Source organism: Methylobacterium sp. Leaf125, from assembly GCF_001423085.1.
In the GTDB taxonomy this organism is placed as follows: Bacteria; Pseudomonadota; Alphaproteobacteria; order Rhizobiales; family Beijerinckiaceae; genus Methylobacterium.
Window position 1 is genome coordinate 1 of sequence record NZ_LMNU01000001.1, and the last position, 56,713, is coordinate 56,713.

The 56,713-nt window shown below is 69.8% G+C and carries 47 protein-coding genes and 2 pseudogenes (1 of these 49 cut by a window edge); 20 read left to right on the forward strand and 29 right to left on the reverse strand.

Annotated features, from left to right (window positions below; all coding sequences use genetic code 11):
- Positions 1–38 precede the first annotated feature (38 nt).
- A protein-coding gene (locus ASF58_RS00005) for an IS3 family transposase (RefSeq protein ID WP_156375492.1) occupies positions 39–1,141 on the reverse strand; the annotation gives its coding sequence in 2 pieces (ribosomal slippage) (positions 39–880 and positions 880–1,141; 1,104 coding nt in all).
- 194 nt (positions 1,142–1,335) lie between these two features.
- Here ASF58_RS00005 and ASF58_RS00020 point away from each other — a divergent pair.
- The 3 genes and pseudogenes from ASF58_RS00020 to ASF58_RS00030 form a co-directional block, all read left to right on the forward strand.
- A pseudogene (locus ASF58_RS00020) lies at positions 1,336–2,454 on the forward strand (IS3 family transposase); the annotation flags it as partial.
- 391 nt (positions 2,455–2,845) lie between these two features.
- Positions 2,846–3,298 (forward strand): lipocalin-like domain-containing protein, encoded by a 453-nt coding sequence (locus tag ASF58_RS00025; RefSeq protein WP_200930151.1) that lies wholly within the window; start codon positions 2,846–2,848, stop codon positions 3,296–3,298.
- Positions 3,299–3,395: 97 nt separating this feature from the next.
- A complete protein-coding gene (locus ASF58_RS00030) occupies positions 3,396–5,051 on the forward strand; it encodes an acyl-CoA synthetase (protein ID WP_055945788.1) in 1,656 nt (551 codons plus the stop codon).
- A 27-nt stretch (positions 5,052–5,078) separates the two neighbouring features.
- Here the strand turns inward: ASF58_RS00030 and ASF58_RS00035 are convergent, their stop codons facing one another.
- From ASF58_RS00035 to ASF58_RS00045, 3 genes are all read right to left on the reverse strand, one after another.
- On the reverse strand, positions 5,079–8,054 hold the full coding sequence (locus tag ASF58_RS00035) for a DNA methyltransferase (RefSeq protein ID WP_055945791.1): 2,976 nt from the start codon (positions 8,052–8,054) through the stop codon (positions 5,079–5,081).
- A gap of 437 nt (positions 8,055–8,491) precedes the next feature.
- Entirely contained in the window at positions 8,492–10,312 is a 1,821-nt protein-coding gene (gene typA / locus ASF58_RS00040) for a translational GTPase TypA (protein WP_055945793.1), read from the reverse strand.
- Positions 10,313–10,469: 157 nt separating this feature from the next.
- Positions 10,470–11,798, reverse strand: coding sequence for an MFS transporter (locus tag ASF58_RS00045; RefSeq protein WP_055945796.1), 1,329 nt, complete (start codon positions 11,796–11,798; stop codon positions 10,470–10,472).
- A 161-nt stretch (positions 11,799–11,959) separates the two neighbouring features.
- Between ASF58_RS00045 and ASF58_RS00050 the strand changes: the two genes are divergently transcribed.
- From ASF58_RS00050 to ASF58_RS00060, 3 genes are all read left to right on the forward strand, one after another.
- A complete protein-coding gene (locus ASF58_RS00050; RefSeq protein ID WP_055945797.1) occupies positions 11,960–12,859 on the forward strand; it encodes a LysR family transcriptional regulator in 900 nt (299 codons plus the stop codon).
- 256 nt (positions 12,860–13,115) lie between these two features.
- A complete protein-coding gene (gene aspA / locus ASF58_RS00055) occupies positions 13,116–14,546 on the forward strand; it encodes an aspartate ammonia-lyase (RefSeq protein WP_244477139.1) in 1,431 nt (476 codons plus the stop codon).
- Positions 14,547–14,691: 145 nt separating this feature from the next.
- Positions 14,692–16,026 carry a dicarboxylate/amino acid:cation symporter gene (locus ASF58_RS00060; protein ID WP_055945800.1) on the forward strand — a complete coding sequence of 445 codons (1,335 nt, stop codon included), beginning with the start codon at positions 14,692–14,694 and terminating at the stop codon, positions 16,024–16,026.
- A 4-nt stretch (positions 16,027–16,030) separates the two neighbouring features.
- Here ASF58_RS00060 and ASF58_RS00065 read toward each other — a convergent pair whose 3' ends face one another.
- The 5 genes from ASF58_RS00065 to ASF58_RS00085 all read right to left on the reverse strand — a co-directional run bounded on the left by ASF58_RS00065 (position 16,031) and on the right by ASF58_RS00085 (position 21,233).
- Positions 16,031–17,530, reverse strand: coding sequence for a hypothetical protein (locus ASF58_RS00065; RefSeq protein ID WP_156375493.1), 1,500 nt, complete (start codon positions 17,528–17,530; stop codon positions 16,031–16,033).
- Positions 17,531–17,688: 158 nt separating this feature from the next.
- Complete coding sequence (locus tag ASF58_RS00070) at positions 17,689–18,981, reverse strand: ArgE/DapE family deacylase (RefSeq protein WP_055945803.1); 1,293 nt, start codon at positions 18,979–18,981, stop codon at positions 17,689–17,691.
- A gap of 52 nt (positions 18,982–19,033) precedes the next feature.
- Positions 19,034–19,372 (reverse strand): DUF3325 domain-containing protein, encoded by a 339-nt coding sequence (locus ASF58_RS00075; RefSeq protein ID WP_055945805.1) that lies wholly within the window; start codon positions 19,370–19,372, stop codon positions 19,034–19,036.
- Positions 19,369–20,907 (reverse strand): PepSY-associated TM helix domain-containing protein, encoded by a 1,539-nt coding sequence (locus tag ASF58_RS00080; protein WP_055945808.1) that lies wholly within the window; start codon positions 20,905–20,907, stop codon positions 19,369–19,371. The genes ASF58_RS00075 and ASF58_RS00080 overlap by 4 nt, the downstream gene beginning before the upstream one ends.
- On the reverse strand, positions 20,904–21,233 hold the full coding sequence (locus ASF58_RS00085; RefSeq protein ID WP_156375531.1) for an iron transporter: 330 nt from the start codon (positions 21,231–21,233) through the stop codon (positions 20,904–20,906). Before ASF58_RS00085 ends, ASF58_RS00080 begins: the two co-directional genes overlap by 4 nt.
- Positions 21,234–21,678: 445 nt before the next feature.
- On the opposite strand from ASF58_RS00085, the gene minC (ASF58_RS00090) reads away from it, so the two are divergent.
- On the forward strand, positions 21,679–22,344 hold the full coding sequence (minC, locus tag ASF58_RS00090) for a septum site-determining protein MinC (protein WP_055945814.1): 666 nt from the start codon (positions 21,679–21,681) through the stop codon (positions 22,342–22,344).
- 3 nt (positions 22,345–22,347) lie between these two features.
- Here minC (ASF58_RS00090) and ASF58_RS00095 read toward each other — a convergent pair whose 3' ends face one another.
- Entirely contained in the window at positions 22,348–23,217 is an 870-nt protein-coding gene (locus ASF58_RS00095; RefSeq protein ID WP_055945818.1) for an enoyl-CoA hydratase/isomerase family protein, read from the reverse strand.
- A 96-nt stretch (positions 23,218–23,313) separates the two neighbouring features.
- Complete coding sequence (ppk2, locus tag ASF58_RS00100; protein ID WP_055945821.1) at positions 23,314–24,231, reverse strand: polyphosphate kinase 2; 918 nt, start codon at positions 24,229–24,231, stop codon at positions 23,314–23,316.
- Positions 24,232–24,419: 188 nt separating this feature from the next.
- Between ppk2 and ASF58_RS00105 the strand changes: the two genes are divergently transcribed.
- Entirely contained in the window at positions 24,420–24,548 is a 129-nt protein-coding gene (locus ASF58_RS00105; protein ID WP_055945825.1) for a hypothetical protein, read from the forward strand.
- Positions 24,549–24,599: 51 nt separating this feature from the next.
- Here ASF58_RS00105 and ASF58_RS00110 read toward each other — a convergent pair whose 3' ends face one another.
- Positions 24,600–26,225, reverse strand: a complete 1,626-nt coding sequence (locus ASF58_RS00110) for an ABC-F family ATP-binding cassette domain-containing protein (RefSeq protein ID WP_055945827.1) — start codon at positions 26,223–26,225, stop codon at positions 24,600–24,602.
- Between the two features lie 184 nt (positions 26,226–26,409).
- Positions 26,410–27,603, reverse strand: coding sequence for a patatin-like phospholipase family protein (locus ASF58_RS00115; RefSeq protein ID WP_055945831.1), 1,194 nt, complete (start codon positions 27,601–27,603; stop codon positions 26,410–26,412).
- A gap of 429 nt (positions 27,604–28,032) precedes the next feature.
- On the opposite strand from ASF58_RS00115, the gene ASF58_RS27405 reads away from it, so the two are divergent.
- Both ASF58_RS27405 and ASF58_RS00125 read left to right on the forward strand, forming a co-directional pair.
- Complete coding sequence (locus ASF58_RS27405) at positions 28,033–29,154, forward strand: histidine kinase dimerization/phosphoacceptor domain -containing protein (protein WP_055945833.1); 1,122 nt, start codon at positions 28,033–28,035, stop codon at positions 29,152–29,154.
- Positions 29,151–29,591 carry a response regulator gene (locus ASF58_RS00125; RefSeq protein WP_055945836.1) on the forward strand — a complete coding sequence of 147 codons (441 nt, stop codon included), beginning with the start codon at positions 29,151–29,153 and terminating at the stop codon, positions 29,589–29,591. Before ASF58_RS27405 ends, ASF58_RS00125 begins: the two co-directional genes overlap by 4 nt.
- 6 nt (positions 29,592–29,597) lie before the next feature.
- On the opposite strand, the gene ASF58_RS00130 is transcribed toward ASF58_RS00125, so the two are convergent.
- Complete coding sequence (locus tag ASF58_RS00130) at positions 29,598–31,454, reverse strand: ABC transporter ATP-binding protein (protein ID WP_055945838.1); 1,857 nt, start codon at positions 31,452–31,454, stop codon at positions 29,598–29,600.
- Positions 31,455–31,643: 189 nt separating this feature from the next.
- Between ASF58_RS00130 and ASF58_RS24640 the strand changes: the two genes are divergently transcribed.
- Together ASF58_RS24640 and ASF58_RS00140 are read left to right on the forward strand one after the other, a co-directional pair.
- The gene (locus ASF58_RS24640) at positions 31,644–32,273 is read left to right on the forward strand and encodes a helix-hairpin-helix domain-containing protein (RefSeq protein WP_082512737.1); all 630 of its coding nucleotides are present in this window, start codon (positions 31,644–31,646) and stop codon (positions 32,271–32,273) included.
- A gap of 89 nt (positions 32,274–32,362) precedes the next feature.
- Complete coding sequence (locus ASF58_RS00140; RefSeq protein WP_055945841.1) at positions 32,363–32,578, forward strand: hypothetical protein; 216 nt, start codon at positions 32,363–32,365, stop codon at positions 32,576–32,578.
- Between the two features lie 40 nt (positions 32,579–32,618).
- Here ASF58_RS00140 and ASF58_RS00145 read toward each other — a convergent pair whose 3' ends face one another.
- From ASF58_RS00145 to ASF58_RS00155, 3 genes are all read right to left on the reverse strand, one after another.
- A complete protein-coding gene (locus ASF58_RS00145; RefSeq protein WP_055945844.1) occupies positions 32,619–33,227 on the reverse strand; it encodes a GNAT family N-acetyltransferase in 609 nt (202 codons plus the stop codon).
- Complete coding sequence (locus ASF58_RS00150; RefSeq protein WP_055945847.1) at positions 33,227–35,587, reverse strand: Orn/Lys/Arg decarboxylase N-terminal domain-containing protein; 2,361 nt, start codon at positions 35,585–35,587, stop codon at positions 33,227–33,229. The genes ASF58_RS00145 and ASF58_RS00150 overlap by 1 nt, the downstream gene beginning before the upstream one ends.
- A gap of 125 nt (positions 35,588–35,712) precedes the next feature.
- Positions 35,713–36,846 (reverse strand): CorA family divalent cation transporter, encoded by a 1,134-nt coding sequence (locus ASF58_RS00155; protein ID WP_244477140.1) that lies wholly within the window; start codon positions 36,844–36,846, stop codon positions 35,713–35,715.
- Positions 36,847–37,000: 154 nt separating this feature from the next.
- On the opposite strand from ASF58_RS00155, the gene ASF58_RS00160 reads away from it, so the two are divergent.
- Positions 37,001–38,251 (forward strand): nucleoside transporter C-terminal domain-containing protein, encoded by a 1,251-nt coding sequence (locus ASF58_RS00160; protein ID WP_055945850.1) that lies wholly within the window; start codon positions 37,001–37,003, stop codon positions 38,249–38,251.
- A 33-nt stretch (positions 38,252–38,284) separates the two neighbouring features.
- Here ASF58_RS00160 and minE read toward each other — a convergent pair whose 3' ends face one another.
- From minE to dctP, 6 genes are all read right to left on the reverse strand, one after another.
- A complete protein-coding gene (gene minE, locus ASF58_RS00165) occupies positions 38,285–38,584 on the reverse strand; it encodes a cell division topological specificity factor MinE (RefSeq protein ID WP_055945853.1) in 300 nt (99 codons plus the stop codon).
- Positions 38,581–39,396 (reverse strand): septum site-determining protein MinD, encoded by an 816-nt coding sequence (gene minD / locus ASF58_RS00170; RefSeq protein WP_055945856.1) that lies wholly within the window; start codon positions 39,394–39,396, stop codon positions 38,581–38,583. The genes minE and minD overlap by 4 nt, the downstream gene beginning before the upstream one ends.
- Positions 39,397–39,409: 13 nt before the next feature.
- On the reverse strand, positions 39,410–40,123 hold the full coding sequence (minC, locus tag ASF58_RS00175; protein WP_055945859.1) for a septum site-determining protein MinC: 714 nt from the start codon (positions 40,121–40,123) through the stop codon (positions 39,410–39,412).
- A gap of 188 nt (positions 40,124–40,311) precedes the next feature.
- Positions 40,312–41,664 (reverse strand): TRAP transporter large permease, encoded by a 1,353-nt coding sequence (locus tag ASF58_RS00180; protein WP_055945862.1) that lies wholly within the window; start codon positions 41,662–41,664, stop codon positions 40,312–40,314.
- Complete coding sequence (locus ASF58_RS00185; RefSeq protein WP_055945865.1) at positions 41,661–42,377, reverse strand: TRAP transporter small permease; 717 nt, start codon at positions 42,375–42,377, stop codon at positions 41,661–41,663. Before ASF58_RS00185 ends, ASF58_RS00180 begins: the two co-directional genes overlap by 4 nt.
- Positions 42,374–43,393 carry a TRAP transporter substrate-binding protein DctP gene (dctP, locus tag ASF58_RS00190; RefSeq protein ID WP_055945867.1) on the reverse strand — a complete coding sequence of 340 codons (1,020 nt, stop codon included), beginning with the start codon at positions 43,391–43,393 and terminating at the stop codon, positions 42,374–42,376. Before dctP ends, ASF58_RS00185 begins: the two co-directional genes overlap by 4 nt.
- Positions 43,394–43,573: 180 nt before the next feature.
- Here dctP and ASF58_RS00195 point away from each other — a divergent pair, with 180 nt between their 5' ends.
- Positions 43,574–44,230: a GntR family transcriptional regulator gene (locus ASF58_RS00195; RefSeq protein WP_055945870.1), complete on the forward strand. Its 657-nt coding sequence runs from the start codon at positions 43,574–43,576 to the stop codon at positions 44,228–44,230.
- Between the two features lie 144 nt (positions 44,231–44,374).
- The gene (locus ASF58_RS00200; protein WP_055945873.1) at positions 44,375–46,051 is read left to right on the forward strand and encodes a methyl-accepting chemotaxis protein; all 1,677 of its coding nucleotides are present in this window, start codon (positions 44,375–44,377) and stop codon (positions 46,049–46,051) included.
- A gap of 155 nt (positions 46,052–46,206) precedes the next feature.
- On the opposite strand, the gene ASF58_RS00205 is transcribed toward ASF58_RS00200, so the two are convergent.
- The 4 genes from ASF58_RS00205 to ASF58_RS00225 all read right to left on the reverse strand — a co-directional run bounded on the left by ASF58_RS00205 (position 46,207) and on the right by ASF58_RS00225 (position 50,512).
- Positions 46,207–46,905: a GntR family transcriptional regulator gene (locus ASF58_RS00205; protein WP_055945875.1), complete on the reverse strand. Its 699-nt coding sequence runs from the start codon at positions 46,903–46,905 to the stop codon at positions 46,207–46,209.
- 211 nt (positions 46,906–47,116) lie between these two features.
- Complete coding sequence (zwf, locus tag ASF58_RS00210; protein WP_055945878.1) at positions 47,117–48,595, reverse strand: glucose-6-phosphate dehydrogenase; 1,479 nt, start codon at positions 48,593–48,595, stop codon at positions 47,117–47,119.
- 443 nt (positions 48,596–49,038) lie between these two features.
- On the reverse strand, positions 49,039–49,416 hold the full coding sequence (locus ASF58_RS00220; protein WP_156375494.1) for a hypothetical protein: 378 nt from the start codon (positions 49,414–49,416) through the stop codon (positions 49,039–49,041).
- A gap of 247 nt (positions 49,417–49,663) precedes the next feature.
- Positions 49,664–50,512: an SDR family NAD(P)-dependent oxidoreductase gene (locus tag ASF58_RS00225; protein ID WP_055945886.1), complete on the reverse strand. Its 849-nt coding sequence runs from the start codon at positions 50,510–50,512 to the stop codon at positions 49,664–49,666.
- Between the two features lie 142 nt (positions 50,513–50,654).
- Here ASF58_RS00225 and ASF58_RS00230 point away from each other — a divergent pair, with 142 nt between their 5' ends.
- Complete coding sequence (locus ASF58_RS00230) at positions 50,655–52,406, forward strand: L,D-transpeptidase family protein (protein WP_082512738.1); 1,752 nt, start codon at positions 50,655–50,657, stop codon at positions 52,404–52,406.
- Positions 52,407–52,845: 439 nt separating this feature from the next.
- Positions 52,846–52,998: pseudogene (locus ASF58_RS27590) on the forward strand (cobalamin biosynthesis protein); the annotation flags it as partial.
- A 51-nt stretch (positions 52,999–53,049) separates the two neighbouring features.
- Here ASF58_RS27590 and ASF58_RS00235 read toward each other — a convergent pair.
- Together ASF58_RS00235 and ASF58_RS00240 are read right to left on the reverse strand one after the other, a co-directional pair.
- The gene (locus ASF58_RS00235) at positions 53,050–53,406 is read right to left on the reverse strand and encodes a hypothetical protein (protein ID WP_055945889.1); all 357 of its coding nucleotides are present in this window, start codon (positions 53,404–53,406) and stop codon (positions 53,050–53,052) included.
- A 110-nt stretch (positions 53,407–53,516) separates the two neighbouring features.
- Positions 53,517–54,563, reverse strand: a complete 1,047-nt coding sequence (locus ASF58_RS00240; RefSeq protein ID WP_181017371.1) for an alpha/beta hydrolase — start codon at positions 54,561–54,563, stop codon at positions 53,517–53,519.
- Positions 54,564–54,827: 264 nt separating this feature from the next.
- On the opposite strand from ASF58_RS00240, the gene meaB reads away from it, so the two are divergent.
- The 3 genes from meaB to ASF58_RS00255 all read left to right on the forward strand — a co-directional run.
- Positions 54,828–55,826 carry a methylmalonyl Co-A mutase-associated GTPase MeaB gene (meaB, locus tag ASF58_RS00245; RefSeq protein ID WP_055945892.1) on the forward strand — a complete coding sequence of 333 codons (999 nt, stop codon included), beginning with the start codon at positions 54,828–54,830 and terminating at the stop codon, positions 55,824–55,826.
- A 5-nt stretch (positions 55,827–55,831) separates the two neighbouring features.
- Positions 55,832–56,458, forward strand: coding sequence for a peptidase C15 (locus tag ASF58_RS00250; RefSeq protein WP_055945895.1), 627 nt, complete (start codon positions 55,832–55,834; stop codon positions 56,456–56,458).
- A gap of 153 nt (positions 56,459–56,611) precedes the next feature.
- Positions 56,612–56,713, forward strand: partial view of a CsbD family protein gene (locus ASF58_RS00255; protein WP_055945897.1) — the 5' end (the start) only. Its footprint extends 243 nt past the window's final position; 102 of the gene's 345 nt are visible here — the first part of the coding sequence; it begins with the start codon at positions 56,612–56,614; its stop codon lies off the right edge, out of view.

Here is a 56,713-nt window from a genome sequence, read left to right on the forward strand (position 1 = left end):
GAGCCATGTTGGAGTTGACCCCGTTTGTGGTCCACGGCCTATGCAAGTTCTCGGGCTGTGACAGCTTGGTTGGCGAAGGCTCGGGGCGTCAAGCCGCCCAGGGCCGTGTGGGGTCGATCTTCGTTGTAGTGGCATCTCCATTCCTCGATGCGCTCACGGGCATCGGCCAGAGACAGGAACCAAGAGGCGTTCAGGCATTCCGCTCGTAGGCGGCCGTTGAACGACTCGACGTAGGCGTTGTCGGTGGGCTTGCCCGGTCGGGAGAAGTCGATCTCGACCCCGTTCAGGTAGGCCCACTGGTCAAGCATGCGCCCGGCGAACTCCGGTCCATTATCCACCCGCAGGCTCTTGGGCCGTCCCCTCAGCTTGACCAAGGCGTCGAGCGCCTCGGTCACTTGGTAGGCGCGGAAGTTGGCTCTCGGTGTGAGTGAGAGCGCCTCTCGCGTGTGGCAATCGACAACGGTCAAGATCCGGAACGGACGTCCGTCGAAGATGCGGTCGGACATGAAGTCCATAGCCCAGACCTCGTTGGGCCCACCGATCGCCGGTCGCCCCTGACGGTAGCGCCAGGCTCGCTTGCGCTTGGGCAGCTTGGGCCGGATCGATAGCCCCTCGTCTCGGTAGATCCGGTAGGTGCGCTTGTGGTTCACCTCCCAGCCCTCCCGTCGCAGCAAGATGTGCAGCCGCCGGTAGCCGTAGCGGACCCGTGCGGCGGCCAGCTCCTTCAACCGCATCCGCAGAGCGACCTGCGGGTCGGCTCGCTTCCTGTAACGCTGGGACGAACGGCCGAAGCCGGTGGCCTGGCAGGCCCGACGCTCACTGATGTCGTAGGCCACCTGCAAGTGACCGGCGACTTCACGGCGAACGGCGGGCCTCACCACTTTCGTTTGAGGACGTCCTGCAGCATGGAGCGGTCCAGCGTCAGGTCGGCGACCAGCCGCTTGAGCTTACCATTCTCGTCCTCCAGCTGCTTGAGCCGTCGGATCTCCGGCACGCCCATGCCGACGAACTGCTTCTTCCAGCGATAAAAGGTCGGCTCAGATACGCCCATCTTCCGGCAAACTTCGTCCACCGTCGCGCCGTTCTCCGCCTGCCGCAGGGCGAAGGCGATCTGTTCATTCGTGAAGCGTTTGCGAGGCATGGCATCCACCCTCCTTCAGGGTTCAGGATGCCCGAAAAACTTGCGCTCAGCGCGGACCAGTTTGCTGGGTCAGGGTCANGTGAAGCGTTTGCGAGGCATGGCATCCACCCTCCTTCAGGGTTCAGGATGCCCGAAAAACTTGCGCTCAGCGCGGACCAGTTTGCTGGGTCAGGGTCAATGTGGAGGATGTCATCATGGGGCGGAAGAAGCACACGGCCGAAGAGATTGTCGCCAAGCTTCGTCAGGTGGATGTTCTGGTCTCGCAAGGTCGCAAGGTTGCCGAAGCAATCCGCTCCATCGAGGTGACTGAGGTCACGTATGACCGCTGGCGCTCCGAATATGGCGGCCTGACGGGTGACCAGGTCAAGCGGCTGAAGTCTCTGGAGACCGAGAACCAGCGGCTTCGTCGGGCGATCTCCAATCTGACCTTGGAGAAGCTCATCTTGAAGGAGGCAGCTTCGGGACCCGAAGGGCAGCGCCAGCAAAACTTCTGAACCCGGCTCGCCGCCGGGCTTGTGTCGCTTACGTCGTGGCCGAGCATGGCGTGTCGGAACGCTTCGCCTGCCGCGTCCTGGGGCAGCATCGTTCGACGCAACGCAAGACCGCCGTCCTGGTCGAAGACGAGGCCGCTCTGACGGCCGCGATCATCGCATTCGCCGTCCAGTACGGGCGCGACAGTTGCCGTCGGATTGCGGCCTTGCTCCGGCGTGACGGCTGGACGGTGAACGTGAAGCTGGTCGAGCGCATCTGGTGCCGTGAAGGGCTCAAGGTTCCGGCTCGGCAGTCGAAGCGGTCGCGCCTCTGACTCGACGACGGCTCCTGCCTGCGACTGCGGCCCGAGCGGCCTGACCACGTCTGGTCCTACGACGTCGTCGAGCACCGGACGCACAACGGACGCAAGGACCGGATGCTGAACGTCATCGATGCGTTCACCCGCGAGTGCCTGGCGATCCGGGTCGCCCGTAAGCTGAAGGCCCTCAATGGGATCGACGTGCTCTCGGACATGTTCAGCCTGCGCGGGGTGCCAGGCCCTATCCGTTCGGACAGCGGACCTGAGTTCATCGCTCGATCTGTCCGAGATTGGATCGCAGCGGTCGGCTCGGAGGTCGCCTACATCGAATCGGGCAGTCCGTGGGAGAACGGTGACTTACGAGAGCTTCGACGCGAAGCTGCGCGATGAACTCCTCGACGGCGAGGTGTTCTTCGCCCTCAAGGAGGCCAGCGACGTGATCGAGCCATGGCGGAAGCACGACAACAGCATCCGACCGCACTCGTTGCTCGGCGACCAGCCGCCTGCGCCCGAAGTCATCCTCTGGCCAACGGAACCGAACGGCTCAGTGCCGACCGCGCGCCCTGCCATCGTCACGCGACCGACGATGCACGAACTTCGAACCTGGACCACCAGATCGGGGCAGGCCAGGTCGCCCCGATCCCCAAAAGGTAGTGGCCTATCAATTAGCCTGCAATGGGACAGGCCCGGACCGAGGATCGGGACGGCGCCCCGCCATGGGACGAGGACCGCTGGGGACGTTCGATCGACCCTCCTCCCGCTCCGCCCGACGGCTCCCCGCGCCCGCTGCCTGGACAGACCTTTACACCGACAGACCCCCGCCCCGCCCGGAGCGGATGCGTCGACAACGCGTTCCGCTCCACACGGGTGAGTCCGCCGCACGGCCGAGGCCGGTCGCCCGGCATGGAGGGATGATGACCGGGACCTTGCACGCGCAGCTGATCGGAACCTGGACGCTGGTATCGTACGTGGAAAGGCCCACCGACGGCTCGGCCCCGTCCTATCCGCTGGGCGAGCGCCCGCGGGGACTGATCCTGTACACGCCGGACGGGTACATGTCGGCGCAGCTCATGCGGCCGGGCCGCCCCGCCTTCGCCTCCGGGGACTGGTTCGTCGCCACACCCGAGGAACTCGCCGCGCAGGCGATGGGCTACATCGCCTATTCCGGCCCGTTCCGGATCGAGGCGGAGGGGCTGCTCTCCCACACGATGGCCGTGTCGCTGTTCCCGAACTGGCTCGGGCAGACCCAGCCGCGCCTCGTCTCCCTCGAGGGGGACACCCTTCGCCTGAGCACCGCGTCGCCGATCCGCTCCGGCGGCCGGGAGGTCACCTACCACCTGACATGGCGCCGCGCCGCCGCCGGTTAGGGCCTGCGTCGCCGCGCAAGGCCCCTTGTGGGCGAGGATTCGGGGCGATTTGTCGGAATGCTGCGACGGGGTACTCTCCCGACAGGGAGATACGCCGATGATGACCTCGACGACGGCCGACAGGGCCGCGCCATCGATCTATGACCGGGACCTCGACCGCAACCCGGCGAATTACCAGCCGCTGACGCCCCTGAGCTACCTCGACCGGTCGGCGCGCGTCTTCCCGGATCACTGCGCGGTGATCCACGGCCCCCTGCGCCGCAGCTATGCCGAGCTCTACGCGCGCTGCCGCCGCCTCGGGGCGGCCCTGGCGGCACGCGGCATCGGGCGCGGCGACACCGTCGCGGTCATCCTCGCCAACACGCCCGAGATGATCGAGGTCCATTACGGGGTGCCGATGACCGGCGCCGTGCTCAACACCCTGAACACCCGCCTGGACGCCGCCGGCCTCGCCTTCTGCCTCGACCACGGCGAGGCCAAGGTGCTGATCACCGACCGGGAATTCTCGAAGGTCGTGGCCCCGGCGCTGGCCCAGGCCCGGGTCAAGCCCCTGGTGATCGATGTCGACGACCCAGACTTCACCGGCCCCGGCACGGCGGTCGGCAGCCTCGGCTACGAGGCGCTCCTGGCGGAGGGCGACCCGGCCTGGGACTGGGCGATGCCCGGCGACGAGTGGGACGCGATCTCCCTGAACTACACCTCGGGCACCACCGGCGACCCGAAGGGCGTGGTCTATCACCATCGCGGCGCCGCCCTGCTCTGCCTCGGCAACGTCATCACGGGCAATCTCGGGCAGCACCCGGTCTATCTCTGGACCCTGCCGATGTTTCACTGCAACGGCTGGTGCTTTCCCTGGACCCTGTCGGTGGTCGCCGGCACCCATGTCTGCCTGCGCCAGGTCCGGGCCGGCGCGCTCTACCAGGCCCTGGCCGAGCACGGCGTCACGCATCTGTGCGGGGCGCCGATCGTGATGCAGCTCCTCCTCAACGCACCCGAGGCGGAGCGCCGCCCCCTGCCCCGGCGGGTCGCCTTCCTGACGGCGGCCGCGCCGCCGCCCCAGGCGGTTCTCGGCGCCATGGGCGCCGCCGGCTTCGACGTCACCCACCTGTACGGTCTCACCGAGACCTACGGCCCGGCCGTGGTGAATGCCTGGCACCGCGACTGGGACGCCCTCGACGACGAGGCCCGTGCCGCCCGGATGGCGCGCCAGGGCGTGCGCTATCCCGTCCTCGAGGGCTTCGACATCCGCGACCCCGAGACCTGCGCGTCCGTGCCGGCGGATGGCGAGACCATGGGCGAGGCGATGTTCCGCGGCAACGTGGTGATGCGCGGCTACCTGAAGAACCCGAAGGCGACGCAGGCGGCCTTCGCGGGCGGCTGGTTCCGCTCCGGCGACCTCGGGGTCAAGCACCCGGACGGCTACATCCAGCTCAAGGACCGCTCGAAGGACATCATCATCTCGGGCGGCGAGAACATCTCCTCCATCGAGGTGGAGGACGCCCTGTTCCGCCACCCCGCCGTCTCCGCCGCCGCGGTCGTGGCCCGCCCCGACGCGAAGTGGGGTGAGACCCCGATGGCGTTCGTCGAGCTGAAGCCCGGCGCCACCGTGGAGGCCGACGCCCTCATCGCCTGGTGCCGCGAGCGGCTGGCCGGCTACAAGCTTCCGCGCCACATCGTGTTCGGAGACCTGCCGAAGACCTCGACCGGCAAGGTGCAGAAGTACCTGCTGCGGGAGCGGGCGAAGGACACGTGAGCGATCGACGGTCCCGCCCGTCGCCGATCACGCCGGGGCCGCGAACCTGCGATGGACCAGGGCGGCCTCGTCGGCCGTCAGGTTGTAGAGGGTCTCGATCGTCCGATCGAGACTGGAACGAACCTCCCGGAAGCGCGGGATCGCCTCCGCCCGGACCTTGAGGCTCGGATGGGCGGTGAGCTGCGCGCCGAGCTGCAGCAGGTGCCCGACCTGCGCGACGATCGCGGCATGGGTCCGCGCCTCGCCGGCATCCCCCAGGTCGAGCAGCCGGATCGGCAGGGCGGCGAGTTCGTTCGTTCCGACATTGTTGTTGGAGCTGGTGAGCTGGAATCGCCATTGCAGCAGCCGACTGTTCAGGCAGGCGAGGATGTATTCCGGGGACAGGCCGCAGGTCGGAGCGACGACGACCGCGTTGGTCGAATCGGCGAAGTACCAGCCCGGCTCCGAGAGGGTCGCGACGATCCGATACCGCTCGTCGACGCCGGTGATCCTCTGGGTCGCGATGCGCCGGACGCCGACGGCATCCGGCGTGACGTGGGTCCGCTCGTATCGCGCACGGTCGAACCATTCGACCCGCCCCTGGCTCAAGGTACGGTGGATCGCGTAAGCCGAGACCTCGACGCCCTTCAGGAGCCGGCTGTGCCGGGGGTCGTCCGTGATGTAGGCGCGGTAGACTGTCTGGTTGATCTCGCCCCGGGCGATCCGAAGGCCCTCGATCCCGTCGAGGCGCGCGACTGAGTTCGATTGATGCAGCTTCTTGGCCAGCTCCCACGAGGCCTGATCGGTGATCGGGATCGGCAGGCCCAGGGGATCGATGGCCGCCAATTCGCTCCGTTGCATCGTCACGTCGCGGGAGGGATCATCGAAGGATGCCCGGGGATAAACCTGCAGGCCGATGCGCGGGTTGTGCTTGCGCCGGGACGGTGCACGCTTGCGGCCTCCCACGACCACCGTCGACAGCTTGGCATCGTAGAAGACGCGATGCTGGCGGATGTCCTTCTGCGGAAAGGCCTGCGCGCGCAGCGCGTCGACCTGATCCAGGAGCGAGAGGCGGGTCCTCTTGCAGCTGAAATCGGCCAGGAGCGCCATGGGTACGATCATGCCCAGGGACCCGTTGTGCCTGACGAGTTGCAGGCTCTGGATCAGGAAGAACCGGAACAGGTTCAGCTTGCCGCCCTTCGCGGCGTCCAGGCGGTCGGTCCGGGCGAGGTAGGCGCGGAAGACATCGTGCGGCCAGGAGGCCGCGCCGCGCGCCTTCTCGATGACGTCGTAGGGCGGATTGCCGATGACCGCATCGAACCAGCCGCGGGCACGGACCTCCGGAAACGACAGCTCCCAGGAGAACGGTTTCGCCTCGGTGATCCGCAGGTCGGCCGGCAGAAGCGCGTAGGCATCCTGTCCGACGAGGCTGTTGCCGACATGGATGTTGCCGGACAGGTCCGGAAGGAACGTCTCGTTCGGGAACAGCACCCTCTGCCGCCCCAGGGTGGATTGGGTCTCGCCCTCGAGGATCTTGAGATAGATCGACATCTCCGAGACTTCGACCGCCTGGCGATCGATATCGACGCCGAAGATGCAATCCTTGGCGATGCGCTTCTTGAGCTCGCTGGTCAGCTTCAGGTCGCCCTGCGCGTCGACATAGACGGATTTCCCGTCCCGCTTGTCGCCGTTGAGATGGTAATAGTGGATATGCGCCTGGAAGAGCTTTTCCAGCGCACGGATCAGGAAGGTTCCAGAGCCGCAGGCCGGATCGAGGATCCGGATCCGGCGCATCTGTTCCGGCGTCTTGCCCTCGAGGAGCGGCGCCAGGGCGCCGTCGACGATCTGCGCGACGATGTGTTCGGGCGTGTAGAAGACGCCGCCCTGCTTCCGGATCTCGGGCTTCGGCGTCACGTTCCCCTGTCCGTCGATGATCGAGCCGAGGAAGCGCTCGTAGACGGAGCCCAGGATCTCGATCGGCAGGGTGCTGAAGAGGTAGGGCGACTCGTCCCCGGCCAGATGATCGATGAAGTCGGCGAGCCACCGGTCATCGACCACGCAGGACTCGACGAAGTGGGACGGCGTTCCGGCCCGTCCGTAGAGCCCGCCGTTGAAGGCCGCCCGCATGTTCGCCTGGTTGCCGACGATCAGGGGCCACAAGTCGCCCTTCCGGCGTCCGTTCCGCTCCCAGAGTGCCAGCGCCTGCCGCAGCGTCTGGAAGGTATCGATGTCGCGATCCTCGCAGACCCTCTGGAAGATCAGGCGATCGAGGATCACCTGGACGGCTTCGTTGATCGCGTCCACGTCCCAGTGCAGGGCGGCATTGTGCCGGATCAGGGACTTGGCCAGCCGGGCGCGCTCGCCTTCGAGATACTGCAGGAAATCGGTATCGACGGCCCGGTTGCGGTCCGGCTTGATCAGCCAGAGTTGCCGGTCGGTCCGGGAGGTGACCTTGGGCAGGTTCTGGATGAAAGCTTCCAGCGATCCGGCCGCGACGGCCTGCCGTGACAGCAGATCCCAGATCTTGGGCGCCGCATCCCGGTAGTCCTGGTAGCAGAGGCGCCAGCCCGGCACGACGCTGAACGGCTTCTCCCGGCTCGGCTTCCCCCCGACCACGAACAGGTTCAGCTCGTCGAAATTCGTCGTCAGGCCGATCCAGAGACGCAGGTTGTAGACGTAGTTCTGCAGCTGGAACCGATGGTTCTCGAGCTTCTCGGGAAACTTCTTCGCTTCGCAGACGAACCGGTCGAAGCCGCCGATCCGAAACACGTAATCGGCCTTGCCGTTGATGATCCCATCATAGGCCCTGTACTCGACCCGTACGTCTCGCATGAAGGGCGGATCGTCCTTGGTGTTCCTGACGTCCCAGCCCAAGGCCTCGAAGAACGGATCCAGGTACTCGTTTCGCAGCGAGTATTCGTCCAGGCCCCTGCGATACTCCGGGCGATATTTCGCGAATCGCTGGCACAACCGGTCCAGGACCTGGAGAAACTGATCGAACTCGCGGCCTCGCTGCAGGTCCATCCGACACACTCCAACGCATCCGCATCCGTCTCGAACGAGCGTTCCGGGGTCAGCCGATCGCCGGACCGGCACCCGGGCGAAGGGGGACGGGCTCGGCCGCCCGGCGGGCTTCGCCACGCGGCGGAGCAGGGCACCGCCGTGCAGGCGGCATCGCCCTGAATCCGAAGGGACCGGACGGATTCGAAGGGGCTGGCACCCCGCGGGGGCGGGATCCGGTCCGATCCATGGGCGAACCGAGGAATCCTGCGAGGCCGGGGGGATCGGTGACGGGAATACGCGACATGATCCAACCTAACGTTGGATCAGTATTTATTCTAGGTGCTATTTTGGATTCTCCCATGCGCTGTCGAAGGCGCCGGTATCGGGGAAGCGGAACGAAAAAAGGCCGGGCTTTCGCCCGGCCTCGTGTCGTCAGTGCGTGGGGTGGCTGGGTGCGCTTAGGCGACGCCGCCCGAGCGCTCGAAGCGCTTGCGCTCATTGGGGTCGAGGTAGGTCTTGCGCAGCCGGATGGATTTCGGCGTGACCTCCATCAGCTCGTCGTCCTGGATCCAGGCGAGCGAGCGCTCCAGGGTCATGCGGATCGGCGGCGTCAGGCGCACCGCCTCATCCTTCGAGGTGGTGCGGATGTTGGTGAGCTTCTTGCCCTTGAGCACGTTCACCTCGAGATCGTTCTCGCGGTTGTGCTCGCCGATGATCATGCCCTGGTACACCTTGGCGCCGGGCTCGATCATCATCGGGCCGCGGTCCTCGAGGTTCCACATGGCGTAGGCCACGGCCTCGCCCTTGTCGTTCGAGATCAGCACGCCGTTGCGGCGGCCGGGCATCTCGCCCTTGTAGGGCTCGTAGGCCTTGAACAGCCGGTTCATGATCGCGGTGCCGCGGGTGTCGGTCATGAGCTCGCCCTGGTAGCCGATCAGGCCGCGGGTGGGCGCATGGAAGACGAGGCGCAGGCGGGACCCGCCCGACGGCTTCATCTCGATCATCTCGGCCTTGCGCTCGGACATCTTCTGCACGACGACGCCGGAATACTCCTCGTCGACGTCGACCACGACCTCCTCGACCGGCTCGAGGACGTTGTCGTTCTCATCCTTCGAGAGCACCACGCGGGGACGCGAGACGGCGATCTCGAAGCCCTCGCGGCGCATGGTCTCGATCAGGATAGCGAGCTGCAACTCGCCGCGGCCCGAGACGAAGAACGAATCCTTGTCGGCGGCCTCCTCGATCTTGAGCGTGACGTTGCCCTCGGCCTCCTTGAACAGGCGGTCGCGGATCATGCGGCTCGTGACCTTGTCGCCCTCGGTGCCGGCGAGCGGCGAATCGTTGACGATGAAGGACATCGTCACGGTGGGCGGATCGATCGGCTGGGCCTGGATCGGGGTCTCGACCTGCGGGTCGCAGAAGGTGTCGGCCACGGTGCCCTTCACGAGGCCCGCGATGGAGACGATGTCGCCGGCCTCACCGACGTCGATGGGCGCGCGCTCCAGGCCGCGGAAGGCCAGGATCTTCGAGACGCGGCCGGTCTCCACGAGCTTGCCCGTGCGGTCCATGACCTTGATGGCCTGGTTCGGCTTCACGGTGCCGGAGGCGATGCGGCCGGTGATGATGCGGCCGAGGAAGGGGTTGGCTTCCAGCAGGGTGCCGAGCATCCGGAACGGGCCGTCCTCGACCTTGGCCTGGGGCACGTGCGCCAGGACGAGGTCGAACAGCGGCGCGAGGCCCTCGCTCTGGTCGCCGTCCGGCGAGGTCGCCATCCAGCCGGCGCGGCCCGAGCCGTAGAGGATCGGGAAGTCGAGCTGCTCGTCGGTGGCGTCGAGGGCCGCGAACAGGTCGAATACCTCGTTCACCACCTCGGTGATGCGGGCATCCGGACGGTCGACCTTGTTGATCGCCACGATCGGCTTGAGGCCGATCTTGAGGGCCTTGCCGACCACGAACTTGGTCTGGGGCATCGGGCCTTCGGCCGCGTCGACCAGCACGATCACGCCATCCACCATCGAGAGGATGCGCTCCACCTCGCCGCCGAAATCGGCGTGGCCGGGGGTGTCGACGACGTTGACGCGGGTGTCCTTCCAGACGACCGAGGTCGCCTTGGCCAGGATGGTGATGCCGCGCTCCTTCTCGAGGTCGTTCGAGTCCATGGCGCGTTCCTCGACGCGCTGGTTCTCGCGGAACGATCCGGACTGCGACAGCAGCTTGTCGACGAGCGTCGTCTTGCCGTGGTCGACGTGGGCGATGATGGCGATGTTGCGAAGCTTCATAGGGTATCCGGAAGCGAGAAGAGCCCGTCACGCGACGGGCCGCAGGAATGCGGCCGGCTGCGCCGGGTCACGGGATCGAGCTATCGCGTCGCAATATAAGGTGTGAGGCTCCGGGGCAAGGGGCGACCGCCGCAGGACCGAGCATGGCCCACCCCCGTCAGGCGCGGGCAGGTTCCGGGGGCCGGGCTCGCGCCCGGTCGCGGCCGAGCGCGGTGACGCAGACGAACGAGATCGCCGCGAGGGTGGTGCCGAAGGCGGCGATGGGCCACCAATGGCCCTGGAAGCGCTCGGCCAGGATGGTGCCGATGATCGGGGTGAGCCCGCCCGCCACCGCGCCGCAGACCTGGTAGGCCACCGAGATGGCGGTGTAGCGCACCCGGGTCGGAAAGGCGCCGGCCACGTAGCCGGCGATGACCGCGTAGAAGGTGGCGCTGCCGACGACGTTGAGGGCCAGCCCGAGCATCAGGGCCGGGACGGAGCCGAGATCGACCAAGAGGAAGAGGGGATAGGGCGCCAGCATCGCCCAGATCAGGGTGCCCTGGAGGAAGAGGCGCTCGTTGCGGATGACCTCGGCGATTCGCGCGCCTACCGGCGTCATCACCAGCTGGACGCAGGCCGCCACCAGCAATGCATCGAGGATCGTCGCCCGGGGCAGGCCGAGATATTGGGTCGTGTAGGTGATCATGAACGTGTTGAAGAGGTAGACCGAGCCGATCGCGAAGGTGTTGGCCCCCGCCGCCAGGGCCAGCGGCCTCAGGCTGGTGGCCAGGACCTCTCGAATCGGGGCCTGGGCAGGGGCCGCCGCCCGGTTCTCCGCGGTTCGAGCATCCTGAAAGTCCGGTGATTCGCCGACGCCGAGGCGGATGAACAGGCCGACGAAGAGCAGGACGATGCTGACCAGGAAGGGCAGGCGCCAGCCCCAGGCGAGGAAGCTGTCCTTGTCCATCAGCCCGGCGAGGCGGAATGCCAGCAGCGACAGGATCTGCCCGGCGGGACTGCCGAGCTGAGCGAAGGAGGCGAAGAAGGTCGCGCGCCCCTTCGGCGCGTGCTCGGCGGCGAGCAGCACCGCCCCGCCCCACTCGCCGCCCACGGCGATGCCCTGGAGAATGCGCAGGCACACCAGCGCCACCGGCGCCCAGATCCCGATGCTGGCATAGGTGGGCAGCAGGCCGATGCCGGTGGTCGCCAGCCCCATCATCACCAGGGTGACGACGAGGGCCCGCTTGCGCCCGAGCCGGTCGCCGACATGGCCGAAAACCACGCCGCCGAGGGGCCGGGCGAGGAAGCCCACCGCGAAGGTGCCGAAGGCCGCCAGGGTCGCGACGAAGGGCGTCGCCTCGGCGAAGAACAGCGGCCCGAACACCAGGGCGGCGGCCGTGCCGTAGATGAAGAAGTCGTACCACTCGATCGTGGTGCCGACGAAGGCGGCGATGGCGGCCCGGGCGGGCTGGCGCGGCGCGGACTCGGGGGATGGGCTCGGGCGCATGCGCGGCTCTCTTTTCTGGGAATCGGGCCCGGACGCCCAGCAAGGGACGGACCGCGCGGCGGAGGCGCGTGGCCGGCCCCACCTTGCCGCGTCGCGCGGGTGGATGCGAGAGTTCGCGACCGGTCCTCGGAGCACGCGGGGCGCGGGGCCGAAGGACGACGATGGAACTCAAGTGGATCGAGGACTTCATCAGCCTCGCCGAGACGCGCAGCTTCTCGCGCTCGGCCGAGGCGCGGTTCGTCACGCAATCGGCCTTCAGCCGGCGCATCCGGTCCCTTGAGGTCTGGCTCGGCACGGTGCTGCTCGATCGCAGCACCTACCCCATCACCCTCACGGCGGACGGACGCCAGTTCCTCGAGACCGCCGAGGAGGTCCTGCGCCTCCTCACCCTCAGCCGCGCCGACTTCCGGACTCGCAGCGAACGCACCAGCCTGCCGGTGGTGACGATCGCCGCGCTCCACTCCCTCTGCCTCTCCGTCCTGCCGCGCTGGCTGAACGGCATCCGCGAGGCGGTCGGGCCGATGGCGAGCCGGGTCCTGCCCGACAACTTCAACATCTGCGTCCAGGCGCTGGTGGAGGGCGGCTACGACCTCCTGCTGACCTATCACCATCCGGGGATTCCGATGCCCCTCGACCCGGAGCGCTATCCGCACCGGGTGATCGGACGCGACAGCCTCGTGGCGGTGGCCGCCCCGAACGGCCTTCCGCCAGACCGCGAGGGACGGCGGCCGCTGCTGCAGTATTCGCGCGGCTCCTTCCTCGGCCTCCTCGCCGCCATCGCCCAATCCGCGGAGGGTGCGCCCGTCACCTACCCGATCCACACCAACGAGAACTCCATGGCCGAGGCCCTGCGCTCCATGGCGCTGGCCGGCCACGGGGTCGCCTGGCTCCCCGTCAGCCTGGTGGCGGGGGAGATCGCCTCCGGCGCCCTGGCGGTCGTCAGCGCCGAGATGCTGATGGAGATCCGGCTCTATCGCAGCGCCGAGCGCGCCCGGCCCTTCCTCGATGCGGTCTGGGCCGCCGCTGCCCTCGACGAACCAAACTATGCGTTACAGGAATAATCTCGGTCGAAACTAGCATTGGCGCCGGGGTCGGAGCGGGATTACTGCCCTCCCCGGCGGCGCACCGAGCCGCACCCGTCCCGCGGCGCGTCGCGGGCGCGCCCCTTCCGACCCTCCACGCAGACTCGAGGCGAGGCCGTCCGCGCGGCTGCGCCGCCGCGCCCGCGTGGCCGATTCCCGACCGGCACACCGTGCCGGACCGCATCCGCACGCCCATCGCTTCGGACCCCGGACGTCCGGACGCCAGGAGAGAGCCGTGACCCGCATTCCCGTTGATGGCCATCCGACCCGCACCGAGCACGACCTCCTGGGCGACCGGGAGGTGCCGCAGGCGGCCTATTACGGCGTCCACTCCCTGCGGGCGGTCGAGAACTTCGCGATCACGGGCCGGACCCTGGCCGACTGCTCGGACCTCATCAATGCGCTCGCGGCGATCAAGCAGGCGGCGGCGCTGGCCAACCGGGAGCTCGGCCTCCTCGATGCGGCCCGCACGGATGCCATCGTGGCAGCCTGCGAGGAGATTCGCGCCGGTGCCCTGCACGACCAGTTCGTGGTCGACCTGATCCAGGGCGGTGCCGGGACCTCCACCAACATGAACGCCAACGAAGTCATCGCCAACCGGGCGCTGGAGATCCTCGGCCACGAGCGCGGCGCCTACGAGCACCTGCACCCGAACGAGCACGTCAACATGGGCCAGAGCACCAACGACGTGTACCCGACGGCCCTGAAGATCGCCGCCACCGGCGCCATCCGACGGCTGATCGACGCGATGGCGGCCTTGCGCGGCAGCTTCGCCGCCAAGGCGACCGAGTTCGCCGACATCCTCAAGATGGGCCGCACCCAGCTGCAGGACGCGGTGCCGATGACGCTGGGCCAGGAATTCGGCACCTACGCGCTGATGCTGCGCGAGGACGAGACCCGGCTCGGGGAAGCCGCCCTGCTGATCCGCGAGATCAACATGGGGGCCACCGCCATCGGCACCGGCATCACCGCGCATCCGCTCTACGCCGCCCGCGTCTGTGCACGGCTCTCCGAGATCACCGGCATCCCCCTGCAGACCGCCGAGGATCTCGTCGAGGCGACGCAGGATTGCGGTGCCTTCGTGCAGCTCTCGGGGGTGCTCAAGCGGGTGGCCGTCAAGCTGTCGAAGACCTGCAACGACCTGCGCCTCCTCTCCAGCGGGCCGCGGGCCGGCTTCAACGAGATCAACCTGCCGGCGCGGCAGGCCGGCTCCTCGATCATGCCCGGCAAGGTGAACCCGGTGATCCCCGAAGTGGTCAACCAGGTCGCCTTCGAGGTCATCGGCAACGACGTGACCATCACCTTCGCGGCGGAGGCCGGTCAGCTCCAGCTCAACGCCTTCGAGCCGATCATCGCCTACAGCCTGTTCAACAGCCTCACCCACCTGCGCGCGGCCTGCATCACCCTCGACCTGCACTGCGTCCGGGGCATCACCGCCAACCGCGAGCGCCTGCGGGCCAGCGTCGAGCAATCGATCGGCATCGTCACCGCCCTCAACCCCTATATCGGCTACCGCAACGCCACCGCCGTGGCCCTGGAGGCCCATGCCACCGGGCGCGGGGTCTACGAACTCGTCCTCGAGCAGGGCCTGATGGCCAAGGCGCAGCTCGACGCCGTGCTGCAGCCGGACCGCCTGACCCGGCCGCAGGCCTTCGCGGCGGCCTGAGGATGGCTCCCCGCCCCTCTGCGGGAGAGGGGGCAAGGGCCAGACGGCGTGGCGCCGCGCCCATCACCGCACCACCGGGTCACGCCATGACCCGCGGGACAGAGCGCCGGCACGGCGCCAACAGCACCACACAGGGAGGAACACCATGACGCACGGCGACGCCAAGGCGGACGGCAGGAAATCCGGCCGGCTCACCCTCTACACCGGCCTCGGGCTCGTCCTCGGCATCCTGGTGGGAGCGGTCCTGCACGGGATGGCGGCGGGGCCGGCGGAGGCCAAGGAGATCGCCGGCTATTTCACCCTCTGCACCGACATCTTCCTGCGCCTGATCAAGATGATCATCGCACCCCTGGTCTTCGCCACCATCGTGTCGGGCATCGCGAGCTTCGGCGACACCCGGGCGGTGGGCCGGGTCGCGGCCCTCGCCATGGGCTGGTTCCTCACCGCCTCCGTGGTCTCGCTGACCCTCGGATTCCTCGTCGCCAACCTGTTCCAGCCGGGGGCCGGCCTCGCCCTGCCCCTGCCGGAGGCCGGGGCCCAGTCCGGGCTCAAGGCCGCCTCCCTCAACCTGCGCGACTTCCTCACCCACGTGTTCCCGACCAGCATCGTCTCGGCCATGGCCACCAACGAGGTGCTGCAGATCCTGGTGTTCTCGATCTTCTTCGGCTCCGGCCTCAGCGTGATCGACCGGCGCTACGCCGACCCGATGGTGCACATGATCGACGGTCTCGCCCGGGTGATGTTCGCCGTCACCGACGCGGTGATGCGCCTGGCGCCCGTCGCGGTCTTCGCCGCCATCGCGGCCGTGATCACCGTGCAGGGCCTCGGCGTCCTCATCGATTACGGCAAGTTCATCGGCGCGTTCTACCTCGGCCTCGCGGTACTCTGGATCCTCCTGATCGGGGCCGGCTGGCTGGCGCTGGGCCACCGGGTGGTGCGCCTGCTGGACCTGCTGCGGGCGCCGATGATCCTCGCCTTCTCCACCGCCAGCAGCGAGGCCGCCTTCCCCCGCACCGTCGAGGTGCTGGAGACGTTCGGCGTCCGCCCCCGGGTCACCGGCTTCGTGCTGCCGCTCGGCTACTCGTTCAACCTCGACGGTTCGATGATGTATCAGGCGATGGCGGCGCTGTTCATCGCTCAGGCCTTCGGCATCCATCTCGGGGTGGCCGAGCAGTTCACCATGCTCCTCGTCATGATGGTGACGAGCAAGGGCATCGCCGGCGTGCCGCGTGCCTCCCTCGTGGTGGTGGCCGCGACCGTGCCGATGTTCGGGCTGCCAGCGGCGGGCATCCTGCTCATCATGGGAGTCGACCAGATCCTCGACATGGGCCGCACCGTGACCAACGTCCTCGGCAACGGCCTCGCCACGGCGGCCGTCGCCCAATGGCAGGGCGAGATGGACGCCGAGCGGGATGCGGAGACGGACGGTTCCGCGGAGGCCTCGGCGGCGACGTCCCCCCTGGCCCCGGCCCGCAGCTGAGGCGCTACTTCGCCGCCACCGGCCGCACGGACCAGGTCGCCCAGTAGACGGGGCGGCCGAACACGCTCGATGCGTTCGCGCCGCCCGCCCCTGGCGCGAGCCGGTCCAGCCAGGTCAGGAAGCCGGCCTTGGCGCGATAGCTCGTCGGGGTCGCGAGGTTGCCGTAGCGGTCCGTCATCCAGAAGTGCTGGCTGCGCCCGAAGCGGCCCGACCCGTCGCCGCCCGAGCGCAGGCCGAGATAGGCGGTCGAGCGCATGATCGCCTGCGGCTCCGAAAACCAGGTGAGGCCCGCAAGGGAGCCCGGCGCGAGGTCGGCGGTGTACTGCACGCAGATGTCGGCGACGGGACCGTCCATGGTGTTGGCGGGGCGGTTGCAGCGATAGGCCGCCACCCAGCGGTCCATGTCCCGGGCCTTGGCCACCCGCACCAGGCTCTGGGCCGGCAGCGGCTCCGCGACGGTCCGGGCCGGCGACCAGACGCGGTCGGCGGTGAGGTCGCGGCTGGTCCGCAGGTAGAGGCCCATCCGCCGGGTCGCCGCCGGCTCGTTGCAGTCCGAGGGCAGCACGTCGGTGTAGTAGTAGTGATAGACCTGATCGACCACGCTGATCGCGCCGACCAGATCGGTGCGGTCGAAGCCCTGCCCGGCGCAGTTGCCGATGATCGCCGCCCCGGTCTCGTCGAGAACGGCGCTGGGGCTCGGCGCCTCCGGCGTCCGCGACCGGCCGCGACGGGAGCGCTCCGCCGGACGGTCCGCGCCGAACGGCGTCCAGACCGTCCCCGCCTCGGTGCGGCCGCGGATGTCGAAGCCCTTGAAGTCCAGCGTGCGGGCCTGGAGCAGCGCGTGCCGGTTGCCGGCCTCGGTGGGCACCGCCGCGAGGAAGAAGACGTAGCTGTAGGCATCCCCGCCCCAGGCGCGCCCCGCCACCGTCATCGGATACCGGGCCGCGATGCCCTCGCTGGCGGGCTCGGGCGCCGGTACGGGCGGGGATTCGGCCCGGCGACGGCCGCGGCGGCGTCCGCGCTCCTGGGCGCCGCCGCCTTCTTCGCTGCGAGTACCTTCTTGACCGCGAGTGCCTTCTTGGCTGCGGGCAACCTCGCGGGCCATCTCCCACAGGCGTCCTTGGGTCGGCGGCATCGTGGTGGCGAGTTGCTCCGGCATCGCGCCGGAGCGGACCGAGCCGCCGTCGAGAGCGTCGGTGGCGCGGCGCGGCGCGCAGGCCCGGGCCGTCTCACCGCGCCGGGATTTCCCGGCGACCGGGGGCGTCTCGGCCTGGTACACGGCCTGGAGCGGGCCGGTGCCGGGCGTCGTGCGGATCACCTGTACGCTGCTGGCGGATTCACAGGCCGGGGGCGCGAAGAACACCCCCTCGGCCTCGCTCCCCCGGCAGATCTCCAGCGTCCCGCCACCGGTGACGTAGCAACTCGTGTCGGTGGTCTGTGCGCCCGCGGGGCAGGTCGCGAACCCCAGGAGAAGCGGCAGGAAGGCCGACGGGACGGCGCGCATGCGGGCCGGCTGACGGGGAACGCCGGAGGGCGCAGCGAGGGGGAAGGTCCGCGGATGTGTCACGGTGGAGAGGGTTAGCGTAGCCCCGCGGTTCGACAAGGCTTCACCGGGGTGCCATCCACACCGCCGGTCCTCACATTTCCGCGGACGGCCCCGCGTCAGCGGGCGTCCCGGGCCTCCGTCCCGCACCACTCGGCGATGAACAGCGCCATCGCGGTGGTGATCCGCTGCACGGAGGCGAGGCTGACGCGCTCGTCGAAGCCGTGGATGTTCTGGCTGACCGGGCCGTAGCAGAGGGCCGGCACCTGGTCGTAGAGGGCGTAGACCCGCGTATCGAGATAGCTCGGCGACATGAAGCTCTGCAGCTCCGCGCCGGTCGCGGTCCGGTGCGCCCGGCCGAGCACCGCCTCGGCCTCCGATCCCTCCGCCAGGGCGTAGCCCTCGGAGAAGAAGCCGTTGAAGCTGACGCGGGGCGGGGTGTTCGACAGGAAGGCGTCGTCCCGGGCGAAATCGCCGATGGCCTGCTCCACCGCGCGGGCGGCCTCCCCGGCCGAGACGCCGGGATAGAGGGCGATGCGGCAGTCGATCCGGCACCAGGCCGGCACCGAGGAGGCCCAGTCGCCGCCTTCGATCCGACCGATATTGAGGTTGATGGCGTCGGGCTGGTCGGCGAAGTGGGGATGGGCCGCCTTCTCGGCGTTCCAGCGCGCCTCGAGGGCCCGCAGGGCGCCGATCACCCGGTAGGTGGCGTCGATGGCGTTGGCGCCGGCCCCCATCTCGCGGACATGGACCGGACGGCCGCGGACCTCGACGGTGAACCACAGCACGCCGACATTGGCGCGCACGAGCTTCTCGTCCTCGGGCTCGGGGATCAGCACGGCATCGGCGCGGTACCCGCGCAGGTGGGTCATCAGGGCGCCGTTGCCGGTGGATTCCTCCTCGACCACGGATTGCAGGGTGACGGTGGCCGCGGGCTGAAGCCCGATCCGGGCCAGCGCGTCGAGGGCGAACAGGTTGGCGGCGTGGCCCGCCTTCATGTCGGCGGCACCCCGTCCGTACATCCAGTCGCCGTCGACGACCGGCTCGAAGGGTGGGTGGGTCCAGAGGTCCGCGGGGCCGGGCGGCACCACGTCGACATGGGCCTGGAGGATCAGCGAGCGCCCCGTCTCGGCCCGCGGCCGATGGATGCCGACCACGAGGGGCGCCTGCGAATGCGTCTCCGACATCGCCGCCCCGCCCGGATGGGCGGCCAGGGCGGCCCCGTCCATGGTGAAGCGGTCGAGGGCGTAGCCGCGGGCCCGGAAGGCCCGGAAGACGAAGTCCTGGATCGCGTGCTCGGCCCCCCGGGTCGACCCGAACCGCACCAGGGCCTGGGTGTGGGCGACCTGTTCGGGAAAGCCCGCCGCGACGGCCTCGACGATGCGGTCGGCGAGGGCGGGATCGAGGGGCATCGGCGCTCCGGCGTTGGCGAGGGATGCGGCCAGGATAGCGATGTCGGCCGGTTCAGGCGAGCAGTGCCGCCGCCAGCGCCAGGGGCAGGGCGAGGAGGGCGGCCGGGCGGATCCAGGCCGGGCGGTAGGACACCAGCCCGACCACCAGGAGGGCCGCGCCGGTCAGCGAGCCGATCCACTGCACCGGGCCGAAATTCCAGTCCGAGGTGACCACGGCAGCCGCGAAGGAGGCGGCGAGGGCGGCCCAGCCGGCGAGGCGCAGCGCCCGGGCGCGGGCCCGCGTCTGGCCGCGCCCGGCGATGGCCCGATGGTGGCGGTCCATGGCGAGGCAGAGGGCCGCCAGCCCGGCGAAGCTCAGGGCGAGGTTGAGGGCGATGGAGAGCGGCGTCATGCTTCGACGAGACCTTCGGGCACCCGGGCCGGGCCGGGGCGCGCGGCCTTCGCGGCTTGCCGGCGCGCCTCGTAGTGGGACACCTTGCGCGCCCCGAGGGCGAGGGCGAGGCCCAGCCCCAGCATGGCGGCGTCGAAGGCCAGGAAGTCGAGGCCGCGATCCGTGGTCAGCGCGCCGACCACCGGGACGGCGCCGAACAGGAGGCCTGCGGCGAGGCCCAGCTCGGTCCAGGCCCTGCGGTGCGGCCGAAGCAGGGATACGACGGCGGCCAGCGCCCAGGCACCGAAGAACACGCCTCCCTCCCAGGTCGCCCGATGGGCGAGGTCGACGGGCAGCAGCCGGTTGCCGAGGAAGAACGCCGCCATGCCGATGGGCAGGCCGAGGATCGTCCCGATGTTGAGGCCGCGCACCAGGCGCAGACCGAAGCCCGGCGCCTCGCCCGTCTTCGGCGCCCGGGCGACGGTCCAGAGGACGAGACCCGTGGCGATGGTGGCCGCGCCGAGCAGGCCGCAGAGGAAGAACAGCGCCCGCAGGGCCGTGCTGGCGAAATGCGCCTCGTGCAGGCCCATGAAGCTGGTGAAGACGCGGGCGGCCGGCTTCAACGGCTCGACCCGCTCGACGACGCTCCCGGACGCGGCATCGAAGGCGATCTGCGGATGCTGATGGGCGAGGCCGTGGGGCTCCTCGAAGACGGCGACCACGGTGGCGTTGGCGTCGCCCGGATTGTTGACGATGACCATCTCGAGAGGTTCCGAGATCTCACCCTGGGCCCGGGCCAGCAGGGGCGCCAGCGGCACGGCCTCGCCGGGCCGGCCCGCGGCCGGGCGCCAGGTCGTGGTCTGAGCCGCCTCGACGTAGAAGCGCAGGTCGTCGCCCTTGTAAGCGGCCGTCACGCCCCAGGGCATGTACATCACGCCGAGGGTCACGATCCCCGTATAGGTGATCATCAGGTGGAACGGCAGGGCAAGGACGCCCGTGACGTTGTGGGCATCGAGCCAGCCGCGCTGGGCCGACCTGTCCCGCCGGAAGGTGAAGAAGTCGGCGAAGATGCGCCGATGCGTGACGATGCCGGAGATCAGGGCGATGAGCAGGATCATCGCGGCGGCGCCGACGATCCAGCGGCCGAGGGCCGGCATCATCTGGAGCTCGTAGTGAAAGCGGTAGAAGAAGTCGCCGCCCTGGGTGTCGCGCGCCTTGGTGGGCGCGCCGGTCTCGACGTCGAGCATGGCCTGCCCGAGGGGGGCCTCCAGGCTGTCCATCCAGTAGACGGCGATCACCGGCCGGTCCGGCTGCGGCGCGGAGACGTACCAGGCCATGGCCTTCGGCGCGTGGGCCTTCAGGTAGGCAATGCCGCGCTCGGCGGCCGGAATCGCATCGTTGGGGCCGGCCCGCAGCTCCGGGCGCATCCAGAGCGAGAGGTCGGCGCGGTAGTAGGTGGCCGTGCCGGTGACGAACACGGCGAACATCACCCACCCGGTGACGAGCCCGGCCCAGGTGTGGAGCCAGGCCATCGACTGGCGAAATCCCTGTCTCATGCGGGCGGTCCCATCGCGACACCGTCGAGGGCCAGCCAGAGCCCGAGGCCCACCAGCGCGATCGGAAGCCCGAGGCCCAGGGCGGCGCGCAGCAGGGTGCGGGCGGCAAAGACCCAGATCACGGCGCCGGCCAGGATGGCGAAGCTGATCAGGGTCGCGGTGGCCACCGCCTCGGAGCGCACCATCGGCAGGGTCAGCGACAGGAAGGCCGTCGCGAGCCCGGCCAGGGCGTAGCCGCCGAAGGCCGCCAGGCCCACGCGTGCCGCCACCGCGCAGCGGTAGCGCCAGCCACTTCGCGAGCGGGCCCTGTCGAGGGGACCGGAAATATCCGTCACAGGCAACACCTTCGAGACGCGCATGGGCGAGACAGGTGCGGAGGCAGGCCCCGCAAAGGCAGGCAGGATCGGCAATCCCGGCCGGGACAAAACGCCGACCGATCCCCCAATGCGTGAGGATCACCCCCGCTATAGCGATCCTGGTCTTGGGCTCGCAAACCCTATGTTATGGAATCATTCCAATTCGACTTTCGGATGCTGCGTCCCGCCGGCGACACCGTCGCGCTCCGCATACCGGTGCGCCGGTGTGGCCCAGCGATGGCCCGACGGAATTCGTGTTGACGGGCCGCAGGTCGCGCCCTGTGCCGCAGGGACGCAGGTTAGGATAAGGTGACGGCCAGCGCCCGCTTCCCGCGAACATCGCCCGAGAACAAGACACCCGATCGTGACCGCAAGCTCCCCCCGTCCCCCGATCCGCTTCCGCGGCCGCTCCTTCATGGCCCTGGTGCTCGCCCCGGTGCTGCCCGTCTCGGACTGGCTCGGCGAACTCGACGCGCTGGCCCGGCGCTCGCCGGCCTTCTTCGTGGGTCGCCCCGTCATCCTCGACGTGGCCGGGCTCGGGCTCGAGCGGGAGGCCCTCGTCGCCCTGGTGGCCGACCTCGCCGCCCGCGACGTCGCCGTGATGGGCATCGAAGGGTCCGACCCGGGCCAGCTCGGGGCCGGTCTGCCACCGCCCCCGGCGGGCGGGCGCCCGGTCGATGCGGTTCCGACCCCAGAGGCCTCGGCGGACGCCGCGCCGGATACGCCCGTGGTGCCGTCGGCGCCGGCCCCGTTCCGCTCGCTGATCCTCGATGCGCCCGTCCGCTCCGGCCAGACGATCCTGCACCTGGAGGGCGACATCACCGTGATGGGCTCAGTGGCCTCCGGGGCCGAGGTGATCGCGGGCGGATCGCTCCACGTCTACGGCGCCCTGCGCGGCCGGGCGATCGCGGGAGCGGCCGGCAACCCGGAGGCCCGCATCACCTGCCGCCGGTTCGAGCCGGAACTCATCGCCATCGACGGGCTCTACCGCACCGCCGACGACCTCGGACCGGTCCAGCGCGGCCTGCCGGCCCAGGTCCGGCTCGAGGGCGACGCCATCAAGGTGGCGGGGCTGGACTAGGCCCTACCGGCCCGTCCAGGCCGGCGGGCGCTTGGCGAGGAACGCCTCCATGCCCTCGCGAAAATCCGCGCTGGTGTAGCAGAGGCGGATCAGGTCGTCGCCGGGACGGTCTTGGCTCAGATGGTCTTGCCCGGAACGGTCTTGGCCGGAATGGTCTTGCCCGAGATGGTCTTGGCCCGCATCGTCCGTGTCCTGGAGGCGGCGCAGGCCCTCCTTGGTCGCCCGCAGGGTGAGCGGCGCGTGACCGGCCACCAGGGTCGCGAGTTCCGTGGCGCGGGCCGCCAGGGCCTCCGCATCCGTCACGACCTCGCCGACGAGCCCGATGGCGAGGGCCTCCTCGGCACCGACGAGGCGGGCGGTGAAGATCATGTCCTTGACCCGCGCCGGGCCGATCAGGGCCGAGAGGCGGCGCAGGTTGCCGAGGGAGAGGCAGTTGCCCAGGGTGCGGGCGATGGGAAAGCCCAGGCGGGCATCGCGGGTGGCCAGCCGCAGGTCGCAGGCCGCCGCGATGGCCGCGCCTCCGCCCGTGCAGGCGCCGGCGATCGCCGCGATGGTGGGAACGGACAGGCGCTCGAGTGCACCCATGACCCGGTCCATGAAGCGCTCGTAGTCGATCGCGTCCTGCGCGCTCGTGAAGCTCCGGAACTGGGCGATGTCGGTGCCGGCCGCGAAGGCCTTCTCGCCCGCCCCCGCGATGACCAGCGCCTTGACACGCCCCTCCGCCTCGATGCGCGCGCAGGCGTCGATCAGGCCCTGGTACATCCCGAAGGTGAGCGCGTTGCGCGCCTGCGGCCGGTTGAGGGTGAGCCGCGCGATGCCGCCCTCGACCGTGAAGAGAAGCTCGTCGGTATGAGACGCGTCGGACGTGGTCATGCGGGGTCCCTGGGCGCCGAGCGCGGATGCGTGACCCTCCCTCTCGCCCATCGGGGTCGGCCGGAGCAAGCGGCCGGCGCCCCGCCCCGCCCCGCCTCAGAACACGGACGGCACGAACATCGCGTCCGGCACCGGGTGGCGGATGTAGTCCGCGTGACGCTCGCGGTCCGGCAGGTGCACCGGCGGATGCGCGACGTCGCCGTAGGGGATCTGCGCCAGGAGGTGGCTGATGCAGTTGAGCCGGGCGCGCTTCTTGTCGACGGCCTCGACCACCCACCACGGCGCCTCGGGGATGTGCGTCCGGGCGAGCATGTCCTCCTTGGCCTTGGTGTAGTCCTCCCACCGGCGGCGGGACTGCACGTCCATCGGCGAGAGCTTCCACTGCTTCAGCGGATCGTGGATGCGCATGTTGAAGCGGAATTCCTGCTCCTCGTCGGTGATCGAGAACCAGTATTTCAGCACGAGGATGCCCGAGCGGGTCAGCATGCGCTCGAACTCGGGCACGGAGCGGAAGAACTCCTCCACCTCGTCCGGCGAGCAGAAGCCCATCACGCGCTCGACGCCGGCGCGGTTGTACCAGGACCGGTCGAACAGCACGATCTCGCCGGCGGCCGGCAGGTGCGAGACGTAGCGCTGGAAGTACCATTGCGTGCGCTCGCGCTCGCTCGGGGCGGGCAGCGCCGCGACGCGGCAGACGCGCGGGTTGAGCCGCTGGGTGATGCGCTTGATCACCCCGCCCTTGCCGGCGGAGTCGCGGCCCTCGAAGATCACGACGACGCGCAGCTTCTGGGCCTGGACCCAGTCCTGCAGGCGCACCAGCTCGTGCTGCAGGCGGAACAGCTCGCGGAAATAAACCTTGCGGTCGAGGCCGGGCGGACGGGCGGGCTGTCCGAGCTCGTCGGCCAGGCGCTCCAGGCGCTCGTCCTCCATCTCGAGTTCGAGCTCCTCGTCGAAATCGTCGGCAACCTCCCGGCGGATCGCCTCCACCTCCGCTGCCCGCTGCCCGCCGTCCATGTGGAAGCCCCGTCTCCGCCGAAATGCCGGCCGCGCTTAGATCACGGCATCATGACAGGCTTGATACGGCCTGATGAGCCGGCGACGATCCGAGGGAACGGGGACCGCACCCTACGGGTTAAAGGGCAAGCTGCGCCATTTCGCGAGCCTGGCTCGCCCGGCGCCCCACCTATCAAGAGGGTCCACCCATGAGCCTGATCGGACGCATCGTCACCAAGCTCCTCGGCAACGAGGACCGTCCCGTGGTCCGCGACGACCGCAACTACGATTCCGGCACCCCGCTCGGTCGCCTCGTGACCAAGATCCTGCGGAAGTAAGGTTTCCCTCCGGGCGGCTTCGGCCGCCCGGCTCCGGAATCCCGGCGCGGCTCAGGCCGCCCGGCGCTTGGCCTTCTTCTCGCGTCCCTGGCCGGGCGCACGCTGCCCGGCGCGGGTCCGGTCGAGCACGAACTTCGCGTAGTCGTCCATGTCGCCCGCGAAGGGCTTGACCGTGTTGTCGGCCGCCAGCCACAGGCGATCCGCTACCAGCTCCATCAGCGAGCGGTCGTGGGTGATGAGAATGACCGCCCCACCGTAATCGTTCAGCGCGTCGAGGAGTGCCCTCCGGCTGTCGATGTCGAGGTGGTTGGTCGGCTCGTCGAGGATGAGCAGGTGCGGCGCCTGCATCGCGACCAGATTGAGCAGCAGCCGCGCCCGCTCGCCGCCCGAGAGCGCATCCACCGTCGTCTCCTGCTTGTCGAAGGCCAGGCCGAAGCTCGCGAGCTTGGCGCGCCGCGCCGACTCGCTGTCGTCCGGACGCTCGCGCCGGATGATCGCCAGCGGCGTGTCCTTCGGGTCGAGAGCCTCGATCTGGTGCTGGTGGAACCAGCCGACCTGCACGCGCCCTTCCCGCACCATGCGCCCGTCGCGCACCGTGAGGGCGCCCGCCGCCATCTTGGCGAAGGTCGACTTGCCCGCGCCGTTGACGCCCAGCAATCCGATGCGGTCGTCGACGTCGAGGGTCAGGTTGAGGTCCCGCAGCACCGGCGCGTCGTCGCCATACGCGATGGTGGCGTCGGTGAGGTGCATCAGGGGCGGGGCCAGCGGCCGCTTCGGCGAGGGCAGGTGAAACGGCGCCACGTGCTCCTCGATGGTGGTGGCGATCGGCTCCAACTTGGCGAGGCGCTTGACGCGGGACTGCGCCTGGGCCGCCTTCGAGGCCTTGGCCTTGAAGCGGTCGATGAAGCTCTGCAGGTGCGCGCGCTCGGCTTCCTGCTTCTGCTTGGTCGAGGCCTGGAGGCGGGCCTTCTCGGCCCGGCGCTTCTCGAAGTCGTCGTAGCCGCCCGTGTAGAGTTCGAGCTTGCCGCCGGCCACGTGCAGGATCGCGTCCACCGAGTTGTTCAGGAGCTCGCGGTCGTGGCTGATGATCAGGGCCGAGTGCGGGTAGCGCTTCAGCCGCGCCTCCAGCCAGAGGGCGCCCTCGAGGTCGAGGTAGTTGGTGGGCTCGTCGAGGAGCAGCATGTCCGGCTCGGCGAAGAGCGCGGCGGCCAGAGCCACGCGCATCCGCCAGCCGCCGGAGAACTCCGCCATCGGCCGGGTCAGGTCCTCCACCGAGAAGCCGAGACCGGAGAGGATCTCGCCGGCTCGGGCCGGGGCCCGGTCGGCATCGATCTCGATGAGGCGGGCATAGATCTCGCCCAGGCGCTCGGGCGCGGCGGTCTCGAGCTCGGCGTTCAGGGCGTCGCGCTCCACGTCGGCCGCCAGGATCGTGTCGATCAGGCTGACGGGGGTCGCGGGGTGTTCCTGGTCGACCGAGGCGACGCGGGCGGTCTTCGGCAGCAGGATGGCGCCGCCGTCGGGCTGCAGCTCGCCGAGGATGATCTTGAACAGGGTCGACTTGCCGACGCCGTTGCGGCCCACCAGCCCGACCTTGGAGCCGGGCGGAACCGCGACGCTGGCGCGATCGAAGAAGCGCCGGCCCCAGGCGCTGAAGGTGAGGTCTTCGATCTGAATCATGCGGGGGCTCGTCGGGGGCGTGGGCACCGGACGGACCCGGACGCGGTCCAGGACCCTACCGCACCGCACCATCGGACGCGAGAGGCACGGCACGCAACCGCCCCCCTCGCCGCACGCGCCCCGGGTCGAGCCCCGGGTCGAGCCCAGGGTCGTGCCCGGACGGGAAACGAGCCGGGGCGCCGGCCTACTGGGCGGCCACCACCGAGGCTTTCACCAGCGGCGCCACCGGCACGTTCTTGTGCCAGAACGTGCCGGTGCGCCCGGTCTCGTAGCCGGTCTCGTACAGGCTGCGCATGTACGCGGTGTCGAAGCCGCGGGCCGTGGAGGCGTTGGGCGCGGATTCGTCGATATAGGCGAGGTTGAAGCCGATGCCGTTGTTGCGCGTGAGCGCGTAGGTCGCGGCCAGGGTGGCGCGGCTGCGGGCGCGGCTCGCGGTGGTGAACGAGCGCTCGACGATGGAGAGCGTGTTGTTCTGGGCCAGGTCGAATTCCGGCTCCAGGCGCCCGTTGATGATGACGTAGATGTCGGACTTGGCGCCCGCCTTGAACCGGCCGTCGCGCAGCAGGAACGATTGCGGCAGCGTGAACACCGGCGTCACCACCGAACCGTCGACATGCATCTCCTGGAAGGTGCGCTGCGCCGCCTGGACGTCGATGAGCTGCGGCGGGAACACCGCCGGGATGCTGGCCGAGGCGGTGAGCACGTTGGTGAAGAGGTCGAGGGCGGCCGGCCCGCCGCTGGTGGCGATGGCGCCCATGTTCCAGATCACGGCGCGCTGGGCATCGAGGTTCGTCGTCACCACGAGGAGACGACGGCCCTTGGCGTGCTGGGCGGCGACCGCCGCCAGGAGGTCCGGCGTCACGTAGCGCCGCACGAGGTCGCGCAGGCGCCCGTCCCCGAACAGGCCCGAACCGAACAGCACGTTGGCGAAGCTCGGCGACTGGACCAGGGTCGAGGCGACACCGCTGGTGTAGATGTCCTTCAGGATGGCGTCGTATTCCGGCCCGACGAAGGCGAAGGGCGCGATCAGCGCACCGGTGGAGACGCCGGAGACCAGGGAGAATTCGGGGCGCTTGCCGGACTCGGTCCAGCCGTTCAGCAGGCCGGCGCCGTAGGCCCCGTCGCCGCCGCCACCGGACAGGGCGAGGTAGGCGAACGGCACCTTGCTGTTCTGGGGGCGCGCCGACATCTCGGTGAAGGTCTTCTCCGAGGCATCCGCGTAGGCACGGACGTTCGGATCGAGCCCGGGCAGGACCGCGGCGGCCGCCTCGCTCGCCGTGTAGGACGTACGCGGCGTGGTGCCACAGGCCGCGACCTGGCCCGCGACGAGCAGGGCCAGGAGCCCCCGGGTCCAACCGAGACGACGCATGTTCGACATGTCCACAGCCAAGTCCACAGTCTGGATTCCGGAGCCCGACCCCGGCGCAACCCTAACACGGAAAACGAGCTTGGCCGTTGCCGTGTTCCGGCTACGCTTCGCGACGCCGTACCGGTGTGGCATTCGCGCAGCAGATGCCGGGATCTCACGCGATCTCGCGAAAGCGTGTGGACGCCGGGGCCCTCCGTGGCCCGCCCCGACATCAAATGAACTTCCTGCGCACACGTCCGTTGGAGCACCATACTGTGACGGTTGACCGTCGCGGTCATGATCCGACATCCCGTTTCCCTCGCGAAACCTGCTTTCGCCGACCGGTTGCGCTTACGCAGACCGGCCGTGCCGCCCGCATGTGCCGTCGACGGTCCTGACGGATGACGGGGTGAGCAGGACAGCCCCAGGGATCGGTGGCGCGAGGAGGAGGCAGAGGCGATGGAACGAGACGATGCGTGGCACCTGACGGGCGATCTGATGGTCGAGCACGGCAAGGGCGATCCCTTCGCTGCCGCCATCCGGGCGACCCGCATGCCCATGATCGTCACGGACCCGCGCCGCGACGACAATCCGATCGTCTTCGTCAACGATGCCTTCCTGCGCCTCACCGGCTACGAGCGCGGCGAGATCATGGGGCGCAACTGCCGCTTCCTTCAGGGGCCCGACACCGACCCGAACGCGATCCAGCAGCTCCGCGAGGCGGTGGATGCCAGGCGCGACATCGCCGTCGACATCCTCAACTACCGCAAGGATGGCAGCCCGTTCTGGAATGCCCTCTACATGAGCCCGGTCATCACCAAGAGCGGTGACCTGCACTACTTCTTCGCCTCGCAGCTCGACGTGACCGACCGGGTCGACGCGCAGATGCGGACGCAGAACGAGAAGGAGCATTTCGAGCGCGAGGTTGCCAAGCGGACGCGCGAGCTGTCGGACGCCCTGGCGGCCAAGACCATGCTCGTTCACGAGGTCGACCACCGGGTGAAGAACAATCTCCAGATGGTCGCCTCGCTCCTCACGATGCAGACCCGGAGCATCTCCGACCCCACGGCGCGCGAAGCGATGAAGTCGATGCTGACCCGGGTCGAGGCCCTGGGGACGGTGCACAAGCGCCTCTACCAGTCCCACGACGTCGAGCGCTTCGACGTGGCCGAGTTCGCGCGCGAGCTCGCCACGGACCTCGTGCGCGGCTCCGGCCGCTCCGGGATCAGCCTGCACCTCGACCTGGAGCCGGTCGAGGTCCCGGTGGAGAAGGCGCCGCCCGTGGCGCTGATGATGAACGAGCTCATCACCAACGCGCTGAAGCACGCCTTCCCCGACAACCGGCCCGGCCGCCTCTCGATCCGGGTCCAGCCCGATGGACGCTACTTCGGCATCCGGATCATTGACGACGGCATCGGCATGCCCCAGGAAGTCGTGGGCACGCGTTCGTTCGGCAAGCGCCTGATCGAGAGCTTGGCGCGACAGCTGAATGCCAGTATCGCCTGGCAGCCGGGTCATCCCGGAACTTCGATCGACATTCGCCTCCCGCGCGAATCCCCGGGCGCCAAGGACAGCACGTGAGCGAACCCCTCCGGGTCCTGATCGCGGAAGACGAAGCGCTCATCCTGATGCAGCTGGAATTCCTCGTGGAGGATGCCGGCCACGTCGTCGTCGGCAGCGCGGCGACCGCCGAGGAGGCGATCGGGGTCGCCCGCGAGGTTCGGCCGGACCTCGTCTTCGTCGACCTCCAGCTGCGCGGCGGCTCGTCCGGCCTCGACATCGTCCGGACATTGCGGGACGAGGCCGCGATGATCCTGATCTTCGTCACCGCCAACGCCCAGCACCTTCCGGAGGGGTTCGAGGGGGCCGCCGGCGTGATCGCCAAGCCCTTCACCGAGGCGGTGATCTTCGACACCCTGGCGTATTTCAGCGAGTGCGTGCGCGCGCCGCCGCCGCGCTCTCCCCTGCCCCTCGGGCTGCGCCTCGCGCCCGCCTATCGCGCCGCCCTCAGCGTCTAGGCCGGCTCAGCGATAGCCGGCGGCCTGCAGCTCGAACAGCTCGGCGTAGCGGCCGCCCAGCGCCTGCAACTCCGCGTGACTGCCCGACTCGATGACCCGCCCGCCGGCGAGGACCAGGATGCGGTCCGCCATGCGCACGGTGGAGAAGCGGTGCGAGATCAGCACCGCCGTGCGCCCGTGGCTCAATTCGCGAAAGCGCTGGAACACCTCGAACTCGGCCCGGGCATCGAGGGCGGCGGTGGGCTCGTCGAGGATCAGGATCTCGGCCTCGCGCATGTAGGCGCGGGCGATGGCGATCTTCTGCCACTCGCCCCCCGACAGGTCGACGCCCTCGGCGAAGCGCTTGCCCAGCGGCTGGTCGTACTGGAGCGGCAACCGGCCGATGACGCCGTCGGCGAGGCTGCGCCCGGCCGCCCGGGCCACCCGGTCGGTGTCGTCGCGCGCCTCGATCCGGCCCACGGCCACGTTCTCGTGGGCGGTGAAGCTGAAGCGCACGAAATCCTGGAAGATCACGCCGATGCGGCCGCGCAGGTCGTCGAGGTCGTAGGCGGAGAGGGGCCGGCCATCGAGAAGCACGCGGCCCTCCGTCGGGTCGTAGAGACGGGTCAGCAGCTTGACGATGGTGGTCTTGCCGGCGCCGTTCTCCCCCACCAGGGCCAGCACCTCTCCGGCCGCGAGGTGGAAGCTGAGGTCGCGCACCGCCCAGGTGTCGGTGCCGGGATAGCGGAAGCCGACCGCCTCGAAGACGATCCCGCTTCGGATCGGACGCGGCAGGGGCGCCGGGTTCGCGGGTGAGCGGATCGCCGGCACCACGGCGAAGAACGAGAACAGGTCGTCGAGATACTGGGCCTGGGAGGCGATCTGCGAGAAGCCGAGGAGCAGCCCCTCGATCAGGCCGCGCAGGCGCTGGAAGGAGCCCGCCAGGAAGGCGAGGTCGCCGATGGAGAACTGGCCCGCGGCGGTGCGCCAGACGATGGTGGCGTAGGCGAGATAGTAGGCCAGCGTGCCGAGCGCCGCGAAGGCCCCGCCCCAGCCGGCCCGGCGCAGCGCCAGGGCGCGGTTGTCGGCCACGAGCTTCGACGCCAGCCCCCGGTAGCGCTCGGCGATGTAGCCGTTCAGCCCGAACAGCTTGACCTCCTTGGCGGATTCCACGCTCGCCCCGAGGAAGCGCAGATAGTCGATCTCGCGCCGCTCGGGCGTCCGGGTCCAGGCCAGCCGGTAGCCCTCGCGGTTGAAGTAGGTCTCGTTGAGAAAGGCCGGCACCAGGGCGACCGCGAGCAGCAGGATGAGCCAGGGTGCGAAGGCCACGAGGCCGAGGGCGAAGGCCACGAGGGTGATGAGATCCTGCCCCTGACCGAAGAGCTGGAACAGGAGGTTCGAGCGTCCGGTGACCTGGCGGCGGGCCCGCTCGAGGCGGTCCTGCTGCGCGCTGTCCTCGAACTGCTCCAGATCGAGCTCGGCGGCGTGCCGCATCAGCTTCAGGGTGGCGGACGTGCCGTAGAGATCGGCGACGAGGCCGTCGACCAGGGTGCTGGCCCGCCCGAGGAGGTCGGCCAGGATGGCGAGGCCGAACTCCGCGGCCACCAGCACGGCGAGGTACCTCAGGGCCGGATCCGACAGCCAGGCCTCGGGCCCGAGGCCGCCCGGATGCGGCCGGGCATGCTCGGCCACGATCGCGTCGAGGATGAGCTTGGCGAGGTAGAGCATTGCGACGGGCAGGCTGGCCCGCGCCAGCCGCAGGCCGAGGCTGACCACGAGCAGGCGCGGACTCGCGGCATAGACGAGGCGCGCCAGGGCCGGCAGGTGGCGCAGGGCGCCGAGGCGCGCGGAGAGGGCAGTCAGGGGAGAGAGGCGATCGGGCATCGGCCGGGACCATGACCGGGAGCGGCACCCCCGTCGATGCCGCAGACGCCGCACCCAGTCGCGGAGATGTCAGCGCGGGACCGGCCAAAGTCTTCAAGCTCTTGAGGACAGGCGATCCGCCGGCGAGACTTCACTTTATCGCCTATGTTAGGCGTTCATCCTCTTCACAGGCGCGAGGCCGCCCTCACAATGCTCAGCGGTTCAGCGGTCCTGCGGGTCGGCATTCTCATCGTGGTGGCAGCCGTCCTGGCCGGGATCATTCAAATCCTGCGTCCGCATGACGGCGGAACACCGGAGGCGCCGATCAGCCGGACGGCCCCGGAGACCGGGGCTGCCGGAACCCAGGCGGCCGTGCCGCCGGCCGTGACGCGGCCCGTCTCCCCGGTGTCGCCGGCGCCCCTGCCGCAGGCTGCGCCGTCCCCCGCGCCGGTGCCACAAGCCGCCGTGCCGCCGACCCCCGCGCCCGCGCCCCCGCCGGCACCGATGCCGAATGGCGCTTCGCCCACGTCACCGCTGCCGAGTGCGCCGGCCCTGCCGTCTCCGGGTTTGGATCTCGGGACGACCGCCCGGCCGACGAGTCCATCGGCCGGCGAGGAGGCCATCGACAACGCCGCCGAGACGGCCGGGCCGCGGGGCGTCGCGATCGTCGACCTCAACACCGGAACCGTCGCCGAGCTGAACGGCCTCCGGGGCGGCGGCATGATCGGGCGTGCCATCGTGCAGAAGCGGCCCTACGCCTCGGTCAGCGAGCTCCTGTCGAAGCGCGTCCTCAGCCGGGCGGTCTACGAGCGGATCAAGGATCAGGTCACGGTGCGCTGAGGCCCGTTTCGGGTAGCGCGCCACGCGCCGGCTGCCTAAGATGCGGCTCTAGGAAGCTGGAAAGTCGCTTCGATCACCAGGGACGAGCCATGTTTGCGCAAGCCGGGGGCGTTACCTTTCGCGAGGATCTCGGCGTCGAGGAGACCACCGAGACCGACAACATCGTCCGGTGGGACGGCGAGAAGCTCTACGTGGAGCACGACATCTATCACAACGGCCAGCTGGTCCACCGCAAGTACCGCAAGAACGTCAGCGAGGCGGTGGCCCGGGCGCTGCAGGCGCTGATCAACCGCGCGCAGCAATAGGCGTCCGGATCCCCGCGCGGGCGCCCCCGGCGCCGGCGCGCTACTTTCCGATCCAGTCGTGCCCCGCCACCACCGCCTCCACGGTGCGGGTCCAGGTGCCGGGCTGGTCCGTGGACCCCGTCCCGAGGGCGCGCTGGACCATGACGCTGTCGCTCCAGCGCCCGAACTTGTAGCCCACCGCCGGCAGGAGCCCGACGCGAACGAAGCCGCAGGCCTCGTGGAGGCGGAGCGAGGCCTCGTTCTGCGCATCGATGTAGCCGATCATCTGCCGGTAGCCGCCCGCGGCGCAGGCCTCGATCAGGGCCGGCAGCAGGCGCCGGCCGATGCCGGCGTGCAGGTGCTCGTGGTGGACGTAGATCGAGTGCTTGAGGGTGTAGCGATAGGCCGGACGCTTGCGGAACGGCACCGCGTAGGCGTAGCCCGCCACGATCCCGTCGCGGTCGGCCACGAGGTGCGGCAGGCGCTTCTTGCGCATGGCCTTGCGCCGCTTCTTCAGATCGTCGGGATGGAGCGGATCCGCCTCGAAATCCCCGACATCGCCGACGCCGCGCCGGATGTGGTGGGCGTAGATGTCCACCATGTCCGGCACGTCGCTATCCGACGAGGGCCGGATGACGAGGTCGGGATCGCTCTCGGACGAGCCCGCCATCAGCGCCCCTCGCGCATGACGCGGGGCTCTCGCATGACATAGGTGTGGAACCGGATCGTCCCGTCCGGATCCACGTCGCGGAACACGCCCTGGATCTCGGCCTCGAAGCCCGGGAACAGGTTCGCCGAGCGCTCGAACATCTTGAAGTAGTCCAGCATGGGTTTGGCCCGCTCGTCCAATCGCTCGCCGGGAAGCACCGTGCCGATGCCCGGCGGGTAGACCAGAAGCAAGGTCGTCGCCACGCGCCCCTCGGCTTCCGCGATCGGGACGTAATCGACGTTGTTGCGGGTGAGCTGCTGCACCGCCTCCTTGGGCGTCATCACCATCTCGGGCAGGTGCCCCGGCTCGAACTGCTTGCGCTGGAGCGTGCTGGTGCCGTGCTCGCGGTGGAAGGCGTGGAAGTCGGCGCAGAGATCGCGCAGGCGCACGCCCTTGTAGCGATTGGGCCGGCGCCGCACGAATTCGGGCATCGCCTCCTCGAGGGGCACGTTGTCGTCGTGCAGGCGCTTGAAGGCCACGAGGCCGGAGATCAGCGTGCCGGCCTTGGAGGATTCGACGCCCGGGGTCAGCAGGAAGAGGAGCGAGTTGAGGTCATTCTTCTCCGGGACGATGCGATTTTCACGAAGATACTGAGCCACGATGGGGGCCGGCACGCCGTGCTCGGCATACGCGCCCGTGTGCTGGTTGAAGCCCGGGGTGAGCACGGTGAGCTTGTTGGGGTCGGTCATGGCGTAGTCCGGCGCCACGTGGGTGAAGCCGTGCCAGTCCGCCCCCGGGGTCAGCTCCCAGTACTTCGCGTTGCCGGCAAGCTCGTCGGTGGAGAGGCTCTCCCACGGCACCTTGCCGTCCGGCCCCTTGACTGTGTCCGGCACGAAGGGGTCGAAGAACCAGCGCCGTAGGGGATCGCCCTCCTTCTCCTCGAACTCGCGGCGGATGGCCCGGACCTTCTTGCGCCACTCGATGCCGAGGCGGATCGTATCGTCCCAGAGGACGACGCCGGAGCGCCCCTTCATCATCTGCGCGCCCACGTCGAGGGAGGCGAACAGGGGGTAGAACGGCGAGGTCGAGGCGTGGACCAGGAAGGTCTCGTTGAAGCGCCGGTGCTCGATGCGCCGGGTCTGGCCGCGGATGTGGCTGTCCTTGGTGTGGATCTGCGAGGCCTGCGAGAAGCTCGCCAGCTGCTTGTGCGTCGACTGCGTGGCGATGATGCCCGGCGAGGTCTCGTCGAGGCCTTTCAGCCCCATGGCGAAGCGGCCGGCGAAGAGCGGGTGGAACTTCATGAAGCCCGCCCAGGCCTCGTCGAAGAGGATGTAGTCGCAGAGATGCCCGATCTTATCGAGGATCATCTGCGCGTTGTAGATCGTGCCGTCGTAGGTGCACTGCTCGACCACCGCGACGCGGAACGGCCGCTCGCGCCGCCAGGCCTCCTTGTCGGTGATCAGCGGGTTGGTGCGGATCTTCTCGCGGATCGCCTTCTCGTCCAGCGCCTCGTGGTACATCGGGCCGATCAGCCCATAGGCGTTGCGGTCGGTCTCTAGGAAGACGGGAATCGCGCCGCCGAGGAACAGCGCGCCGTGATGCGCGGCCTTGTGGTTGTTGCGGTCGAAGAGCACGAGGTCGCCCTCGGCGACCAGGGCCGAGAGCACGATCTTGTTGGAGGCCGAGGTGCCGTTGAGGACGAAGTAGGTCTTCTCCGCCCCGAAGATGACGGCCGCTTCCTTCTGCGCCTTCAGGGCCGGCCCCTCGTGGACGAGGAGATCGCCGAGGTCGAGCACCGAGTTGTCGAGATCGTCGCGGAACACCGCCTCGCCGAGATGCTCGACGAAGATCCGCCCGATCGGCGAACGGTTGTAGAAGATGCCGCCGTTGTGGCCCGGGCAGGTCCAGAGCTGGTTGCCCTGCTCGGCATAGTCGACCAGCGCGCCGAAGAACGGCGTCTTCAGGGTCTCGGCATATTGCTTCACCCGGCTCACCAGGCCGCGGGCGATGTAGTCCGGGGTCTCCTCGGCGAGGAAGATGTACCCGTCGATGAAGTCCAGCACCTCGACGGGGATGTCTTCCAGGCGCTTGCGCCGGACCATGATGACGATGGGCATCTCCAGCCCGCGCTTGCGCATCAGGTTGATCAGCGCCGCCGCCTTGCCGTCGAGGCCGCGCTTGCCCCAGTCCACCACCATGCAGCCGATGGCCGAATCGGTCTGGACCGCGATGGCCGCATCCTCGACGCGGCGGGCCCGCACCACCTCGAAGCCGAGCTTCTCCACGGAGCCGATGATCTGCTGGACGCGCACGCCCTCGAGATCGTCCGGGTCGAAGTTCGGCGCGCACATCAGGACGGTGAAGCGGCGAAAGAAGTCCATGCGGAAAAGGCTCCCAGAGGGGTTTGGCGCACCGTTCGCGACAGGACGTGACGCTTCGATGACGATCTTGCGGCGGTCGCGGTGTTTTCAGGCTCCCCGCGCTGCGACAGAGAGCCGGCTTACGATCAGCCGCGCCGTTTGACGAGCCCGAGCCGGCGGATCACGCCGTAGACCGCCAGGGCGGCGACCGCGCAGATGAGCAGGGCGAGGAGCGAGCCGTCCTCGAACTCCCCCAGGAACAGCCCCTTGGTGTTCATGCCGAAGACGCCGGTCACCAGGGTCGGCGGCAGGAACAGCGCGGTGAGGATCGACAGGGTGAAGAGCTGGCGGTTGGTCTCGGCCGCCGTGCGCCCGGCGATCTCGTCCTGCAGCAGGCGGCTGCGCTCGGACAGGACCAGCATGTCGCGGTGGAGCGAGTCGAGGCGCTGGACCACCCGGGCAGCCATGCGCACCACCGCATCGGGCAGGGCGTCGTCCGCCTCCTCGGTCTCGGCTTCGAGGCGGTGGAAGACCGCGCTCAGGCCCGCCAGTTGGCGGTGCTGGCGCACGGCCTGCCGGCGGATCGGCGCCAGGGGCCGGGGATCGTCGGGCTGATCCTCGTCGAGCATGCGGTCCTCGATGGCGTCAAGGGCATCGGAGAAGCGCCGCGCGGAGGCGTCGAGGGAGGCGGCGACGCCCGCGACGAAGATCTCGAGAAGGCCCGCCGGCGTCGTCACCCGGCGCCCGGCCAGCACCGCGTCGCGGGCGGCCTCGGCGGCGGCGGTGGCGTGCCGGCGCCCGCTCACGAGGCGCTGCGCACCGAGGACGCAGTGGAGACGCCCGGCCGGCTCATCCGCGATCCGGCCGTCGAACTCGCGTGCCCGGTCGGCGATCACGAGGCCGAGATCGGTGCCCTCGATCACCACGCGCTGGTGACCGTCACGGGCGAAGGTCGCGACGGCGAGCGCTGGCGGTCCGAAGCGCCCGGCGGCGATCAGTTCGTCGAGGCGCGCATCGACGAGGTCGAGATGCAGCCACAGGAACCCCTCCGCGACGGGCTCCGGCAACCCGCCGCCCTCCCACAGGCGCCCACGCCCCTCGGCGTCGAACACCATCGCGAAGAGCAGGCACGGCAGGGCGGCGGTATCGGAGAGGAGGCGCGGCATGCGGGCGGCCCTGTTGCCGGCAAACCGCCGACGGTCGCGGCGCTGGATCGCAAGTGTGGGCGACAGTGTCGTGACGGTCGTGGGCAACCGGGTCGGGACCGCGGCTCGGACCATGGCCCCATCCTGGTCTCCCCGTCGACGGGCGCGCGGAGAGGCACGCCGTCGCCCGCGATGCTTCCCCCCCGGCGCCGGTCGACAACATGATATCGCCCGCGGCAAACGCCGCGGCATCGGGCTTGCTCGGCGCAGGGCAGAACAGCGGGGCGGCATGGTCGAGAAGCTTCTTCACGCGGGCGCGAGCCTCGCCCTGCTGCTGGCCGTCGCCGTGCTGTTCTCCACCAACCGCCGGGCGATTTCGCCCCGGGTGGTGCTCTCGGCCCTGGCGCTGCAGCTGGCGCTGGGAGCCCTGGTGCTGTTCATTCCGGCGGGCCGGACGGGCCTCGCGGCGGCGGCGTCCTTCGTCCAGACCGTGCTGAACTACGGCGACCGGGGCACCGCCTTCCTGTTCGGCGGCCTCGTGGAGCCGCGGATGTTCGAACTGTTCGGCGGCAGCGGCTTCATCCTGGCCCTGCGCATCCTGCCGCAGATCCTCTACGTCTCGGCGCTGATCGCGGTGCTCTACCATTTCGGCGTGATGCAGGCCGCCGCGCGCGGCATCGGCGCGGTGCTGCAGCGGGTGATCGGCACCTCGCGGATCGAGACCTTCTCGGCGGTGATCACCATCGCCATCGGCCAGAGCGAGATCGCCATTGCGCTGCGCCCGTTCCTGGTGGCGCTGACCTCGGCCGAGCTGTTCGCCGTGATGTCGAGCGGGGCCGCCTCCACGGCGGGCACGATCCTCGCCGGCTACGCGGCGCTGGGGGTGCCGATGGAGTACCTCCTGGCCGCCAGCGCCATGGCGGTGCCGGGCGGGCTCCTCTACGCCAAGATCCTGGTGCCGACGACGGAGCCGAGCCGGGTCACCTCCACGCGGGTCACCTTCGCGGAGACGCGGGCGGTCAACGTCATCGAGGCGGCGGCCGACGGCACCCAGAAGGGGCTCGCCGTGGCGGTCTCGGTGGGGGCGATGCTGATCGCGTTCACGGGACTGATCGCCCTGCTGAACGGGTTCATGGGCTGGGCCGGTGGCCTCGCGGGCTATCCCGCCCTGAGCCTGGAGGGCGTCCTCGGCACGGTGTTCGCGCCCCTGGCCTGGCTGATGGGCGTGCCCTGGGACCAGGCCGGCCTCGTCGGCGGGGCCTTGGGTCAGAAGATCGCCTTCAACGAGTTCCTGGCCTACGCGCAGCTCTCGCCGGTCCTGAAGGGCGGCACCCTCGATCCGCGGACGGCCGCGATCCTGTGCTTCGCCCTCTGCGGCTTCGCCAACCTGACCTCGGTGGCGATCCAGCTCGCGAGTCTCGCCAGCCTCGCGCCGGAGCGCAGGGCGGAGATCGCCCGGTTCGGCCTGCGCGCGATCCTGGCCGGCACCCTGTCCAACCTGACGAGCGCGACGCTCGCCGGGTTGTTCATCGGGGCCTGACGGCGATGCCGGCCAGGACGGGGGCGCGGAGGCTCATGCGGCGGCGAGCTTCGCCGCCTTGACCTTCGCGGGACCGGCCTTGGTGACGGCCGTGAGCGGCAGCTCGATGTCGATGTCGAGGGTCGACATGTCCTGTCCGCGGTCGAGGCGGATCTGGACCTTGTCGCTGTTCACCTCGACGTGCTTGGCGATGACCGCGAGGATCTCCTCGCGCAGCACCATCACGAGATCGGAGCCGCCGACCCCCGCCCGTTCATGGGCGAGGATGAGTTGCAGGCGGTCCCGGGCGACCGGCGCCGAACCGCGCCGGTTGAACATGTTGAGGAGGCTCATGCTGCCCTCCGGGTGAAGAGTTTGTCGAGGAAGGACTTCTTGTCGGTGGGGACCGACATCGGGACCGCATCGCCGTTGAGGCGGCGCACGGCGTCGGTGTAGGCGCGGGCCGGGGCGCAGAGCGGGTTGTTCAGGGTCACCGGGCAACCGACGTTCGAGGCGCGCAGGACTTCCATGCTCTCCGGGATGATGGCGAGCAGCGGGATCGAGAGGATCTCGAGCACGTCCTCGATCTTGAGCATGTCGCCGCGATCGGCCCGGGCAGGGTCGTAGCGGGTGAGGATCAGGTGCTTGTCCATCGTCTCGCCGCGCTCGGCCTTGAGCGTCTTGGAGTCGAGCAGGCCGATGATGCGGTCGGAATCGCGCACCGATGAAACCTCGGGGTTCGTCACCACCACGGCGACGTCGGCGTGGCGCATGGCCAGCGTGGCGCCGCGCTCGATGCCGGCCGGCGAGTCGCAGATCACCCAGTCGAACTTCTCACGCAGCTCGTCCATGACGCGGGCGACGCCCTCGTCGGTGAGCGCATCCTTGTCGCGGGTCTGCGAGGCGGGCAGCAGGTGGAGCTTGTCCAGGCGCTTGTCGCGGATGAGGGCCTGGTTGAGCTTGGCGTCGCCGTTGACCACGTTGATGAGGTCGTAGACGACGCGCCGCTCGGCGCCCATCACGAGATCGAGGTTGCGCAGGCCGACGTCGAAGTCGACCACCGCCACGCTCTTGCCGGCCTGCGCGAGCGCCGCGCCGAGGGCCGCCGTCGTCGTCGTCTTGCCGACGCCGCCCTTGCCTGATGTCACGACCAGAATTTTGGCCATATGAGCTGTCTCCTCAATCCAAGGATGCGAATTTGATGGCGCCGCCATCGAGCCAGATTTGCACGGCCTTGCCGCGCAGGTGGTTGCCCATCTCCTCGGCCGTGCGGACGAGGCGGTCGATGCCGAGAAGCTCGGGCTCGAACTTGCGGCAGCAGATGCGGGCGCGGGGGTTGCGGGCGGCGCCGGCGATGGCCCGGCCGCGCAGCGCGCCGTAGACGTGGATGGAGCCGCCGGCGAGGATCTCCGCGCCGGAGGAGACCGACCCCATGACGGTGACGTCGCCGGTGGGGTGGACGATGGATTGCCCGGACCGGACCGAGCCCTCGATGGTGAGGGACGTCGTGGCCGGCTCGAGGGGTGCCGGCGGCACCTCGGGCTCCGGCTCCGGCTGGGCCGGGATCTCGATCGTGTTCGAGGGCCGTCCCTGGACGAGGAGCGGCGGGCGCCCCGGGCCGAGGAGCGACACGTCCGTGCCCTCGATGCCGAGGATGCGGATCTGCCGGCTGCCGAGTTCGGCGAGCAGCGTGTCGAGGTCCGGCGCGGCGGGCGCCAGCGCCGCCACGTCGAGGATCAGGGCGCGCCCGTCGAACAGGGTCGGCGAGCGCTTGAGCGCTTCGTCCAGATCGGCGAACCAATCGGGAAGCGGGGTCTCCGGGGCCAGCACCAGGGACTTGAAGGCGCGGCCACGAAGCTGAACGGGTCTGCGGGGAGGGCTTGTGTCAGTCACGGGCTCTCGCGATTCCTTACCAGACCATTGATGCCCGGTATGGTTACCGCTTCGTTAACAACCCGTGTTCAAAGGATTAAAGGCGCGCATTTTCCTCGGATCCGATGATCCAGGGACGGGATCCGCGAAAAAAGGTCGGCCCCGGAGGGGGCGTGCGGTCAGGGTCATCGCCCGGGCGACGACCCGGTTCACCGCGTGGTGGGCAGCAGCCAGTTCGGCAGCCACATGGCGATGCCGGGCACGAGGCAGAGGATCAGGATCGCCACCGCCATCAGGATCACGAAGGGCAGCGTGCCCCAGATGATGTCCTTCAGCGGGATGTCGGGCGCGATGTTCTTGATGACGAAGATGTTGAGGCCCACCGGCGGGTGGATCAGGCCCATCTCCATGGTGATGGTCATCACGACGCCGAACCAGACGAGGTCGAACCCGGCGGCCTTGAGCGGCGGCAGGATGATCGGCGCCGTCATCAGGATGATCGAGACCGGCGGCAGGAAGAAGCCGAGCAGGATCACGAGGCCGAGGATCGTCACCAGCAGCACCCAGGGGGAGAGCTGCATCGCCACGATCGCGGCCGCCGCCGACTGCGAGATGTGCAGGTAGCTCATCACGTAGGCGTAGAGGAGCGACATGCCGATGATCAGCATCAGCATGGTCGATTCCCGCAGGGTCGCGGTGAGGATCGGACCCACGTCGCGCGGACGCCAGACGCCGTAGATGACGGCGATCAGGCCCAGGGCCAGGAGGCCGCCGAGGCCCGCCGTCTCGGACGGGGTGGCGTAGCCGCCGTAGAGCGCCACCATCACGCCGGTGAGCAGGATCACGAAGGGCAGCACCCGCGGCAGCGTCGAGAAGCGCTGGCGCATGCTGTAGGTATCCTCCGCGAGGATCGGCGAAGCCGTGCCGTTCCGCTCGTAGGCGACCTTCGCGGCCGCGTATTCCGCGCGGAACCGGTAGACCGACCAGGTCGCGAACAGGCCGACGAGGAGGAGGCCCGGTCCGATGCCGGCGAGGAACAGACGTCCCAGCGACTGCTCGGCCGCCACCGCGTAGAGGATCATGGTGATCGAGGGCGGCAGCAGGATGCCGAGGGTGCCGCCCGCGGCGATGATGCCGGCGGCGAAGCCCGGCGAGTAGCCGCGCTTGCGCATCTCCGGGATGCCGGCCGAGCCGATGGCCGAGCAGGTGGCCGGGCTCGACCCCGCCATGGCGGCGAAGAGCGCGCAGGCGAACACGTTGGCGATGCCGAGGCCGCCGGGGATGCGATGCATCCAGGCATGCATGGCCGAGTAGAGGTCCTGACCGGCCTTGGACCGCCCGATCGCCGCGCCCTTCAGGATGAAGAGCGGGATCGACAGCAGGGTGATCGACGCCATCTCCTCGTAGACGTTCTGCGCCACCGTATCGAGGGAGGCGCCCGGCATGAAGACGTACATGAAGGCCAGGGCGACGAAGCCCAGGGCGAAGGCGATGGGGATGCCGGCGAGCATCGCGCTCAGGGTGGCCCCCGCATAGAGGAAGCCGATGGCCGCGACGCTCATGGATGCCTCCCGGTGACCTTCGTGTCCGGCACGGTGTTGGCGAGGGGATCGCCGAGGGGCCGCGTGCCCGTCGGGGTGCCGCCGGGGTGCCCCTGCGTGTCGCGGTTGAGATCGGCACCGAGGCCGATCTTGGGGTTCGCCCAGCCGGCCTTCTCGGCGCCGTAGAGGATCTCCTCGGCGATCTGCAGGGCGAACTGGATGCCCAGCAGGGTCATGCCGATCGCCATCAGGATGTAGGGGATCCAGAGCGGCGGCCCCCAGCTCGACTGCGACACCTGTCCGTCGACCCAGGCCTCGTGGAGCAGGGTCCAGCTCTTCCAGGCGAAGAACGCCACGAAGATGAAGCTGATCACGTCCGCCACCAGGAGGCGGGCGCGGTTGACCCGCGGCGAGAGCAGGCCCGTCAGCGCCTCGATGGCCACGTGGCCGCGCTTGGCCTGCACGGCGGCGGCCGAGAAGAAGGTCGCGCCGACGATCAGGAACACCGCCATCTCGTCCTGCCAGTCGGTGGGCTCGTGCAGGACGTAGCGGATGACGACGCTGTAGCTGAGCACCAGGCAGGCGCAGACCAGGGCGATGCCACCGAGCAGCATGATGACGTGATTGACGCCCTTCAGGGCCCGGTCGATGGTGCCGAGGAGCCCCGGAACCCGGGGCTCTGCCGTCGTGTGCGTCTCGGCGGCGGCCGAAGCCGCGTCGAAGGCGTGGCTCACGACACCTGCTCCGCCAGCTTGAGGAGCTCGGCGCAGCCGGCCGACTTGCCCGCGAAGTCCTTCCAGGCGGTCTCCCGGGCGATGTCGCGCCACTGGCCCAGGGTCTTCTCGTCGAGATTCTGGACCTTCGCGCCGGCCTTGGTGAAGATCTCCTCGACCTTGGTGTCGTCCGCCTTGGCCCCGGCCTGCCCGAACGGCTCGAGCTCGGCGCCGATGGCCATGATCAGGTCCTGCTGGTCCTTGGGCAGGCGCTCGAAGGCGAGCTTGGACATCATCAGCGGCTCGAGCATGAACCAGTAGGAGCGCTCGCGGCCCGAGGTCAGGGCCTTGCCCAGTTCCTCCAGGCGGAACGAGATCAGGCTGGTGGAGGAGGTGATGACCGCGTCGCACGCGCCGGTCTGCATGGCGGCGTAGGATTCGCTGGAGGGGATCGACAGGGTGGCGGCGCCGGCCTGCTTCATCATCAGGTCCATCTCGCGGGACCCGCCCCGGACCTTGAGGCCCTTGGCATCGGACGGTGCGAAGAGGGGACGCTCGCGGCTGGCGACGCCGCCCGCCTGCCAGACCCAGGAGACGAGGATGATGCCCTTGGCGTCGAGGATCTCGGTGAGTTTGCGACCCACCGGCGCCTTCTTCCAGGCGATGGCCTGCTCGTAGGAGCTCACCAGCGCCGGCATCAGGCCGATGTTCAGCTCAGGCACCTCGCCGCCCGCGTAGGGCGAGGGATAGAGCGACAGGTCGAGGGCGCCCTTCCGCATGGCCGCGAACTGAGCGTTCGTCTTCATCAGCGACGAGCCCGGGTAGACCTGCACCTCGAGGGCCCCCTTCGAGCGCTCGGCCAGGGCCATCGCGAACTTGCGGCACATGCGATCGCGGAAGTCGCCCTCGTCGATGGTGCCGCCGGGGAACTGGTGCGAGAGCTTCAGGGTGGTGGCAGCCTGGGCCCGCGAGCCCAGGGACAGGATGGCGGGGGCGGCGAGGCCGCCGGCGACGAGGGCACGGCGTGTCAGCATCATGGCGTGTCTCTCCCTGGGCCGGTGCCCGGCCGCTTCGTTTTGCAGCGCAGCATTTATACTGCGCTGCGACTTCGTTATACATGAAACGACGCCTTGTATATTTTGTCAACGCGATTGAATAATGGTGGACGCCTGATTTTCGCGAGTCGGCGGGATTAAAACGGGCCGGGATCTCAGCGCATGAACCAATCGCGCCGCCTCAGGCAGACCATCGAGACCGAGATCGTGGACGGACGCGTCGCCATCGGCGCGCGCCTCGACGAGACGGAGCTCGCCGAGCGCTTCGGGGTCTCGCGCACGCCGATCCGCGAGGCACTTCTGCAACTCGCCATGACGGGCCTCGTGGAGATCAAGCCCCGGCGTGGGGCCATCGTCAGCGCCCCCGATCCGCAACTCCTGATCGCCATGTTCGAGACCATGGCGGAGATCGAGGCCTCCTGCGGGCGGCTGGCGGCGCGCCGGCTCATCCCCGACGACGAAGCTGCGCTCAAGGCGGCCCTGGCGGCCTGCGCCGCCTCGGCCGCGGCCGGCGACCCCGAGACCTATTACGCGGAGAACTACGTCTTCCACACGGTGGTGTACCGGGCCTGCCGGAACGGCTTCCTGGAGGAGCAGGCGCGCCAGTTGCACCGGCGGCTCGCGCCCTTCCGACGGCTCCAACTGCGCGCCCGCAACCGCCTCGGCCAGTCCCTGGCCGAGCACGAGGCCATCGTGGCCGCCATCGTGTCGGGCGACGAGACCGCGGCCTCCGACCGGCTGCGGGCCCACGTCATCGTCCAGGGCGACCGCTTCTCGGATCTGGTGGCCGGCCTGCGCTCGATCAACGCCGCGGCCTGACCAACCGCGAGGACGTCGCCCCGATCTCAGCCCGGGGCGACAACACAACCGACGGATGTCGCCCGGTGGAAGGCAAGTCAATCTTAAGGGAGGCCTGCTAATCGAGACCTGCTCATTCTCGCCAAGCGGTCACCGGCTTTTCCCATGCGCCTCTCTCTCAAGTCGACCCTGATCGGCCTATTCGGTCTACTGGCGGTCATCACCACCGGGCAGGGGCTCGTCTCCTTGGCGAAGATGGATGCCATCGGCGACCGCATCACGGTTCTATCCGACAACGCCCTCCCCTCCGTCGATGCCGCCCATGCCATGAATGCCCTGGTGATGCGGATCCGGCTCTGGCAGTTCCGCTACGTCATCGCCGACACCGCCGAGGAGCGCACCAACAGCGTCGCGCAGGCGGCGACCCTGGCGACGGAACTGGAGACCCGGCGCGCGGCCTACCGGACGCTGGTGAGTTCCCGCGCCGAGGGCATCCTCTACGACGAGGTCAGCGCCAAGCTCGCCCAGATGGGCCAGGACTGGACCCAGCTCCAGGCCATCGATCCGACCCGGCGCGACGAGATCCTGATCCTGTTCCGGGGGCCGATGAACGCCAACTATCTCGCCACCAGCGCCAGCATGCGCAAGCTCGTGACGCTCAACGGCGAGGCCGGCGAGGCCGCCAAGGCGGCGGCGCGCGCGGAACAGGCGAGTGCCGTGCGGACCACCCAGGTCATGCTCGGGCTCTCCGTCCTGATGGCGCTGGCCGCCATGGCCTACACGATCCGCGGCATCACCCGGCCGCTGGGCGCGATGACGGCGGCCATGCGGCGCGTGGCGGACGGCGAGGCCGAGACCGAGATCCCGAGCGTCGGCCGCCAGGACGAGATCGGCGCCATGGCCGACACGCTCGAGACCTTCCGGGCCAACCTCCTGCGCAGCCGCGCCCTCGAGGACGAGACCCGCCTCGCCCGTGCCGGTGCCGAAGCGCAGCGCAAGGCCGCGATGCGCGAGATGGCCGACGGGTTCGAGGGCGCCGTCGGCGGCATCCTCGACCGGGTGACTGCGGCGGCGGGCCAGTTGCGTGGCACGGCCCAGAGCATGGCCAACACCGCCTCCGAGACGGCCCAGCAATCCAGCACGGTCGCGGCGGCGGCGGACCAGGCGGCCTCCAATGTCGGCATGGTGGCGGCCGCCGCCGAGGAACTCGGGGCCTCGGTCCAGGAGATCGGGCGGCAGGTCGACGGCTCCACGGAACTCGCCCAGCGGGCGGTGGACGAGGCCGCCCGGACCGCGTCGCAGGTCCAGGAACTCAGCGCCGCCGCCGCGCGGATCGGCGACGTCGTCGCCATGATCTCGACCATCGCGGGCCAGACCAACCTGCTGGCGCTGAATGCCACCATCGAGGCGGCCCGCGCCGGTGAAGCGGGCCGGGGCTTCGCCGTGGTGGCGGCCGAGGTCAAGGAACTCGCCAACCAGACGGCCCGGGCCACTGAGGAAATCAGCGGCCAGATCGGCCGAATCCAGGGTTCCACCGGCCAGGCCGTGACCGCGATCGAGGGCATCAGCGGTCGGATCCGCGAGATCAGTCACGTGGCCACCTCGATCGCGGCGGCGGTGGAGGAGCAGGGCGCGGCCACTCAGGAGATCGTGCGCAACGTCGGCGAGGCCGCCACCGGCACCGGCGAGGTCACGACCAACATCGCCGGGGTCGCCGGAGCGGCCGAGGCAACGGGGGCGGCCGCGTCGCAGGTCCTGGCCTCGGCCTCCGAGCTCTCGCACGAAGCCGAGCATCTCGCGCAGGAACTGGCACGCTTCCTCGGCACCGTCCGGGCGGCCTGACCGGACCCGGCGCGGGCGGGACCCGGAAACCCTCGAGGGCAACCGGTCCACCTGTCAGGGAGCGCCCGTCCGCGGGCCGGCCCTCCGTGCGGCCCGCGGGGGGCAAAGGTCGTCCGCCCGCGGGGGCGTCCCCGATGCGAGCGGCTCGGGCCGCGCTAGCCGACCGACCCGGCCGCCTCGCGCCGGGCGGCGCCGAAATTCTCGGCGATCACCGGGGTCCGGGCCCGGATGTGGGCGCGCATGAGCAGGGCCAGCGCATCGCCGTCGCGGGCACGCAGGAGCGAGATCATCCGCTCGTGCTCGGCCACCGACTGCGCCCACTGCTCCGGCGTCTGATGTACGGCGTAGCGTGAGCGCTGGATACGGCCCGAGAGGCTGTCGTAGATACCCCCGAGGGTGGCGTTGCGGCTGGCCCGCATGATGCCCTCGTGGATTTCCCGGTTGAGGGCGAAGTAGACCCCCTCCTCGCCGGCCCGCCAGGCCGCCACCATGGCCTCGTGATCGCGCGAGATGCCGTCGATCTCCGCATCGGTGATGATGCGGCAGGCGAGATCGGCGGCGGTGGCCTCCAGGCCGGCGATGACCTCGATCATCTCCTCGATCTCGGATTGCGACAGGCTGGCGACGCGGGCGCCGCGATTGGGCAGCAGCTCGAGCAGCCCCTCGGTGGCGAGGATCTTGATCGCCTCGCGCAGGGGCGTGCGCGAGATGCCGAAGCGCTCGGTCAGCTCGCTTTCGTTGATCCGCGCCCGTGGCTCCAGCTCACCCGCGCGGATGAGGTCGCGCATTCGGTCGACGACTTCATCGTGCAGATAGCGCCGGTTGATGCCGAGGCCCGGTTCGATCTTGTTCATGGGTCCACGACGTCTGGAAGAGGAATGAAAAATACTCCCTCTGGTAATCCGTCGACTCAGAATTGTCGAGGGATTGCGGAACTATAGCCCGGTTCCGCGCGGAGGCCGCCCGCGAAATCCACGCGATGCCACCGGGATGGCGGAGTCGCGTGTCTTCGAGTCCCTGGGGGCCACCGAATACCACCCCGCCCCGATCCGGCGGGGGCTTCTCTCAGCGCAGCTCTTCGTGCCAGGTCCGGCCGTCGCGCTCGATCAGCGCGATGCCGGCGGTGGGCCCCCAGCTTCCGGCGGCGTAGGGCCGCGGCGGCTCGGGCCGGTCGGCCCAGGCCTTCAGGAGGGAATCGGCCCAGGCCCAGGCGACCTCGACCTCGTCGCGGCGCATGAACAGCGTGGCGTTGCCGCGCACCACGTCCATGAGCAGGCGCTCGTAGGCATCGGGGTAGCGCTGCTTGAAGGTCTCCTCGAAGGAGATGTCGAGGTTGGTCGGCCGCAGCCGCATTCCGCCCGGACCCGGATCCTTGGTCATGACCTCGAGCTTGATCCCCTCCTCCGGCTGGAGCCGGATGACGAGGCGGTTGGGCTCGCGCCCGAAGGATTCCGCCGGGAAGATCGAGAACGGCGAGGCGCGGAACTGCACCACGATCTCGGAAAGCTTCCGGGGCAGCCGCTTGCCGGTGCGCAGGTAGAACGGCACGCCGGCCCAGCGCCAGGACTGCACCTCGAGCTTCAGGGCGACGAAGGTCTCGGTCCGGCTGTCGACGTCCCCGCCGAGGTCGGCGCGGTAGCCGTCCACCGGCTTGCCGTTGACGGCGCCCGCCGTGTACTGGCCGCGCACCGTCACGCTCTGCACGTCGTGCGGCGTAATGGGCTTCAGGGCCCGCAGAACCTTCAGCTTCTCGTCGCGCACAGAATTGGCGTCGAGGGAGAGCGGGCTCTCCATCGCCATCAGGCAGAGAAGCTGCAGCATATGGTTCTGAACCATGTCGCGCAGGGCGCCCGAGGTGTCGTAGTACCCTGCGCGGCCCTCGACGCCGACGGTCTCGCCCACCGTGATCTGGACGTGGTCGATGACGTCGGCCGTCCAGAGCCGCTCGAAGATGGTGTTGGCAAAGCGCAGGGCGAGCAGGTTCTGCACCGTCTCCTTGCCGAGATAGTGGTCGATGCGGAAGATCTGCTCCTCGGGAAACACCGTGCCGACCGCGTCGTTGATGGCGCGGGCCGATTTCAGGTCCTTGCCGATGGGCTTCTCCAGCACGACGCGGGACTTCTCGCCGATCAGGCCGTGCTTGGCGAGATTCTGGCAGATCGAGCCGTAGAGGTCGGGTGAGGTGGCGAGGTAGTAGGGCCGCACCTGGTCGGGGCGCTCGGCGAGCTTGGCGACCAGATCCTCCCAGCCCTCGTCGCTGGCTCCGTCGACGGCGACGTAGTCGAGGTGGTCGAGGAAGGCGGCGAGCTTGTCCTCGGTGATGTCGCCGGCCGGAACGAAGCGCTTGATGGCGTCGCGGGCGCGCTCGCGGAACGCCTCGGCGCTCATCTCCGAACGCGAGGCGCCGATGATCCGGCTCGTCCCGGGAATCTGTCCGTCCACGAAGCGGTAAAACAGGGCCGGCAGCAGCTTGCGCGTCGTCAGGTCGCCGGTGGCGCCGAAGACGACGCAATCGAAGGAGGCGACGGGGATAATGGTGGCCAAAGGCGGCTCCCGGTTTCCTGAGGGTCGACGGTGCCGGCACCCGAGCCGACCGATTCATCACCGTCGGGATTATACCCCTGCAGGAACCTCGCCAAGGCGGGTCGGCCCCGCGGCGGGGGCGGCGGGATCGGTTCCCTGGACAATCGCCCCTTGAACTCCCGATCGTCGCAACCTTGCGAGGGACAGCATCACAGATCGCGCATGAGCCCGACCGTTGTGGGCAGAACGCCTCGCCCATGCTGGCCGGCCGTATCACGGATCAGCTTGGAGAAGGCCCTGTAGCCATCCTTGCGTGTCGGATAGCCGAAGCGCGACGTCAGCCAGGCGTCGGGCTCCGACCCTTCCGCGACTCGCTGAACAGCGCCTTTCTTCTTCTCCAGACTTTCCCGGATACAGGGTCTCACAGACTCGATCGCGTCGAAGGATCCGTCCCTCATCATCGGTCAGGTCGGCGGACGTAGACCGAACAGCTCCCGCCCGTAACTGTCCGCGACGCGCTTGATCATCTCAGCGTCGGTCTTCCCGACATGCCTGTCGACGATATGGCGGTTGAGGTCGGGATCCTTGGCAAGCTCCGCTCCGGAGATCCGGTCCCGTTCCCGGCCCGCGGCAGGCCGTATCAAGGAATCGTCGCCGGCCCCGTCCGAGGTGCTGTCGCCGGACCATCGTCCGCCCTCACGGGTGCCGGCCGGGACGCGCGGCTGGAACGGGTTGAACACCTTGAGCGCCAGGCGCGCCCGGACGAGCTTCGCCTCGACATCGCGAGCGGCCAACGGCCAACGAAGCGCATTCACGGTGGTCGCCGGCAGACCCTCACGCATGGCCGTCCCCTGGTGCGAAAGCCATCCGAGGTCGTTCATTTTACCTGTGATAGCAATATGTTCTTATCCACTCGGCGGTCCGTCGGCCCACTCCGCGCAAGCGCTTCGGCCGCCCGGACGACAGTCTCGGCTGCGGATCCGCGGCGGCCGAACGGCGTGCTCCCGGGTCAGATCGATCGCCCGCGCCTTCGCGGATCCGGGATCGCCTCTCGGAGCCAGACAAATCGCCTGCGAGACACCCCTCGTGTCAGCGCCCCGTAGAGAACGCCCGGAACGCCTCAGCGTGATCCGGGTGCCAGCGCGACAGGGCGGGACGGTTCTCGATGATGTCGCCGGCCGCCCAGGCGATGCGGCGCTCGTCCTGCGCCCGCGTGGTCTCGTTGTCCGGGCAAAGAATGTAGAAGTCGCCGGCCTCCAGCCCCTCCAGCATGAAGGCGACGGTCTCCTCCGGCGTCCAGGCGCCCGCGGGCTTCTCTTCCACCCCCCGCGCTTTGGTGAGGCCCGTATAGACGAAGCCCGGAATCAGCAGGTGCGCGCTGACGCGGGCGCCCGCGCGGTCGCGCAGGTCGTGGGCCAGGGCCTCGGTGACGACCTTCACCCCCGCCTTCGAGACGTTGTAGGGCGTATTGCCGGGCGGGGTGGTGATGCCCTGCTTCGAACCCGTGACCACGATGGCGCCGGGCTCGGCCCCGGCGATCATCGCCGGCGCGAAGGCCTGGATGCCATTGATGACGCCCCAGAGATTGGTGTCGAGGATGCGTGCCCAGGTCTCGGGGGTCGAGAACAGCTGTCCCCCCGCCTCGATCCCGGCATTCAGCATGACCACGGCCGGCGCGCCCTCCGCACAGGCCGCCGCGCACAGGGCCGCGACGGCCTCGGGCCGTGCCACGTCCGTGGCCATCGCGTGGACGGACGCCGCAGTCCCGTCGCGCGCGACCTCGGCGCGGGCCGAGTCCAGCGCCGCGCCCGGCAGGTCGGCAAGCCAGACCCGCATGCCCGCCGCGGCGAAACGGCGAGCCGCCGCGAGCCCGATGCCGCTCGCCGCCCCGGTGACGACGGCGGTCCGTCCCGCCTGAATTGCCGGATGGTTGGTCATGGCCGCTCCTGCTCTGCCGTGTCCTGCTCTGCCGTTCCAGGGCGGGAGTTAGGGCAGGTGCCGGCGTCCGTCACGGCACGAGAGGAGATTGGTAACCCTCTGCACGCATGGTCGGGGAGACATTGCACTCGAAAGGTTCGCGATGCTTTCGCGCCACAGGACCGTCGTTCTCCGCCCGCACCGCCTCCGCGCGGGCCTGTCGCCCCTGGCCCTCCTCTGGGCGCTGGGCGGCGCCGCGACATCTCAGGTCTCCGGCGTACCCGAAGCCCCCTCGCCCGCGAAGGCTCCGAAGGTCGAGAGCCTCACCACCACCGCCCCGGCGACGCCCGCCGTCCAGGCGATCGCCCCGAGCGCGGGCGAGGCCAGCGCCACCCCAGCCGTCCCGGCCAAGAAATCCCGCGAACTGCCGCCGCTCGTGGTGGCCCGGGTCTCCGCCGACCCGGTGCCGACCCTCAGTCCCGCGACGTTCCTCGACACCCTGCGGATGGCCGACCGCTATCAGGCCATGGTGGATGCCGGCGGCTGGACCGCGCTGCCCGCCGATCTCGTGGTCAAGCCCGGCGCCAGCCATCCGGCCATTCCGGCCCTGCGCAAGCACCTCGCGCTCGTCGGCGACCTGCCTCCCGATGCCCCGATGAACGACCAGCTCGACGCCTCCCTGGTGGCGGCCGTGAAGGCATTCCAGGCCCGACACGGCCTGCCCGAGACCGGGTTGATCGGGCGCCAGACGGTGGCGGCGCTCAACGTGCCGGCGGCCACCCGCCAGCGCCAGCTCGCCGCCTCCGCGGCGCGCCAGATCGGCTCGAACTTCGCCTATGGCGATCGCTACGTGGTGGTGAACATTCCCTCGGCCACGGTGGAGGCGGTGGACCATGGGGTCGTGGTGCGCCGCTACGTGGCGGTGGTCGGCAAGCCCGACAAGGCGACGCCGCGGATCGAGGCCCGCATCACCGACGTCAACCTCAATCCGACCTGGACCCTGCCGGTCTCCATCATCAAGAAGGAGATCATTCCGAAGATGCGCAAGGATCCCGGCTACCTCGCCCGGGAGCGCATCCGCATCCTCGGTCCCGGTGGCGTCGAGGTCGACCCCACCGCCATCGACTGGTCGAGCGAGAAGGCGGCCAACTACACCCTTCGGCAGGATTCCGGCCTGGACAATTCCCTGGGCCAGGTGCGCATCGACATGCCGAACAAGCAGGCGGTCTACATGCACGATACGCCGTCGAAATCGCTCTTCGCCCGCGAAGTGCGGTTCCATTCCCATGGCTGCGTGCGGGTCGCCCAGGTGAAGGAACTCGCCGGCTGGCTGCTCGAGGGCACGCCGGGTCCCAACGGCACCGGCTCGACCTGGGGACCGATCGAGATCGAGACCAGCATCGCCACGAACGAGCGCCTGGACATCAAGCTGCCGAAGCAGATCCCGGTGACCTTCGTGTATCTCACCGGATACGCAACCCCGGATGGCCGCGCCCATTTTCGCGACGACATCTACGGCATCGACAGCCCGGCGGTGCCGATGCCGGACGTGGCGGCGACGGGCACCATCGCGCCGCCGTCGGTGACCGTGCCCGCGACGACCAAGGCTTCCACCGCCGGGTCCGCATCCGCCCGAGCCCCGGGCGACAAGCCGTCCCCCGTCACGCCAACTCTCGCCAAGCCATCTCTTGCCAAGTCGCCTCTCGCCAAGCCGGTCGAGGCCGCTCCGGTCCCACCCGGGCTCGTGCCGAAGGCATCGGCTCAGAAGGGTGCCGTCCCCGGTGCGGCCCCGGCGCAGAGTTCCGGCAAGACAGCCGCCCCACGGCCTGCACGTGCCGGTGCCGACCAGGCGGCCGGTGATCCGGTCCCGCCGCGATCGATCCCCAGCCGCGCGGCGCTCCCCCCGACCGACTGAACCCGCGCCGGACCCTCTCCCCCCGGAAGACTCGCCAGACCCGAAGGGGGGCCGCCTTGCTCCGGCGGTCCCCTCCGGCCGTCGCCTCGCGTCCGTTCCAGCATTCCCGGGAGACGACGCGCGGTTGACAAACCCCGAGGTCATTGGCAATTGCCATGTTATAACATATCAAAAAAGGTCCGCGATGCCGCGTTCCGACCTCCGTCTGCCCGGCAACCGTTCGATCCGAACCGGTTCAACGCCTTCGTGGGCGCGACCTAGCCCCAGCTGATCCGCACCGAGGGCCCTTTCCGGCTCACCTCGCGACCCGACCGGGTGGGCGGATTCTCCCTGGCCGGGGCCGTGGCACGGGTCTCCGCCATGGGCTTCCGGTGGCAGGCCGTTCCGCGCGCGCCTCGACGGGGTCTGGAACGAGACCTGGGGGGACCGGCGCCAGGAACGGGTCTTCCTCGGCACGAGCCTGGACGAGACGGCCATCCGGGCCGCCCTTGATGCCTGCACGATCGATACGGGGCCGGACCGGGGCGCCTTCGATGCCGCCCCCGATCGCGGACTGCCCGATCCGTTTCCGGTCTGGCAGCGGCGCGCCTGAGCTGCGTGCCTGTCCGGTCGCCCGCAACGGGGCGACCGGCTGGGTCGGCGATCAGGAATCGAGGCCGCCGTCCTCGTCGATGTCGACCAGGAACACGATGTCGGCATCCTCCTCGTCCGCGTCGTCCGCCTCGTCGTCGTTCGAGGCCTCGGCGTGGCGGGCATCCGGCTCGTAGGGCTCGTCCTCCTCGGAATCGTCCTCGGCGAGGGCGTCCTCGAAGATCTCGATCTCTTCCTCGGTGGCCGCCCGGACCTTGAGCGGGGAGGTGCCGTTCCACAGCACCTTGCCGTCGCTCTTCATGGTCTGGATGTCGTCCTTGAAGCCATCGCAGGTGAAGAGGTCGTTGGCGACCTCCTCGGAGCCGTTGATGACCGCGATGGCCACGCCATCGATCTCGAGTGTGAACATCGCGAATCCTTGTTGTCTGCAGCCTCGGGGCCGCCGTCCGTGTAGGGGCGAACGAGGCGGAGGCCAAGGCCCGGAAGACCGGGGGTTGGTTTGCGGTGGGTGGCCGGGCCTCAGGCGCCGCCGCTCGCCCGGGCAATGGCCCGCTTGACCACGCCCTGCACGTCGGGATTGGACAGGAACAGGTCGTGGTTGATGAGGCCGCCGCCGTAATCGGAGGCGTCGGCCACGCGGACGCCCAGGGCTTCCAGGCGCTCGCGGTCCGCCGCGCCGGCCCGCACGATGCCGCCCGCGATGGCGCCGGAGAGTTCGAGGGCGCGGTCGTTCGTCGACGAGATCACGGTGATCTTGTGCACGTCCGGTCCCATCCGCTCCACCGCGCTGGTGAAGAGGTCGATGTCGATGTCGGGGGCGGCCAGCACCACCGCGCCGATGCGGGCCATGGCGGCCTCGCCGGCCTCGGCCCGCAACATGCGCAGGGTCTCCAGGGTCAGCAGCGTGCCCATGGAATGCGCGACGATGTTGATGCGTCCGCCCGAGGGGGAGTTCGCCAGCGCCTTCAGCAGGTCCTCGAAACCGTCGCGCGACCACAGGGCGCTCTCGCGGTCGTAGCCGTAATCGAAGGTGGCGGCCGCCGAGGGCCAGGTGAACAGGGCCGAGGCCCCGCGGAAGCGGATGCCGTCAGAGAGCTTGGCCGCACTCAGGGCCGCCGACTGGAAGCTCTCGCGGTAGCCGTGGACGTAGATCAGCACGTCGCGCCCTAAAGCCGCCTGGGCGAAGGCGGCTGCCGCCCCCGCGCCGGTCTCGACCTGCGGCACCGCCGTCACGGCCCAGTCGCCCGTCACCACGGAGGAGACCTTGCCGATCAGCGAGCGGTCGGGTGCCGACAGGCGCACCTCGGCGAAGCTGAGGCCGCGGCCGCGCTCGGAGGTGAAGTAGGGGCTCTTGGGGGGCGAACCGACGGGCTTGCGCGTGGTGGCCACGAGCAGCACCGGGCTGACGTCGAGGGCCGACTGGCGCTCCGGCGCGCCGCCGCCCACCGCATCGGTGACGAGTCCGTCGGCGACGCAGCCGGCCAGTCCGGGCGTCAGGCCGGCCACCCCCGAGAGGGCGGCGAAGCGCAGCAGGGCGCGACGGGTGGGAGGCTGGGGTCGGATCATGGCTCGGATCATGTCGTGCAAGGCGGCCCTGAACGTGGTGGCCCCGGGACGGGCGCAACGCGTCAGTACCCTGTCGATCAGGATCGTGACCATGGCGGGGCGGAGGCGTGGCCGTGGCGATGTGGATTGCGGGCAGAGGCGGGCCTGTGGCCCCCGCCCCACAGGGTGGCACGCCTCCGGATCGCGCCGGTTTGCGGCGGAAGCGCCCGCGCGCCGGACCGCCCCCCTCGACGAAACCGGGCCGGACCGGCAAAGAAGACAACCATGGCCGCCTCCCCCGCACCCGCCCTCGACATCGATGCCCTGCGCGAGCGGCTGCTCGCCGGAGACCGGGCCGCCCTCGCGCGGGCGATCACGCTGGCCGAATCGAAGCGGCCGGACCACCGGGCGGCGGCGCGCGGCCTCATCGACGCGGTGCTGCCGCGGACCGGCACGGCGATCCGCGTCGGGATCACCGGCGTACCCGGCGTCGGCAAGTCGACCACCATCGACGCGCTCGGGGCCAACCTGACGGCGGCCGGGCTCAAGGTGGCGGTGCTGGCCGTCGACCCGTCCTCCACGCGCACCGGCGGCTCCATCTTGGGCGACAAGACCCGGATGGCGCGCCTCGCCCTCGACCCCAACGCCTTCATCCGCCCCTCCCCCTCCTCCGGCACCCTCGGCGGCGTAGCGGCCAAGACCCGCGAGACCATGCTGCTCTGCGAGGCGGCGGGGTTCGACGTCATCCTGGTGGAGACCGTGGGCGTCGGCCAATCCGAGACGGCGGTGGCGGACCTGACCGACTTCTTCCTCGTCCTGATGCTGCCGGGGGCCGGCGACGAACTCCAGGGCATCAAGAAGGGCATCCTCGAACTCGCCGACATGATCGCGGTGAACAAGGCCGACGACGGCGAGGGCGAGCGCCGGGCCAGCGCGGCCGCTTCGGAGTATCGCGCCGCCCTGCACATCCTCTCCGCACCGAGCTCCACCTGGACGCCCCCGGTGGTCACGATCTCGGGCCTGAACAACAAGGGCCTCGACGGCCTGTGGGAGCGGATCGTCGACCACCGCAACAAGCTCACCGCCACGGGCGAGATCGCCGCGAAGCGCCGGACCCAGGACGTGAAGTGGATGTGGGCCCTCGTGCACGAGCGCCTGCACCAGCGCCTCGTCGGCTCGGCCGAGGTGCGCCGCCAGACGGCGGAGGCCGAGGCGGCGGTCGGACGCGGGGATGCCTCGCCCGCCGCCGGGGCGGAGGCCATCGCCACCCTGATCGGTCTCTGACCCGCATGCCGAGACCGCTGCTGATCACCGGCTTCGGTCCGTTTCCCGGCGTGCCGCGCAATCCGAGCGCGGCCCTGGCCCGGCGCATCGGTGCCCTCGCGCCCCTGAAGCTCGGCGGCATTCCGGTGCGCGTGCTGATCCTGCGCACCACCTACGCGGCGATCCCCGAGAGGCTGGAGCCGGCACTCGCCGAGGCGCCCGCCGCGATCCTCATGCTCGGCGTCGCGACCCGCGCCAAGCGGGTCCGGGTGGAGGTGCAGGGCCGCAACCGCACGAGCCGGCTCTTTCCCGATGCCTCCGGCCGGATCGCGTCGCGCCTGACCCTCGAGCCGGATGGCCCGCCCGCGCGCCGCTCACCCGCGGCGGCCCCCGCCCTCGCGACGCTGCGCAGGCACGGGATCGCGGCGATTCCCTCGCGGGATGCGGGACGCTACCTCTGCAACGCCAGCTACTTTCGCGCCCTGCGCGATGCGCCCCCGGCGCTGTTCGTGCACATCCCGCTCCCGCCCCGGACGCAGCGCCCCGCGAAGGCACCCGTGCGGCCGCGGCGCGAGGCCCCGGGAGAGCGTCTCGCCCGAGCCTGCACGGAGGTGGCGCGTCGCCTCGTGGTCCGCGGCCTGGCTGGCGGCTGAGCGGCGCGCGACAGGGCCCTTTGCCGGCACCGGAAGATTTTCACCCTCGGGCATGGGTCTCCTTCGCGCCGTCGGGCGTTCTGTGAACGTCGGATGCGGGCGCCCCCGACCCCGGACGGGTGGCCCGCATCATCCGCGTTCAGGAGAGAGACCATGGTCGATACGGATCGCATCGTCGGCACCGCCAAGGAGTTCGGCGGCAAGGTTCAGGGCGCTGCGGGAGACCTCGCGGGGTCCTCGCGCACCTCCGCCGAG

What these genes read in the sequence shown, in the direction of transcription:
- ASF58_RS00025 (WP_200930151.1), top strand. Translation starts at nt 2,846, where the DNA reads ATGACCGGGACCTTGCACGCGCAGCTGATCGGAACCTGGACGCTGGTA.
- ASF58_RS00030 (WP_055945788.1), top strand. Translation starts at nt 3,396, where the DNA reads ATGATGACCTCGACGACGGCCGACAGGGCCGCGCCATCGATCTATGAC.
- ASF58_RS00035 (WP_055945791.1), bottom strand. Translation starts at nt 8,054, where the DNA reads ATGGACCTGCAGCGAGGCCGCGAGTTCGATCAGTTTCTCCAGGTCCTG.
- typA (WP_055945793.1), bottom strand. Translation starts at nt 10,312, where the DNA reads ATGAAGCTTCGCAACATCGCCATCATCGCCCACGTCGACCACGGCAAG.
- ASF58_RS00045 (WP_055945796.1), bottom strand. Translation starts at nt 11,798, where the DNA reads ATGCGCCCGAGCCCATCCCCCGAGTCCGCGCCGCGCCAGCCCGCCCGG.
- ASF58_RS00050 (WP_055945797.1), top strand. Translation starts at nt 11,960, where the DNA reads ATGGAACTCAAGTGGATCGAGGACTTCATCAGCCTCGCCGAGACGCGC.
- ASF58_RS00060 (WP_055945800.1), top strand. Translation starts at nt 14,692, where the DNA reads ATGACGCACGGCGACGCCAAGGCGGACGGCAGGAAATCCGGCCGGCTC.
- ASF58_RS00065 (WP_156375493.1), bottom strand. Translation starts at nt 17,530, where the DNA reads ATGCGCGCCGTCCCGTCGGCCTTCCTGCCGCTTCTCCTGGGGTTCGCG.
- ASF58_RS00070 (WP_055945803.1), bottom strand. Translation starts at nt 18,981, where the DNA reads ATGCCCCTCGATCCCGCCCTCGCCGACCGCATCGTCGAGGCCGTCGCG.
- ASF58_RS00075 (WP_055945805.1), bottom strand. Translation starts at nt 19,372, where the DNA reads ATGACGCCGCTCTCCATCGCCCTCAACCTCGCCCTGAGCTTCGCCGGG.
- ASF58_RS00080 (WP_055945808.1), bottom strand. Translation starts at nt 20,907, where the DNA reads ATGAGACAGGGATTTCGCCAGTCGATGGCCTGGCTCCACACCTGGGCC.
- minC (WP_055945814.1), top strand. Translation starts at nt 21,679, where the DNA reads ATGGCCCTGGTGCTCGCCCCGGTGCTGCCCGTCTCGGACTGGCTCGGC.
- ASF58_RS00095 (WP_055945818.1), bottom strand. Translation starts at nt 23,217, where the DNA reads ATGACCACGTCCGACGCGTCTCATACCGACGAGCTTCTCTTCACGGTC.
- ppk2 (WP_055945821.1), bottom strand. Translation starts at nt 24,231, where the DNA reads ATGGACGGCGGGCAGCGGGCAGCGGAGGTGGAGGCGATCCGCCGGGAG.
- ASF58_RS00105 (WP_055945825.1), top strand. Translation starts at nt 24,420, where the DNA reads ATGAGCCTGATCGGACGCATCGTCACCAAGCTCCTCGGCAACGAGGAC.
- ASF58_RS00110 (WP_055945827.1), bottom strand. Translation starts at nt 26,225, where the DNA reads ATGATTCAGATCGAAGACCTCACCTTCAGCGCCTGGGGCCGGCGCTTC.
- ASF58_RS00115 (WP_055945831.1), bottom strand. Translation starts at nt 27,603, where the DNA reads ATGTCGAACATGCGTCGTCTCGGTTGGACCCGGGGGCTCCTGGCCCTG.
- ASF58_RS27405 (WP_055945833.1), top strand. Translation starts at nt 28,033, where the DNA reads ATGGAACGAGACGATGCGTGGCACCTGACGGGCGATCTGATGGTCGAG.
- ASF58_RS00130 (WP_055945838.1), bottom strand. Translation starts at nt 31,454, where the DNA reads ATGCCCGATCGCCTCTCTCCCCTGACTGCCCTCTCCGCGCGCCTCGGC.
- ASF58_RS24640 (WP_082512737.1), top strand. Translation starts at nt 31,644, where the DNA reads ATGCTCAGCGGTTCAGCGGTCCTGCGGGTCGGCATTCTCATCGTGGTG.
- ASF58_RS00140 (WP_055945841.1), top strand. Translation starts at nt 32,363, where the DNA reads ATGTTTGCGCAAGCCGGGGGCGTTACCTTTCGCGAGGATCTCGGCGTC.
- ASF58_RS00145 (WP_055945844.1), bottom strand. Translation starts at nt 33,227, where the DNA reads ATGGCGGGCTCGTCCGAGAGCGATCCCGACCTCGTCATCCGGCCCTCG.
- ASF58_RS00150 (WP_055945847.1), bottom strand. Translation starts at nt 35,587, where the DNA reads ATGGACTTCTTTCGCCGCTTCACCGTCCTGATGTGCGCGCCGAACTTC.
- ASF58_RS00155 (WP_244477140.1), bottom strand. Translation starts at nt 36,846, where the DNA reads ATGGTCCGAGCCGCGGTCCCGACCCGGTTGCCCACGACCGTCACGACA.
- ASF58_RS00160 (WP_055945850.1), top strand. Translation starts at nt 37,001, where the DNA reads ATGGTCGAGAAGCTTCTTCACGCGGGCGCGAGCCTCGCCCTGCTGCTG.
- minE (WP_055945853.1), bottom strand. Translation starts at nt 38,584, where the DNA reads ATGAGCCTCCTCAACATGTTCAACCGGCGCGGTTCGGCGCCGGTCGCC.
- minD (WP_055945856.1), bottom strand. Translation starts at nt 39,396, where the DNA reads ATGGCCAAAATTCTGGTCGTGACATCAGGCAAGGGCGGCGTCGGCAAG.
- ASF58_RS00180 (WP_055945862.1), bottom strand. Translation starts at nt 41,664, where the DNA reads ATGAGCGTCGCGGCCATCGGCTTCCTCTATGCGGGGGCCACCCTGAGC.
- dctP (WP_055945867.1), bottom strand. Translation starts at nt 43,393, where the DNA reads ATGATGCTGACACGCCGTGCCCTCGTCGCCGGCGGCCTCGCCGCCCCC.
- ASF58_RS00195 (WP_055945870.1), top strand. Translation starts at nt 43,574, where the DNA reads ATGAACCAATCGCGCCGCCTCAGGCAGACCATCGAGACCGAGATCGTG.
- ASF58_RS00200 (WP_055945873.1), top strand. Translation starts at nt 44,375, where the DNA reads ATGCGCCTCTCTCTCAAGTCGACCCTGATCGGCCTATTCGGTCTACTG.
- ASF58_RS00205 (WP_055945875.1), bottom strand. Translation starts at nt 46,905, where the DNA reads ATGAACAAGATCGAACCGGGCCTCGGCATCAACCGGCGCTATCTGCAC.
- ASF58_RS00220 (WP_156375494.1), bottom strand. Translation starts at nt 49,416, where the DNA reads ATGCGTGAGGGTCTGCCGGCGACCACCGTGAATGCGCTTCGTTGGCCG.
- ASF58_RS00225 (WP_055945886.1), bottom strand. Translation starts at nt 50,512, where the DNA reads ATGACCAACCATCCGGCAATTCAGGCGGGACGGACCGCCGTCGTCACC.
- ASF58_RS00230 (WP_082512738.1), top strand. Translation starts at nt 50,655, where the DNA reads ATGCTTTCGCGCCACAGGACCGTCGTTCTCCGCCCGCACCGCCTCCGC.
- ASF58_RS00235 (WP_055945889.1), bottom strand. Translation starts at nt 53,406, where the DNA reads ATGTTCACACTCGAGATCGATGGCGTGGCCATCGCGGTCATCAACGGC.
- ASF58_RS00240 (WP_181017371.1), bottom strand. Translation starts at nt 54,563, where the DNA reads ATGATCCGACCCCAGCCTCCCACCCGTCGCGCCCTGCTGCGCTTCGCC.
- meaB (WP_055945892.1), top strand. Translation starts at nt 54,828, where the DNA reads ATGGCCGCCTCCCCCGCACCCGCCCTCGACATCGATGCCCTGCGCGAG.
- ASF58_RS00250 (WP_055945895.1), top strand. Translation starts at nt 55,832, where the DNA reads ATGCCGAGACCGCTGCTGATCACCGGCTTCGGTCCGTTTCCCGGCGTG.